Annotated in this window: 51 protein-coding genes, 2 tRNA genes and 1 pseudogene (2 of these 54 only partly in view); 38 read left to right on the top strand and 16 right to left on the bottom strand. The window is 58.9% G+C overall.

Annotation, left to right across the window (positions count from 1 at the left end; all coding sequences use genetic code 11):
* Both cydC and cydD read right to left on the bottom strand, forming a co-directional pair.
* Nucleotides 1-1679 carry the 5' portion of a heme ABC transporter ATP-binding protein/permease CydC gene (gene cydC, locus G5137_RS04005; RefSeq protein WP_421254968.1) on the bottom strand. It extends 52 nt beyond the left edge of the window, so the window shows 1679 of its 1731 coding nt (coding positions 1-1679); the start codon lies at nucleotides 1677-1679; the stop codon falls past the left edge of the window.
* On the bottom strand, nucleotides 1672-3441 hold the full coding sequence (cydD, locus tag G5137_RS04000) for a heme ABC transporter permease/ATP-binding protein CydD (RefSeq protein WP_421254967.1): 1770 nt from the start codon (nucleotides 3439-3441) through the stop codon (nucleotides 1672-1674). Before cydD ends, cydC begins: the two co-directional genes overlap by 8 nt.
* A 201-nt stretch (nucleotides 3442-3642) precedes the next feature.
* Between cydD and G5137_RS03995 the strand changes: the two genes are divergently transcribed.
* Nucleotides 3643-3716 (top strand) — tRNA-Gly (locus G5137_RS03995).
* A gap of 15 nt (nucleotides 3717-3731) precedes the next feature.
* Nucleotides 3732-3806, top strand: a tRNA-Gly gene (locus tag G5137_RS03990).
* 161 nt (nucleotides 3807-3967) lie between these two features.
* On the opposite strand, the gene arcA is transcribed toward G5137_RS03990, so the two are convergent.
* The gene (gene arcA, locus G5137_RS03985) at nucleotides 3968-4687 is read right to left on the bottom strand and encodes a two-component system response regulator ArcA (RefSeq protein ID WP_005338193.1); all 720 of its coding nucleotides are present in this window, start codon (nucleotides 4685-4687) and stop codon (nucleotides 3968-3970) included.
* A gap of 396 nt (nucleotides 4688-5083) precedes the next feature.
* Between arcA and G5137_RS03980 the strand changes: the two genes are divergently transcribed.
* Both G5137_RS03980 and G5137_RS03975 read left to right on the top strand, forming a co-directional pair.
* Nucleotides 5084-5491 (top strand): DUF3293 domain-containing protein, encoded by a 408-nt coding sequence (locus tag G5137_RS03980; RefSeq protein WP_421254966.1) that lies wholly within the window; start codon nucleotides 5084-5086, stop codon nucleotides 5489-5491.
* 42 nt (nucleotides 5492-5533) lie between these two features.
* Nucleotides 5534-6013 carry a putative 4-hydroxy-4-methyl-2-oxoglutarate aldolase gene (locus G5137_RS03975; protein WP_118854119.1) on the top strand — a complete coding sequence of 160 codons (480 nt, stop codon included), beginning with the start codon at nucleotides 5534-5536 and terminating at the stop codon, nucleotides 6011-6013.
* A gap of 3 nt (nucleotides 6014-6016) precedes the next feature.
* Here G5137_RS03975 and G5137_RS03970 read toward each other — a convergent pair whose 3' ends face one another.
* Nucleotides 6017-6496: a hypothetical protein gene (locus G5137_RS03970; protein WP_064338427.1), complete on the bottom strand. Its 480-nt coding sequence runs from the start codon at nucleotides 6494-6496 to the stop codon at nucleotides 6017-6019.
* 157 nt (nucleotides 6497-6653) lie between these two features.
* On the opposite strand from G5137_RS03970, the gene G5137_RS03965 reads away from it, so the two are divergent.
* From G5137_RS03965 to G5137_RS03925, 9 genes are all read left to right on the top strand, one after another.
* Nucleotides 6654-7052, top strand: a complete 399-nt coding sequence (locus G5137_RS03965; RefSeq protein ID WP_005359119.1) for an META domain-containing protein — start codon at nucleotides 6654-6656, stop codon at nucleotides 7050-7052.
* Between the two features lie 255 nt (nucleotides 7053-7307).
* A complete protein-coding gene (locus G5137_RS03960; protein WP_005338181.1) occupies nucleotides 7308-7676 on the top strand; it encodes an ArsR/SmtB family transcription factor in 369 nt (122 codons plus the stop codon).
* A gap of 4 nt (nucleotides 7677-7680) precedes the next feature.
* Nucleotides 7681-8049, top strand: coding sequence for an arsenite efflux transporter metallochaperone ArsD (gene arsD, locus G5137_RS03955; protein ID WP_421254965.1), 369 nt, complete (start codon nucleotides 7681-7683; stop codon nucleotides 8047-8049).
* Nucleotides 8050-8076: 27 nt separating this feature from the next.
* Complete coding sequence (gene arsA, locus G5137_RS03950; RefSeq protein WP_421254964.1) at nucleotides 8077-9840, top strand: arsenical pump-driving ATPase; 1764 nt, start codon at nucleotides 8077-8079, stop codon at nucleotides 9838-9840.
* Nucleotides 9841-9958: 118 nt separating this feature from the next.
* Nucleotides 9959-11023: an ACR3 family arsenite efflux transporter gene (gene arsB, locus G5137_RS03945; protein WP_421254963.1), complete on the top strand. Its 1065-nt coding sequence runs from the start codon at nucleotides 9959-9961 to the stop codon at nucleotides 11021-11023.
* Nucleotides 11024-11099: 76 nt separating this feature from the next.
* Nucleotides 11100-11525: a glutaredoxin-dependent arsenate reductase gene (gene arsC, locus G5137_RS03940; protein WP_421254962.1), complete on the top strand. Its 426-nt coding sequence runs from the start codon at nucleotides 11100-11102 to the stop codon at nucleotides 11523-11525.
* Between the two features lie 358 nt (nucleotides 11526-11883).
* On the top strand, nucleotides 11884-13095 hold the full coding sequence (locus G5137_RS03935) for a NupC/NupG family nucleoside CNT transporter (RefSeq protein WP_421254961.1): 1212 nt from the start codon (nucleotides 11884-11886) through the stop codon (nucleotides 13093-13095).
* Nucleotides 13096-13553: 458 nt separating this feature from the next.
* A complete protein-coding gene (locus tag G5137_RS03930; protein WP_288727526.1) occupies nucleotides 13554-13703 on the top strand; it encodes a hypothetical protein in 150 nt (49 codons plus the stop codon).
* 354 nt (nucleotides 13704-14057) lie between these two features.
* Nucleotides 14058-14591: a metal-dependent hydrolase gene (locus G5137_RS03925; protein WP_421254960.1), complete on the top strand. Its 534-nt coding sequence runs from the start codon at nucleotides 14058-14060 to the stop codon at nucleotides 14589-14591.
* Between the two features lie 140 nt (nucleotides 14592-14731).
* On the opposite strand, the gene G5137_RS03920 is transcribed toward G5137_RS03925, so the two are convergent.
* From G5137_RS03920 to G5137_RS03910, 3 genes are all read right to left on the bottom strand, one after another.
* A complete protein-coding gene (locus G5137_RS03920; RefSeq protein ID WP_421254959.1) occupies nucleotides 14732-15208 on the bottom strand; it encodes a hypothetical protein in 477 nt (158 codons plus the stop codon).
* A complete protein-coding gene (locus G5137_RS03915) occupies nucleotides 15205-15669 on the bottom strand; it encodes a hypothetical protein (RefSeq protein ID WP_266134206.1) in 465 nt (154 codons plus the stop codon). Before G5137_RS03915 ends, G5137_RS03920 begins: the two co-directional genes overlap by 4 nt.
* Before the next feature lie 96 nt (nucleotides 15670-15765).
* On the bottom strand, nucleotides 15766-16764 hold the full coding sequence (locus G5137_RS03910; RefSeq protein WP_421204041.1) for a patatin-like phospholipase family protein: 999 nt from the start codon (nucleotides 16762-16764) through the stop codon (nucleotides 15766-15768).
* Nucleotides 16765-16949: 185 nt separating this feature from the next.
* On the opposite strand from G5137_RS03910, the pseudogene G5137_RS03905 reads away from it, so the two are divergent.
* Nucleotides 16950-17161, top strand: a pseudogene (locus G5137_RS03905) (IS481 family transposase); the annotation flags it as partial.
* Nucleotides 17162-17766: 605 nt separating this feature from the next.
* Here G5137_RS03905 and trpA read toward each other — a convergent pair.
* The 6 genes from trpA to G5137_RS03875 are packed head-to-tail and all read right to left on the bottom strand — an operon-like array spanning nucleotide 17767 to nucleotide 24608.
* A complete protein-coding gene (gene trpA / locus G5137_RS03900; RefSeq protein ID WP_421254958.1) occupies nucleotides 17767-18573 on the bottom strand; it encodes a tryptophan synthase subunit alpha in 807 nt (268 codons plus the stop codon).
* On the bottom strand, nucleotides 18570-19763 hold the full coding sequence (trpB, locus tag G5137_RS03895; RefSeq protein ID WP_005347359.1) for a tryptophan synthase subunit beta: 1194 nt from the start codon (nucleotides 19761-19763) through the stop codon (nucleotides 18570-18572). Before trpB ends, trpA begins: the two co-directional genes overlap by 4 nt.
* A 47-nt stretch (nucleotides 19764-19810) precedes the next feature.
* Entirely contained in the window at nucleotides 19811-21319 is a 1509-nt protein-coding gene (gene trpCF, locus G5137_RS03890) for a bifunctional indole-3-glycerol-phosphate synthase TrpC/phosphoribosylanthranilate isomerase TrpF (RefSeq protein WP_421254957.1), read from the bottom strand.
* On the bottom strand, nucleotides 21319-22347 hold the full coding sequence (gene trpD, locus G5137_RS03885) for an anthranilate phosphoribosyltransferase (RefSeq protein ID WP_421254956.1): 1029 nt from the start codon (nucleotides 22345-22347) through the stop codon (nucleotides 21319-21321). The genes trpCF and trpD overlap by 1 nt, the downstream gene beginning before the upstream one ends.
* Nucleotides 22348-22362: 15 nt before the next feature.
* Complete coding sequence (locus G5137_RS03880) at nucleotides 22363-22980, bottom strand: aminodeoxychorismate/anthranilate synthase component II (protein ID WP_013723977.1); 618 nt, start codon at nucleotides 22978-22980, stop codon at nucleotides 22363-22365.
* Nucleotides 22977-24608 (bottom strand): anthranilate synthase component 1, encoded by a 1632-nt coding sequence (locus tag G5137_RS03875; protein WP_421254955.1) that lies wholly within the window; start codon nucleotides 24606-24608, stop codon nucleotides 22977-22979. The genes G5137_RS03880 and G5137_RS03875 overlap by 4 nt, the downstream gene beginning before the upstream one ends.
* Before the next feature lie 436 nt (nucleotides 24609-25044).
* Between G5137_RS03875 and rnm the strand changes: the two genes are divergently transcribed.
* The 6 genes from rnm to tesB all read left to right on the top strand — a co-directional run bounded on the left by rnm (nucleotide 25045) and on the right by tesB (nucleotide 30225).
* Complete coding sequence (gene rnm / locus G5137_RS03870) at nucleotides 25045-25926, top strand: RNase RNM (RefSeq protein WP_421254954.1); 882 nt, start codon at nucleotides 25045-25047, stop codon at nucleotides 25924-25926.
* Between the two features lie 106 nt (nucleotides 25927-26032).
* Nucleotides 26033-26653, top strand: coding sequence for an L-threonylcarbamoyladenylate synthase (locus G5137_RS03865; RefSeq protein ID WP_005338129.1), 621 nt, complete (start codon nucleotides 26033-26035; stop codon nucleotides 26651-26653).
* Complete coding sequence (locus G5137_RS03860) at nucleotides 26646-27515, top strand: segregation and condensation protein A (RefSeq protein WP_199251931.1); 870 nt, start codon at nucleotides 26646-26648, stop codon at nucleotides 27513-27515. The genes G5137_RS03865 and G5137_RS03860 overlap by 8 nt, the downstream gene beginning before the upstream one ends.
* Nucleotides 27499-28071: an SMC-Scp complex subunit ScpB gene (gene scpB, locus G5137_RS03855; protein WP_005350230.1), complete on the top strand. Its 573-nt coding sequence runs from the start codon at nucleotides 27499-27501 to the stop codon at nucleotides 28069-28071. The genes G5137_RS03860 and scpB overlap by 17 nt, the downstream gene beginning before the upstream one ends.
* 134 nt (nucleotides 28072-28205) lie before the next feature.
* The gene (gene rluB, locus G5137_RS03850; protein WP_005347347.1) at nucleotides 28206-29129 is read left to right on the top strand and encodes a 23S rRNA pseudouridine(2605) synthase RluB; all 924 of its coding nucleotides are present in this window, start codon (nucleotides 28206-28208) and stop codon (nucleotides 29127-29129) included.
* 229 nt (nucleotides 29130-29358) lie between these two features.
* Nucleotides 29359-30225 carry an acyl-CoA thioesterase II gene (gene tesB / locus G5137_RS03845; RefSeq protein WP_005338122.1) on the top strand — a complete coding sequence of 289 codons (867 nt, stop codon included), beginning with the start codon at nucleotides 29359-29361 and terminating at the stop codon, nucleotides 30223-30225.
* A gap of 78 nt (nucleotides 30226-30303) precedes the next feature.
* Here tesB and aceK read toward each other — a convergent pair whose 3' ends face one another.
* The gene (gene aceK / locus G5137_RS03840; protein ID WP_139463162.1) at nucleotides 30304-32031 is read right to left on the bottom strand and encodes a bifunctional isocitrate dehydrogenase kinase/phosphatase; all 1728 of its coding nucleotides are present in this window, start codon (nucleotides 32029-32031) and stop codon (nucleotides 30304-30306) included.
* Between the two features lie 206 nt (nucleotides 32032-32237).
* On the opposite strand from aceK, the gene G5137_RS03835 reads away from it, so the two are divergent.
* The 4 genes from G5137_RS03835 (at nucleotide 32238) to thrC (ending at nucleotide 37924) form a co-directional block, all read left to right on the top strand.
* On the top strand, nucleotides 32238-32945 hold the full coding sequence (locus tag G5137_RS03835; RefSeq protein ID WP_421208620.1) for a tRNA/rRNA methyltransferase: 708 nt from the start codon (nucleotides 32238-32240) through the stop codon (nucleotides 32943-32945).
* 250 nt (nucleotides 32946-33195) lie between these two features.
* Entirely contained in the window at nucleotides 33196-35655 is a 2460-nt protein-coding gene (gene thrA / locus G5137_RS03830; RefSeq protein ID WP_421254953.1) for a bifunctional aspartate kinase/homoserine dehydrogenase I, read from the top strand.
* Between the two features lie 2 nt (nucleotides 35656-35657).
* Nucleotides 35658-36653, top strand: coding sequence for a homoserine kinase (gene thrB / locus G5137_RS03825; RefSeq protein ID WP_421254952.1), 996 nt, complete (start codon nucleotides 35658-35660; stop codon nucleotides 36651-36653).
* Nucleotides 36650-37924, top strand: a complete 1275-nt coding sequence (thrC, locus tag G5137_RS03820; protein ID WP_421254951.1) for a threonine synthase — start codon at nucleotides 36650-36652, stop codon at nucleotides 37922-37924. Before thrB ends, thrC begins: the two co-directional genes overlap by 4 nt.
* A 102-nt stretch (nucleotides 37925-38026) precedes the next feature.
* Here thrC and G5137_RS03815 read toward each other — a convergent pair whose 3' ends face one another.
* Entirely contained in the window at nucleotides 38027-39856 is a 1830-nt protein-coding gene (locus tag G5137_RS03815) for an ATP-dependent nuclease (RefSeq protein ID WP_215803408.1), read from the bottom strand.
* A gap of 207 nt (nucleotides 39857-40063) precedes the next feature.
* Nucleotides 40064-40579: an REP-associated tyrosine transposase gene (locus G5137_RS03810; RefSeq protein ID WP_421254950.1), complete on the bottom strand. Its 516-nt coding sequence runs from the start codon at nucleotides 40577-40579 to the stop codon at nucleotides 40064-40066.
* Nucleotides 40580-41187: 608 nt separating this feature from the next.
* On the opposite strand from G5137_RS03810, the gene G5137_RS03805 reads away from it, so the two are divergent.
* The 14 genes from G5137_RS03805 to tssA form a co-directional block, all read left to right on the top strand.
* Nucleotides 41188-41565 (top strand): hypothetical protein, encoded by a 378-nt coding sequence (locus G5137_RS03805; protein WP_421254949.1) that lies wholly within the window; start codon nucleotides 41188-41190, stop codon nucleotides 41563-41565.
* Nucleotides 41566-42547: 982 nt separating this feature from the next.
* Nucleotides 42548-43051 carry a type VI secretion system contractile sheath small subunit gene (tssB, locus tag G5137_RS03800; protein WP_421205362.1) on the top strand — a complete coding sequence of 168 codons (504 nt, stop codon included), beginning with the start codon at nucleotides 42548-42550 and terminating at the stop codon, nucleotides 43049-43051.
* A 37-nt stretch (nucleotides 43052-43088) separates the two neighbouring features.
* The gene (tssC, locus tag G5137_RS03795; RefSeq protein WP_421208634.1) at nucleotides 43089-44570 is read left to right on the top strand and encodes a type VI secretion system contractile sheath large subunit; all 1482 of its coding nucleotides are present in this window, start codon (nucleotides 43089-43091) and stop codon (nucleotides 44568-44570) included.
* Nucleotides 44571-44576: 6 nt separating this feature from the next.
* Nucleotides 44577-45008, top strand: a complete 432-nt coding sequence (tssE, locus tag G5137_RS03790; protein WP_421208636.1) for a type VI secretion system baseplate subunit TssE — start codon at nucleotides 44577-44579, stop codon at nucleotides 45006-45008.
* Between the two features lie 3 nt (nucleotides 45009-45011).
* Nucleotides 45012-46778 (top strand): type VI secretion system baseplate subunit TssF, encoded by a 1767-nt coding sequence (gene tssF / locus G5137_RS03785; RefSeq protein WP_421205359.1) that lies wholly within the window; start codon nucleotides 45012-45014, stop codon nucleotides 46776-46778.
* Nucleotides 46742-47740, top strand: coding sequence for a type VI secretion system baseplate subunit TssG (gene tssG, locus G5137_RS03780; protein WP_421254948.1), 999 nt, complete (start codon nucleotides 46742-46744; stop codon nucleotides 47738-47740). The genes tssF and tssG overlap by 37 nt, the downstream gene beginning before the upstream one ends.
* Nucleotides 47741-47779: 39 nt before the next feature.
* Entirely contained in the window at nucleotides 47780-49015 is a 1236-nt protein-coding gene (tagH, locus tag G5137_RS03775) for a type VI secretion system-associated FHA domain protein TagH (RefSeq protein WP_421208640.1), read from the top strand.
* A complete protein-coding gene (tssJ, locus tag G5137_RS03770) occupies nucleotides 49015-49530 on the top strand; it encodes a type VI secretion system lipoprotein TssJ (protein ID WP_421208642.1) in 516 nt (171 codons plus the stop codon). Before tagH ends, tssJ begins: the two co-directional genes overlap by 1 nt.
* A gap of 2 nt (nucleotides 49531-49532) precedes the next feature.
* Entirely contained in the window at nucleotides 49533-50867 is a 1335-nt protein-coding gene (tssK, locus tag G5137_RS03765; protein WP_421221382.1) for a type VI secretion system baseplate subunit TssK, read from the top strand.
* A gap of 23 nt (nucleotides 50868-50890) precedes the next feature.
* Complete coding sequence (gene icmH / locus G5137_RS03760; RefSeq protein ID WP_421254947.1) at nucleotides 50891-51670, top strand: type IVB secretion system protein IcmH/DotU; 780 nt, start codon at nucleotides 50891-50893, stop codon at nucleotides 51668-51670.
* Nucleotides 51671-51690: 20 nt separating this feature from the next.
* Nucleotides 51691-54333: a type VI secretion system ATPase TssH gene (gene tssH / locus G5137_RS03755; protein WP_421254946.1), complete on the top strand. Its 2643-nt coding sequence runs from the start codon at nucleotides 51691-51693 to the stop codon at nucleotides 54331-54333.
* A gap of 2 nt (nucleotides 54334-54335) precedes the next feature.
* A complete protein-coding gene (gene vasH, locus G5137_RS03750; RefSeq protein ID WP_421254945.1) occupies nucleotides 54336-55874 on the top strand; it encodes a sigma-54-dependent transcriptional regulator VasH in 1539 nt (512 codons plus the stop codon).
* Nucleotides 55874-56479: a type VI secretion system-associated protein VasI gene (gene vasI, locus G5137_RS03745; protein ID WP_421254944.1), complete on the top strand. Its 606-nt coding sequence runs from the start codon at nucleotides 55874-55876 to the stop codon at nucleotides 56477-56479. The genes vasH and vasI overlap by 1 nt, the downstream gene beginning before the upstream one ends.
* 8 nt (nucleotides 56480-56487) lie before the next feature.
* A protein-coding gene (gene tssA, locus G5137_RS03740) for a type VI secretion system protein TssA (RefSeq protein ID WP_421254943.1) crosses the window boundary here: on the top strand, nucleotides 56488-57146 show its beginning. The gene runs 769 nt beyond the window's last position; only the first 659 of its 1428 coding nucleotides appear in the window; it begins with the start codon at nucleotides 56488-56490; its stop codon lies beyond the right edge, outside the window.

Here is a 57146-nt window from a genome sequence, read left to right as displayed (position 1 = left end):
AGCTCGTTGTGAGGGGCGCAGAGGCGGATCTGTCCTTCTTCCATCAGGGCAATCCGGTCCATCTGCTCCATCCCCAGCAGGCGGTGGGAGATGAGCAGCAAGGTGCGATCTGCCCCGAGCCGGAACAGCAGATCCATGATCTCCCGCTCGGTCTGGCTGTCTAGCCCTTCGGTCGGCTCGTCCAGCAGCCAGAGCGGCGCATCGTGCAGCAGAGCGCGGGCAATGCCGATACGGCGACGCTCGCCACCGGAGAGGGGGCGTCCGCCGTCACCGAGCCAGGCGTCGAGGCCCGCCTCATCTTCCAATAGATTGGCCAGCCCGACCTGGGTCAGCACCGCAATCAGCTGCTCGTCAGTGGCGGTCGGGGCGGCCAGTTTGAGGTTGCCCCTCAGGGTATCGGCAAACAGGTGCACCCGTTGGCTCACCACCGAGATGGAGGCGCGCAGCGCCCCTTCGCTGTAGTCGGCGAGCGGCTTGCCACCCAGCAGGATCTTGCCAGCCTGCGGGCTCCACTCCCGGGTCAGCAGCCCCATCAGGGTCGATTTGCCGCAGCCGGTCTGGCCCAGCAGCGCCAGCTTCTCACCGGCGTGCAGTTGCAGGGTGCAGCCACGCAGCACCGGCTGAGGGTTGCCGGGGTAGCCAAAATAGAGGTCATTGATCTGCAGGGCGCCAGCGGTGGCGTGGGTCTGTTCGTCGCCCCACACGGGGGCTTTTGCCTCTTGCAGGATCTCGTTCAGGCGGCGTGCCGAGGTGAGGCTGGTGGAGAGGTGCTGGAAAGCCCCCGCCAGCGGCATCAGTGCCTCGAAGCTTGCCAGGGTGGCAAAGACCATCAGTGCGGTAATGGGGTCGGGCGCAGCGCCCGCTACCCCATGACCGGCCAGCCAGAGCATCAGGGTCAGGGTCCAGCCGCTCAGCAGTTGCACCGAGAAGTTGGCCAGCCCGCTTACCTTGGCCATCCGGGCCTGCGCGACGAGCAGCGCCTGTTCGGCTTGTTGCAGCTCAACCAGCGCCTTGGGGGCGGCGGCAAACATCTGCAGTTCGGCCTGACCATCCAGATAGTCCACCATCCGGGTACGCAGGGTCGATTTTTCGGCAATCAGCGCCTGACCGGGGCGACGGCCGAGGAAGTAGAACACCAGCGGCAGGGCGATCATGCCAAACAGCAGAATGGCACCCAGGGTGAGGGCGAGACGGCTGTCGAAAAACGACAGGAAGAAGACCAGTCCGGCGGTGCTGAGCAGGGCCGCGCCTATGGGGGTGATCAGCCGCAGATAGACGTGGTCCATCGCATCGATGTCGGCTACCAGTCGGTTGAGCAGGTCCGCCTGACGGAAACCGGCCAGGGTACCGGTGGAGAGCGGCGAGAGTTTTTGCCAGAACCAGACCCGCAACCGGGTCAGAACCCGGAAGGTGGCGTCGTGGCTCACTACCCGCTCACCCCAGCGACCGGCTGTGCGGACGATGGAGAAGAAGCGCACTCCGCCCGCGGGGGTCATGTAGTTAAAGGCATGGGTCGTCGCAACGGTCATCCCCGCCACGGCAGCGGCGGAGAGGAACCAGCCGGAGAGGGAGAGCAGCCCCATGCCGGCGGCCAGGGTCACCAGCGCCAGCAGCAAACCAATGGTGAGGCTGAGCCAGTGTTGGCGATAGAGGCGCAGAAACGGCAACAGATCACTCATCGAGAGAACCTCCGGAACGTTGGGAGAGCAGGCGGGCAAAAAGCCCCTGCCCAGAACTAAGTTGCTGGAAGCTGCCTTGCTCCACCAGCTGGCCGCGGGCCAGCACCATTATCTTGTCCATCTTAGTAAGTTGGTCGAGGCGGTGGGTGATCATCAGCAGGGTCTGGCCAGCCATCGCCTGCTCAAGGGTGCTCATGATGGCGCGTTCGGAGTGGCGATCCAGACTGGCGGTCGGCTCATCGAGCACCATCAGCTGGGTTGATTTGAGCAGGGTTCGCGCCAAGGCGAGGCGCTGAGCCTGACCGACCGAGAGGCCGCCTGCCTGATCGCCGACCGGATAGTCGAGACCCTTCTCCATGGCAAATTCCCACGCCTGCGCCCGTTTCAGGGCATCTTCCAGCTCTGCATCGCTGGCCGTTGGCTTGGCCAGCAGCAGGTTGTCGCGCAAGGAGGCGTGGAACAGCTGCGGGTTTTGCGAGAGCCAGCCCAGTTGCAGGCGCCACTGGCTCATGTCGAGGGTGGCGAGCTCCTGCCCGTTGACCTTGAGTTCACCGCTATAGGGCGCAAAGCCGAGCAGGGCATTGACCAGCGAGCTCTTGCCTGCGCCGCTGACGCCGATGAGGGCTGTGCGCGAACCGGCTTCCAGGGTGAAATCGATAGGGCCGACCAGCACCTTGCCTTCGGCGCTCAGCACTTCAAGTCCTTTGGCTTCTACCTTGACCGGGCTGTCGGCATGGAATGGCATCGTGCCTGCGGCCGGTTCGCTCACCTCGGCTTCGAGGAATTCAAGCAGCTGCTCGGCAGCGCCGATAGCCTGCGCCTTGGCGTGGTAGTGGGCACCCAGTTCTCGCAGCGGGGCGTAGAACTCGGGGGCGAGAAACAGCACGAACAGGCCGGTAAAGAGGGTGACCTTGACCCCATAGCTACCAAAGTTCAGATGGTCGATATAAGAGAAGCCGAAGTAGACGGCGACCAGCGCCACTGAAATAGCGGCGAAGAACTCCAGCACTGCGGTGCTCAAAAACGCCAGGCGCAGCACTTCCATGGTGCGCTCGCGAAAATCTTCCGAGGCGTCGCGAATGGCGTCACCTTCCGCCTGGGTACGCATAAAGAGTTGCAGGGTTCGCAGCCCCTTCAGGCGATCGAGGAAGTGGCCGGAGAGACGGGCCAGCGCCTGAAAATTGCGGCGGTTGGCATCGGCGGCGCCCACACCCACCAGGATCATAAAGATGGGGATGAGGGGGGCAGTGCCCAGCAGGATCAGACCCGCCGCCCAGTTGACCGGGAACACGGCCACCAGAATGACCACCGGAATAAAGACGGCGATGGCCATCTGCGGCAGATAGCGGGAGAAGAAATCCTGCATGTTTTCAATCTGTTCCAGCAACAGACTAGCCCAGCTACCGGCCGGACGGCGCTGGATATAGGCAGGGCCGAGACGGCTCAAGCGCGTGAGCACCAGCTGGCGGATGGTCTGGCGCACCGCGCTGCCCGCCTTGAAACTGGCCACTTCCCGGCCGTAGGCCAGCGCCGCTTTGCCAAGCGTCACCAACAGCAGGGTAATAAAGAGCGTGATGGATTGCTCAGGCATTGAGCCTTCGATGATGAAGCCGTGCAACAGGGTCGCCAGCAGCCAGGCTTGCGCCACCATCAGAATGCCCTGGCCAAGGCCAAAAGCGATGGATATCGTGATCCAGTGGCGACCGTGACTCGATTGCTTGCGCAACCAGCCATAGAGACGTTTTTGCGTTTTTTTATCCATTACCACCATCCTCGCGTCGAGTGGCGCAAGACTATCCTTGCCGTTTGGCCTTGGCAACCTTGTAAATTATCTGTGTTGAAAATGTTTGATTGAAAAAGCAACCGTCTGTTCAATCCTTGTCCGAACAGATTGATTTATTGAAAAAAGTGGCAAAGGCGCCATTGCGCTCAGCGGCAAAATGCATATAGTAGGAGCCCTGACGCGGGTGTAGTTCAATGGTAGAACGGTAGCTTCCCAAGCTGCATACGTGGGTTCGATTCCCATCACCCGCTCCAAATTTCAGATGCCAGGCGGGCATCGTATAATGGCTATTACCTCAGCCTTCCAAGCTGATGATGCGGGTTCGATTCCCGCTGCCCGCTCCAGCTTCAAAGCGAAAAGCCCACTCCTGCGAGTGGGCTTTTTGTTTTTCATCTGTCTTGTGCGCTGTTCTACGTCACGCTCACGGTTTCTCAGCTTTTAAGGCAAATTGCAGAGACAAAAAGGCGCCCGAGGCGCCTTTTCAGATCAACAGCGTGGCGGGAGCTTATTCCTGCTCCAGCTCACCACAGAAACGGTAGCCTTCGCCGTGGATGGTGGCGATGATCTCCGGAGTATCGTTGACGCTTTCGAAGTGCTTGCGAATGCGACGGATGGTCACGTCAACGGTACGGTCGTGGGGCTTGAGCTCACGGCCGGTCATCTTCTTCAGCAGCTCGGCACGGGTCTGGATCTGGCCCGGGTTTTCGCAGAAGTGCAGCATGGCGCGGAACTCGGAGCGCGGCAGCTTGAACATGTCGCCAGTCGGGCTGACCAGTGCGCGGCTGTTGATATCCAGCGCCCAGCCGTTGAACAGGTAGCGCTCAACCAGTTTCTTCTCTTCGCCACCGGCAGCCACGTTCATGGTGCGGCTCAGCAGGTTGCGGGCACGGATGGTCAGTTCGCGCGGGTTGAACGGCTTGGTGATGTAATCATCGGCGCCGATCTCCAGACCCAGGATCTTGTCAACCTCGTTGTCACGACCGGTCAGGAACATCAGGGCGATGTTGTCGTTCTCACGCAGCTCACGGGCCAGCAGCAGGCCGTTCTTGCCCGGCAGGTTGATGTCCATGATCACCAGATTGATGGTGTGGGAAGTGAGGGCCTGGTGCATTTCGTCGCCGTTGTTGGCTTCGAGCACGATGTAGCCTTCGGCTTCAAAAATGCTTTTCAGGGTATTGCGTGTGACCAGCTCGTCTTCGACGATCAGAATGTGTGGTGTTTGCATGAGTATTCCCAGATTCTTATCAGTTAATTATCTTAAATTTAACACTCTTTGGCGTTTCAAACCGATTTCCTGACTGATCCTGAAAATTTATTACGTCATCCTGGGTATGAGAGTCAGGTCGGAATATCGCGAATTAGGCATCAGTACCGGCAAGTATCCCTGTGCCACTTATAGGTTCCCGACAAGTCTGGTCGAGCAGAGCCTGGAAAGGTCGTCCATTACGAAAGTGGCCGCATTTTATCAGTTAACAGGAGCATAACAACACTCTTTGCCGTCAGATAGCAACTTTTTAACTCTGATTTGATATAGGTCAAACCCTGGGACAGCTGCATCATACTTGGCCTGAACCGGGTTTTCGCCCCTACAAAATGTAATGGAATGTAACATGTGATTGACATGAATTTGTGGGAAAACTACAAGAAAATCTGCTTTATCGCGCCATTTGAGCCACCAGAGTGGTCTGCTTTTGCCATCATCACAGCCTGGAATCCGGCCAGCCAGTGGGTCACAGAACGACGCAATATGCGGCGGGAACGGGCGATGTGGCGCCATCTGACAGTGGATTTGCAGGTGCCCGTGGTGGGGCCGTTTTGGGGGGCTGACCCGGAAGAACGCTGGCAGGAATCATCGCTGGCGGTGGCGCTATCCCTGCCACAAGTCCGTCAGCTGGCAGCGAGTTTTGGCCAGAATGCTCTCTACTGGGTGGAGGATGGCCAGCTCTGGCTGACACCGGTATTGACGGATAAATCAGCAGTTTGTCTGGGCAATATTGAATCCTTCTGGATTGCCAGAAACCTTGCCTGATGAAAGAATGAACACTTTCATGCATCTGAAAGGAATCAAATCATGCTGGATCTCCTGCCCGACCTCTGCGATCAACACGGCGACTTGCTGCAAGTGGCCGACCCGGTGTTCCAGGATTTTGGCGGCAAGGCCCTCTTTTATGGTCGCGCCGTAACGCTCTCCTGTTATGAAGACAACAGTCTGGTGCGGGATCTGGTGACCCGCCCCGGTCACGGCAAGGTGATGGTGATCGACGGCGGCGGCTCGCTGCGCCGTGCGCTGCTGGGCGATCAACTGGCGGTCAAGGCGGTGGAACAGGGGTGGGAGGGGATCCTGATCCACGGCGCGGCGCGGGATGTGGGCACCCTGGCGACATTGGCGCTCGGGGTCAAGGCGCTGGCGGCCTGTCCGGTCAAGACCGAGAAGCGGGGATTGGGAGAGCTGGGGGCTGTGGTCAGCTTTGCCGGGGTGACCATCCACGAGGGGGATTACGTCTATGCGGATCGCAACGGCGTGGTGGTGAGCGCCACGCCGCTGTTGTGATCATCAGAAGTTGAAGCCGACCCCCAGACTCAGCGCCTGATCGGCAGTGATGGCGCTGACGCCGTAGTTGGCGGTGAGGGAGAGTCTGGGGGTCAGCAGCAGGCTGGAGTTGAGCTCCAGCAGGGTGCTGGCCTTGTTGAGATCGAGATGCTTGATCTGGCTGCCGATATTGAATGCCGGAGAGAGCTGGTAGCGTACCCCCGAACTCATATTGAAACCGGATGTGCGATTCTGATCCGCCACCGCCGGGCCCGCTTCCATAAAGAGGGTAACATCATCCACCACCGGATATTGATAGCCGCTATTGACCAGCCAGAGATCAAAACTGTCGCTGTGATGGCTATGGCCATTGAGCAGCACACCCGAGTAACTTTTGACATAGAGAGACGGGTTGGATTGCGGCTGAACCACTGCCCAGTCAGCGGCCTGTGCGGCCATGCTGGCGCAGGTTGCAAGCAGTGTGATGATGAGTGATTTGACCATTCGTTTCCCCTCCCTGGGTCCGGAACTGAGCCTAAGCATGGCACATGCCAGCTGGTAGTAAAGTGAAGGGAGATCACAATAAAATCCTTTGGCATGGGCGCCAGCCATGATAAACAGGCTGCCGTATTGATGGCTCTAATCATTAAGAGGTGAATCCATGAACAAGAAACTGACTCTGCTGGCCGCGCTGGCACTGGGAGGCTGCGCAATGGCAACAGGTTCCAGCATGGCTCAACTGCAAGCATCCAGCTGGCAGCTGCAAGGCGCCACCGGCGATACCTTCACCCTGCAAGTGGTCGACGGCAAGGTGGCGGGCAAGGGTGGCTGCAACCGCTATTTTGGCGGTATCACCAAGCAGGGTGACGGAGTCTTGACGCTGGGAGCCATGGGCTCCACTCGCATGATGTGCATCGGCGATGCCATGAACAAAGAGACCGAATTCCTGCAAAAGCTGGAGAAGGTGGCAACCTACTCCATCAACGGCAACCAGCTGACTCTGAGTGATGCCAACAAGGCGGCCCTGCTCACCTTCAACGCGGTGCCCGCTGCCAAATAAGGCACGCGTTCGTCTGATTGCCCCGACAGCGCTGACTGTGCTGGCGGGTCAAACGCTCTGACGCGCCCTCCCTCTGGAGGGCGTCTGTTTATCTGCGACGAGCCCTGTGTGGTCGTCCGCAACGGTTGTTCACTCGTCGCCTCCTTTCTGCCCGGTTTGATACCAGCACCTCGAATCTTCGTTTCGGTACGCATCTTGATCATTTCAATGATTCTTGTATAGTTGAAGTGACAGGTCGCACCAAGGGGAGTGAAGATGAACAAAGAGATGGCCACCAAGGTCTTTGAATCGCTGGCATCCGGCATCCGGCTCGATGTGTGGCGGCTGCTGGTGAAGGCGGGGCTGGAGGGGCGAGTCGCCGGTGAACTGGCCAGCGAGCTCGATATTGCCCCCAATACCCTCTCGTTTCACCTCAAGGCGATGCTCAATACCGGTCTGCTGTCGGTGGAACAGGAGGGGCGCTTTCTGCGCTACCGCGCCAATATTCCCCTGATGCTGGATGTGATCGCCTACCTCACCGAGGAGTGCTGCGCCGGTCATCCCGAGGCGTGCGGCGTGATGCGTGCCGAGTCAGCCTGCTCCCCCCATGTTCTGCCTGCGCAGCCCTGCTGCAACAAGGAGTAATGCCATGTCCTCCATTCAGATTTTTGATCCTGCCCTCTGCTGCTCCAGCGGAGTTTGTGGCACCGAGGTTGATCAGGTACTGGTCACCTTCGCAGCCGACCTTGCCTGGGCCAAAGAGCAGGGGGTGGCCATCGAGCGTTTCAATCTGGCCCAGCAGCCGCTGCAGTTTGCCGAGACACCTGCCGTCAGCGCTTTTCTGACCCACGCCGGGGAGGAGGGGTTGCCGCTGGTGCTGGTAGAGGGGCAGGTGGTGTTGACCGGTCGTTATCCGAGCCGCAGCGAGCTGGCCCGTTATGCCGGGCTGCCTGCGCCACAAGCGGCCATCAAGGGGATCGTCAAGGGCGGCTGCTGCTCTGGCAGCGGTTGCTGCTGAGTCGTGACGCACCATTCAGGAGAGGCTATGTACCATTTTCTGACCAATCCACTGCCGTTTCTCTTCTTCACCGGCAAGGGCGGGGTGGGCAAGACCTCGCTGGCCTGCGCCAGTGCGGTGGCGCTGTGTGATATTGGCAAGCGGGTGCTGCTGGTGAGCACAGATCCTGCCTCCAACGTGGGGCAGGTGTTTGCCACCGAGATCGGCAATCGCGTTACCGCCATCGCCGCTGTGCCCGGTTTGTCGGCGCTGGAGATAGACCCCCCCGCGGCGGCCAAAGCCTATCGGGAGCGGATCGTCGGGCCGGTGCGCGGCAAGTTGCCCGAGAGCGTGGTGCGCAGCATCGAGGAGCAGCTCTCCGGCGCCTGCACCACCGAGATCGCCGCTTTTGACGAATTCACCGCGTTGCTGACCGACCAAACTCTGCTGGCGGAGTATGACCACATCGTCTTTGATACGGCCCCAACCGGCCACACCATCCGGCTGCTGCAACTGCCGGGCGCCTGGAGCGAATTTCTGGAGCAGGGCAAGGGGGATGCCTCCTGCCTTGGCCCGCTGGCGGGGTTGGAGAAACAGCGCAGCCAGTATGGCGAGGCGGTCGCCGCGCTGGCCGATGCCGCTCGCACCCGGTTGGTGCTGGTGGCGCGGGCCCAGCAATCCACTCTGCGGGAAGTGGCTCGCACCCACGATGAGCTGGCTGCCATCGGCTTGCTGAATCAGCAGTTGGTGATCAATGGCCTCTTCCCCGAAGGCGCCATTGCCGGAGATCCGCTGGCAATGGCGCTCTGGCAGCGCGAGCAACAGGCTCTCGCCCAGATGCCGCAAGGGATAAAGGGGCTGGCGCAGGATCATATCCCGCTGCTGGCCACCAATCTGGTAGGGCTCGACAGTTTGCGGCTGTTGCTGCAATCAGAGGGAAGAGCCGCTCAATTATCGACCGCACAGTCCACTGTCAAGCAAGCCCAGCCCGAGTTGAGTTCGCTGGTGGACGAGCTGGCCGCCGACGGTCACGGCCTTATCATGCTGATGGGCAAGGGCGGGGTGGGCAAAACCACCCTGGCTGCCGCCGTGGCGGTGGAGCTGGCGAGCCGCGGTTTGGCGGTGCACCTCACCACCTCGGATCCTGCCGCACACCTGAGCGAGACGCTGGCAGGTAGCTTGCCCCATCTGGAGGTGAGCCGCATCGACCCCCACGCCGAGACCGAGCGTTACCGCGCCCAGGTGCTGGCCACCAAGGGGGCGGCCTTGGACGAGCAGGGGCGGGCGTTGCTGGAGGAGGACTTGCGCTCCCCCTGTACCGAGGAGATCGCCGTGTTTCAGGCCTTCTCGCGCATTATTCGCGAGGCGGGCAAGCGCTTCGTAGTGATGGATACTGCCCCCACCGGCCACACCCTGCTGCTGCTCGACGCCACCGGCGCCTACCACAGGGAGATCGCCCGCCAGATGGGAAACAAGGGGCTGCACTTCACCACCCCCATGATGCAGTTGCAGGATCCCAAACAGACCAAGGTGTTGATTGTGACCCTGCCCGAGCCGACGCCGGTACAGGAGGCAGCCAATCTGCAATCCGATCTGCGCCGCGCGGGCATCGAGCCCTGGGGCTGGCTCATCAACCACAGCTTGCAGCAAGTCGCGGTCAGCTCACCGCTGCTGCAACTGCGGGCCGAGCGCCAGTTGCCCCATATCGAGGCGGTCGAGCAGCAACATGCCAGCCGCTACGCCGTGGTGCCGCTGCTTGCCGAGGAGCCGGTGGGGCCCGATGCCCTGCGCCGTCTCTGCCAGCACCATTGAGTCGCCGCCCCAGCTCGTGCCGGGGCGGTTTGAATATGCCGTTACTGGTTATAAATCCGTGTTTTGAACCTTTTTGAATCAATAGGAGATGCGGAATTGCGCCGCATCGGGAGCTGTGATGTCTGCAACATGTGATGCCAAGGCCATGCCTGCCATCGGCTTTTTTGAACGTTATCTGACGGCCTGGGTCGCTCTCTGCATTCTGGTGGGGATTGGCCTCGGGCAGGGATTACCGGATCTCTTCAAGGCGATCGGCGCCATGGAGGTGGCCAAGGTCAACCTGCCGGTGGGGCTGCTGATTTGGGTGATGATCATCCCCATGCTGCTCAAGATCGACTTTGGTGCCCTGCATCAGGTGAAGGGCCATATGAAGGGAATTGGGGTCACCCTCTTTATCAACTGGCTGGTCAAACCCTTCTCCATGGCCTTCCTCGGCTGGCTCTTTATCCGCGTGCTGTTTGCCGACTGGCTGCCGGCAGATCAACTCGACAGCTATGTGGCGGGGCTGATCCTGCTGGCGGCGGCCCCCTGCACCGCCATGGTGTTTGTCTGGAGTCGCCTTACCAACGGCGATCCCTACTTCACCCTGTCGCAGGTGGCGGTGAACGACCTCATCATGGTGTTTGCCTTCGCCCCTCTGGTGGCGCTGCTGCTCGGGGTCTCCAGCATCATAGTGCCGTGGGATACCCTGCTTACCTCAGTGGTGCTCTATATCGTCATTCCGGTCATCATCGCCCAGCTGCTGCGCAAGGCTTTGCTGAAAAAGGGAGAGGCCCATTTTGACGGCGTCATGACCCGCATCCAGCCCTGGTCGGTGGCGGCCCTGCTGCTCACTCTGGTGCTGCTGTTTGCCTTTCAGGGCAATGCCATCATTGAGCAGCCGCTGGTTATCGCCCTCTTGGCGGTGCCGATCCTGATCCAGGTGCTGTTCAACTCAGGGCTGGCTTACTGGCTCAACCGCAAGGTGGGGGAGAAGCACTCGGTTGCCTGTCCTTCCGCCCTGATCGGCGCCTCCAACTTTTTCGAGCTAGCGGTGGCCGCCGCCATCAGCCTGTTCGGCTTTCACTCCGGCGCGGCGCTCGCCACCGTGGTCGGGGTGCTGATCGAGGTGCCGGTCATGCTGCTGGTGGTGCGGGTGGTTAACGCCAGCAAACCCTGGTACGAAGCGGGGCTGAGCCGTTAACTGATGGCCGCTAACAGCTGGCCGCGAACTAGATGCTATCCATTTTCTATTCACTTCATTAATGAGAGACACGCAAATGAGTGCAATCACCATCTATCACAACCCGGAATGTGGTACCTCCCGTAACACCCTGGAGCTGATCCGCAACAGCGGCGTCGAGCCCACTGTCATCCACTATCTGGAGACGCCCCCCTCCCGTGACCAGCTGGTGGCGCTGATCGCCGCCATGGACATGCCGGTGCGCGATCTGCTGCGCAAGAACGTTCCACCCTACGAGGCGCTCGGTCTGGCGGAAGATCGTTTCAGCGATGATGAACTGATCGATGCCATGCTGGCTCACCCCATCCTCATCAACCGCCCCATCGTCGTTACGCCGCTTGGCACCAAACTGTGCCGTCCGTCGGAAGTGGTGCTCGATATATTGCTCGATCAGCAAAAAGGGGCCTTCGCCAAGGAGGATGGCGAGCAGGTGGTGGATGCGAGCGGCAAGCGCCTCAAGTAATCATCTGAGTACTCAAGTACGGATTGAAACAGGGCCAGCGTCACGCTGGCCCTGTTTCGTTGTGTGAACAAGTTGAAAAAGTTATTCCGGCCAATCGTTTTACCGCTTTTTCTGCGACGATGATCACTGTACCATCGCCGCCCGACCTGCCACCCGGCCGCATCTCCCCCTGCGACGGCGCTGGCGTCACCCGATACATGCTGTCACCCGGAACGTGAATGACCCCAGGATGGGACCCGCCACTAACCTGTAGGTTTGTGGTCTGCGTGTCGCGTGGGTCGGCACTTCTCCCGCCGGATCGCCCGCGACGCCTGTCTGCAGACTTGCCATATGAAACTCCTCTCTTCATAGGTGCAAGATGACACTGTTATTGAGTCTGGTCGGTATGCTGGCCCTGATGTTTATCGCCTGGCTGGCGAGTGAAAACCGCCGAGCCATCCGCTGGCGAACCGTGCTGGGGGCGCTCGCCCTGCAAACCGGTTTTGCTGCCCTGGTGCTCTATTTCCCCCCCGGACAAATCATGCTCGGTGCCATGAGCAATGGCGTCTCCGCCCTGCTCGGCTTTGCCGACAGCGGCATCCGTTTCGTGTTTGGCGATCTGGCCAGCAACGGCTTTATCTTCGCCGTGCGGGTACTGCCGCTGGTGATCTTTATCAGCGCGCTGATTGCCGTGCTCTACCACTTCGGCATCATGCAGTGGGTGATCCGGGTACTGGGCGGCGCCATTCACCGTCTGCTCGGCACCAGCCGCGCCGAATCCTTGGTGGCCACCGGCAATATCTTCCTGTCGCAAGGGGAGTCGCCGCTACTTATTCGCCCCTTCCTCGCCGGTATGACCCGCTCCGAACTCTTTGCGGTGATGACCTGCGGCATGGCCTCGGTGGCGGGCTCGGTGCTGGGGGGGTACGCCGGTCTGGGTGTGGATTTGAAATACCTCATCGCCGCCTCCTTTATGGCGGCGCCGGGTGGCCTGCTGATGGCCAAACTGCTGGTGCCGGAGCAGCAACAGGTGAGCGATCAGACCGAGATCACCCTCGACAAGAGCGACTACAGCAACGCCATCGACGCGCTGGCGGGCGGCGCTATGGGCGGCATGAAGATTGCCGTGGCCATCGGTACCATACTGCTGGCCTTCGTCAGCGTCATCACCATGATCAACGCCGGTCTCACCACCGTCGGCGAGTGGTTCGGCTGGGCCGATCTCTCCCTGCAGCAGCTGCTGGGTTATCTGTTTGCCCCTGTGGCCTGGCTGATTGGTGTGCCTGCCAGCGAGATGATGGCGGCAGGCTCCCTGATTGGTCAGAAGGTGATCATGAACGAGTTTGTCGCCTATCTGGACTTTGCCAATATCAAGGCGGATCTGAGCGCCCATACCCAGATCATCATCACCTTCGCGCTGTGCGGTTTCGCCAATCTGGGCTCCATTGCGGTGCAGCTTGGCTCCATCGGCACCATGGCGCCGGAGCGCCGTCACGATGTGGCCAGTATGGGCTTCAAGGCGGTGTTGGCGGCGACCTTGGCCAACCTGATGAGCGCCACCCTGGCCGGGATCTTTGTCTCGCTGGCCTGATAGTGTGATGCAATAGCCGGTTAGTCTGCGGCAGAAACGAAGACCCCCCTCTTGCCGCTTGGCAAGAGGGGGTCTTTTTATTGGTTTCGCCGGTTGGGCAACTGCGCTGCCTGCCCATTGAAAATGTTGGTAGCACTGCTTAACGCCATTTCGGCGCTGTGCCAGATAATCCGGTTCGGCGAGGAGCGCGGCTCCAGTATGGGACTACGCCAAACCGGGTCATTTTATCACCGTGTGTTTCGGTGGACGTGGGCCTCGTTGTGTTTCGCGTAACGGGGCGGCAGCAGCTGCTACAGTGTGTCACCGTGCAGAATGAATAGTTTTTTAGATTGAATGTTGCATATTCAATCGATTATTTAGTTGGGCGTTTGGGGGATGTGTGGTGTCTGAATAGGGGAGCAGGTTGGCCAATGCGCCGTCAGCCAGTCTTTAAGCGGTCATACAAAGGAGACACTCTGATGGAAACACTTGACCTTAACATCGACACCATGCGCGAAGAGTTCCAGCTTCAGGAACGCAAAAAAGCCCAAGAGAAGTGGCAAGCCCGAGTCGATGAGCTGCAACAGATTCGGGGTGAGGAGAGACAAGCGGAGGAGCAGGAAGAGTAGTGCTCGCTCCCGGGCGAAAGTTGAGGTAGCGAACGCTTCGTATCGGCTACCCGTTATCTACCACCGATAAAAAACCACCGACCTTTTGCAGGTCGGTGGTTTTTTTATGGGTAGCCGCTGAGCTGATTGGATGTCGGGGAGATGATCGGAGAGGGGCCCCGTCTGGCTGTGCTCATCATCGAACAGGGATGCAATACCGGAGCTGCCATCCTTTGGGGAGTGGCCATGCAGTGGCTTGCCTGCACAGACCGGTTTTCTGATTTCCTTTTAAAGATCCATGTTCCAGAGCACTTCACCTTCACTTCACCGAGCGGGGGTAGGGTAGGCTTACGTTTTCAGTTGGAGCTTCACCCTATGCCCACCATAGTCACTCACGCCGCTGTCCCTCTCTGCCTTGGGCTGGGGCTTGGCAGCCGGATTATCCCGCCGCGCCTGCTGCTGGCTGGGGTCGCCATCGCCATGCTGCCCGATGCCGATGTGCTCGCCTTCAAACTGGGGGTCGCCTACGGCCATGTCTTTGGCCATCGCGGCTTTACCCACTCCCTGCTGTTTGCCTTTGCCTTGTCCACACTGGCCATGCTGTTTCACCGCCAATTTCGGGCCAGCGCCGCCACCGTCTGGTCATTTCTGCTGGTGTCGCTGCTCTCCCACAGCCTGCTCGATTCCCTCACCACCGGCGGCAAGGGGGTTGGCTGGCTCTGGCCGTGGCGTGACGAGCGTTTCTTCGCCCCCTGGCAGGTGATCCGGGTCGCCCCCTTCAAGCTGGAGGCCTATCTCACTGCCCGAGGTGAGGCGGTGATCCTCTCCGAGCTCTACTGGGTCTGGCTGCCGGGGGTTGTATTGATGCTGGTATTGATGGGATGGCGGGTGTCGAGAAAGGAGAGGTAGTGGTGGGATTGTAAAGGGGGATATATCGTGGCGGAGCAAAAGAATAACAACTTGGACACCCATCTTTTGGGTTCTGGCGATGTAACGTCTCGCTCAGAAAGGTGGGTGTCCCAATTTTCAGTGCTTGTTGGACTGCGTACTTATCTGTTTACACCAAACGTAGTTACATCCAAAGGGGCGACAGTGAATACCTCCACGCTGTAGACCCTGTCAATGTATGTTTGGAAAAACCAGAAACTCATTGCCAGAATTGCAAGCCCTATTACAGAGCTGTTGATTTCAAAGCTGCCGGCGCCTATTTTAAAGCTAAATGAAGATTTTCCACCTTGTTTTGCATCTTCTCTAAATTGTAGGAAGCTTAGGAAGAGACCCATTGAAACCATAATAAATACCATTATAGCAATGGCGTTCGTCTGCCACTGTTGCTGCTTTAGTTTGTGCTCCATATCACGCATTACTTCGGCTTGGTGTTGCGTAATTCGTTGCAAGTATTCTAGCTGAAGATCGTAAGTTTTCGTACGGTATTCAACATATGGGTTTAGCTCTTCAGCTCGTACTATATTTGCAGCAACCATGCTGAACCAAAGAATGGTAATAACAAGCTTTGTAAGTTTCATTGCTGCCCCCCGTTTTCGGTAATTATACTGTCATATAAAGCGGCCTTATTTATGAGTTTATCGTATTCAATTTTGGTGATCGTAACTGTAGAGATAAATCCACCTATGCTTTCACCCCCAATTGTAAACAGTGGAGTGTCAGTTCCGCCAGTGTTTCCACCGAAAATAGGTCCACCGCCAATGGTTACTCCTGTAGAACATGCTGGACATGTCCGCTTGAGCTCTGATAATAATGAAAGAATTCTTGTTCGGTCGTCCCCGGTGTATTGATTAGGTACTTTTAGATCCAATTTGGAAATGTCCACCTGAAAATTATGCAACTTAAAAATTTGGTTTGCCCCACCAACTTCTAATTGTTTGAAATCCTGCATTTGTATCTGAGGAAGTTTATTTTCTAGATTTTTAGCACTAGCTAAATTTGTTAATGCAAGCGCTGCAACCATTAGCTTATATTTTGACATATAATTTACCTATAGGATTTTATTAGAGGATCCAATATTGGGGATACCCAGCGTTCTTTAGCCCATTAAGTTGAGCACCTTGTTATATTCTAAATGTTAACTTTCTATGCTTACCAATAAATCAGCGATTTCGTCTAATTGTTTGTCAAACACTTCTGAATTTCTAATACCGGCATCCCTCAATCTCTCAAGATTCTCTCTTGTTGCATTATCTAGCGCCGGATCAGCTCCATACAGTTCTGGCTGAATTCTAAAGTATTTAGCATTTGGTACAGTCGATGCAATTTGCTTCAAATAATACTCTGTCATTTGTGGGCCGCCTTCAAGTGCAATGTCAATTACTGGCTTTGCCCAACCAAGTGGCCCCCAGTCTTTTACGTCTGAATATGAATAGCTTTTTAATTTTTTCCCTGTGCCAATCGAAAGGATAATCATATCTTTAATACCGCTGACGCCCATGTTGACGGCTTCTGAATAAGCACATAGAGCTGGGTCGTTTGCTACCACACCACCATCAACTAGAACAAACTTTTGTTTTAACGGAGATATGGAATATATACGTGCCGCCTCGAAGTATGTTGGCGCTGCAGTGCTGCCTCGTAATAACTCTCTCACTAAAAAATCTTTTTGGTTTTTTATGGCAGTGTGTTGTTTGAAAATCCTAGGTTCTCGTCTGTCAACGTCATAGGAAACAAAACAAGTTGGTTTTAATAATTCACTAAGCTTTGTTTCTCCAAATGCTTCCATCAATACTCTCTCAAGCTCTTTTGCAGAGTATTTCTCGTCGCTTGCTCCTCCTAATGTGCCAATGGAACGCCAAAATTTAACATCGAATATTTCGTCGCCATCTTCAAGGTAAAAACTTACTGCCTCTTTAGCAGAATACTTTGGTCGTCCTTTTTCATTGGGACAAACATATGCTGCACTCAGAATTGCACCTGTGCTTGTCCCAGCAACCAAATCAAAATAGTCTCCAATTCGTGCGCTTGTATTATGCGATTTGATTTTTAATTTTTCCTCAAGCGATATTAGTATTTGGCCAGGTAGTATTCCTCTGATTCCGCCCCCATCAATAGACAGTATTCTAAATGCCATTTTCTAGTCTCCTTTGTGATGTAAAAACATAAAGTTTGGTTAAGACCTGAACCCGTTGATATATCTCACCTGTACTGTGCATTTTTGAAAAAAAGCCTGATAACAAGATAGATAATAGGCCAGATAAATACAAAGATGGCAGTGATTATGATGTAGGAAGCCACGGCACTAACTGGCTTGTTGCGCGACGGCACCGCACACTGCTGGATGAACAATTCCACATCAAAGGGAGAGCGACCTGGTATGAGTCGGTAGAGCAGATGCAGACAGATCTGAACAGCTACCTAGAGCACTACAACAACCAGCGACCACATCAGGGCAGGATGATGGAGGGACAGACCCCTACAGCAGGTTCAAGAAGGGTCTGAAATTGATACCGAAGGAAGTGAATGCGTAGATGCCTTCACCCCAGCCCTCTCCCAAGGAGAGAGGGAGCATATCTGCTGTTAGACGGGGCAGTGGGTTGGCACGGTGTTGATCCCCCTCTTATTCGCTGTGGCGAGTCCTCCTGTCCAGGCCGCGAGGCAGGATGCCGAGCGAGCGGCGCTGGGCCATGGGCAAAATCGGTAGAGGGCGAGCACCGCTCGACCCGATTTGGCGCGAGAACACGGATGTGCGAAGCGGGCTTTGGGCGAAGCCACGGACGGCGGAGGCCAAAGGCCCATCGGCGCGTGCCGTTGGACAAGAGGATGAGCCGAAGGTACCCGACGTCAGTCAGGCGAATAAGCGGGGGAGAAGACCTTTGGTGTTATTTGTTAAAGAGAGCGGGTCTTTCCAAAGTCACTCGCCCAGGCCCGAAAGGCGGGAGAAACCCCATCGAGGGCTGCGCCCTCGTGTCCTGCGTGGCGAAGCCGCGCCATAGCATCAGCATCAATTCCGCGAACGTCTGATTACGCTTCGCTAATCAGACCTACAAGGGTGGCTCCAACCAGGGATGGTGGACAACAAAGGGAGCCCGCTTGGGCTCCCTTGCTTGTCATGGGGGGGCGTTTGACTGAACGCTTAGCGCAGGGTCGCCGCCTTCATCCCTTCTACAAACTCTTTCAGACGGGTCAGCATATGCTCCGGGTTATGGTGGTGGGTCTCGATGATCTTCACCACGGCGGATCCGGAGATGGCACCGGCGGCGCCAGCTGCGATGGCTTCACGCACCTGAGCTGGCTCGCTGATGCCAAAGCCGAGCAGGGCGGGGGCGGCGTTGAACTCGCGCAGGGTATTGATCAGCCCCTCAACCGGCATGCCGGCCTTGGTCTCGGCACCGGTGACGCCGGCGCGGCTCACCAGATAGGTGTAACCATTGCCGAGCTCCGCCACCTGTTTCAGGGTCTCGGCGTCGCCATTGGGCGGGGCGATAAAGATGCTGTCGATACCGAACTTGTCGGCGGCCGCCTTGTAAGGGGCGCACATCTGCACCGGTACGTCGGCGACCAGCACCGAATCCACGCCCGCCTGCTGGCACTTCTCGTAGAAGCCGTCAATTTTGCGCACATAGATCAGGTTGGCGTAGACCAGCAGGCCAATGGGCAGCTGCGGGTACTTGGCGCGGATGCGGCCGAGCAGCTCGAAGCAGTCGTCCGGGGTGGTGTGGCTGGCAAAGGCCCGCAGGGCGGCGCCCTGAATGGTGGGGCCGTCCGCCACCGGATCGGAGAAGGGAATGCCGAGCTCGAGGGCATCGGCGCCCCCAGCGACCAGCGCGTCGACGATGGCCAGAGAGAGTTCAGGAGTGGGGTCACCCAGCATCACGAACGGCACAAAGGCGCCCTGATTGGCCGCGTCCAGACGGGAGAAGAGTTGTGCGTAACGGTTCATGACAAGGTTCCTTCTTTTTCAAAGATGTCGGCAACGGTGAAGATATCTTTGTCGCCACGGCCGGAGAGGTTGACGATCAGCACCTGCTCTTTTTCCGGTTCACTGCGGGCCATTTTGAGGGCGTGAGCCAGCGCGTGGGAGGACTCCAGCGCCGGGATAATGCCTTCGGATTTGGCCAGCTCCTGGAAGGCGTCCAGCGCCTCCTTGTCGGTCACCGAGGGGTACTCGGCGCGGCCGATGGCGGCCAGATGGGCGTGCTGCGGGCCGACGGAGGGGAAGTCGAGCCCCGCCGAGACGGAGTAGGACTCCTGAATTTGCCCCTGATTGTCCTGCATCAGGTAGGAGTGCATGCCAAAGAAGACTCCCTTGCTGCCGTGACCCAGCGGCGCGCCGTGCTCGCCACTCTCGATGCCGTGACCACCCGGCTCGACGCCGATGAGACGCACTGATGGCTCATCGATAAAGTCGGCAAACATGCCGATGGCGTTCGAGCCACCGCCGACGCAGGCGATCACCGCATCGGGCAGTCGCTCCTCCTTCTCGAAACACTGGGCCTTGGCCTCTTCGCCGATCATCTTCTGGAACTCCCGCACGATAGTGGGGAAGGGGTGGGGGCCGGCGGCGGTGCCGAGCAGGTAGTGGGCCGACTCGTAGTTGGCAGCCCAGTCGCGCAGCGCCTCGTTGCAGGCATCTTTCAGGGTGCTGGAGCCGGAGTGCACCGGAATGACGGTGGCGCCCATCAGCTTCATGCGAAAGACGTTGGGCTTCTGGCGTTCGCAATCCTTGGCACCCATATAGACCCGGCACTTGAGGCCGAGCAGGGCACAGGCCAGCGCAGTGGCCACGCCGTGCTGACCGGCACCGGTCTCGGCGATGATCTCGCTCTTGCCCATCCGCTTGGCCAGCAGCGCCTGACCCAGCACCTGGTTGGTCTTGTGGGCGCCGCCGTGCAGCAGGTCTTCACGCTTCAGATAGAGGCGGGTCTTGGTGCCCTTGGTCAGATTGCGGGTCAGGGTGAGCGGAGTCGGGCGACCGGCATACTCGGTCAAGAGCGACTGAAACTCGGCGATAAAGGCCGGGTCATCCTTGGCATCGACAAAGGCTTTCTCCAGCTGGAGCAGGGCCGGGATAAGGATTTGGGGCACATACATGCCGCCAAATTCGCCGAAAAACGGGTTGAGCAGGGTCATGGCTTCTTCCTTGTATTAGCTAAATCGAAACATCAAAAAGGGTTGCGTTACAGGTTGCGCAGTGCGCCGAAGGCAGCCGCCAGCTTGTGCGCATCCTTCTGGCCCGGGGCACTCTCTACCCCGGAGTTGAAATCAAGGCCGAGGCAGCCCACTTGTGCCGCTTGCAGGGCGTTGTCGGGATTAAGGCCGCCCGCCAGCATCAGCTTGTTCTTGTCGAGCGTGGCCAGCAGGGCCCAGTCGAACGCCTGACCGGTGCCGCCGCTCTGGCTGCCTACTTTGGTATCCAGCAGCAGGCGATCGGCCGGATAGTCGAGGGCAGGCAGCGGTTCGCCGCTTTCTTTGCCGAGAGAGACGCCTACTGCTTTCCAGATCTGGCAGCCAGTTGGTAGCAGTGGGCGCAGTTCCTCGATATAGGCAGCATCCTCATCCCCGTGCAGCTGGACAGCCGCCAAATGCAGTGCATCCACCGTCTTGGCGATGGTGGCGGGCTGGGCATTGCGAAATACCCCGACGTAGGACAGCGGCGCGCCCGCCATCACGGCGCGGGCGGCGGGGATGTCCACATAGCGCGGGCTTTTCGCCACAAAGATAAGACCCCCGAACACCGCGCCCGCCTGATGGGCGGCGGCGGCATCCTCGGCGCGGGTCAGGCCGCAGACCTTGTTCTGACCCAGTACCAGCTTGCGCACAGCCGCTTCCAGATCCGGCTCGGCCATCAGGGATGAGCCCACCAGAAAGCCCTTGGCGTGGTGGCGCAGATCCGCTACCTGAGCGCGGTGGTTGATGCCGGATTCGCTGATCACCACCCGATCGCTCGGAATATCTTTAGCCAGCTGTTTGGTGCGGTTGAGATCGACGCTCAAGTCGCGCAGATCCCGGTTGTTTATGCCAATCACCGGAGCCCCCAGCGCGATGGCGCGGGTCAGCTCCTCCTCGTTGCTCACCTCGGTGAGCACGCCAAGACCCAGCTCCTTGGCGACCGCAAACAGGGCGCGATAGCCCTCGTCGGTGAGCACGGAGAGCATCAGCAGAATGGCGTCCGCCTGATAGTGACGGGCCAGATAGACCTGATAGGGGTCAATCATGAAATCCTTGCAGAGTACCGGCTGGCTGACGCGGCTGCGCACCCGCGGCAGGAAGGCGAAATCCCCCTGAAAGAACTTCTCGTCGGTCAGTACCGAGATGGCGGTGGCGTATTTGCCATAGATGTCGGCGATGGCCTCCGGGCTGAAATCGTCGCGGATCAAGCCCTTGGAGGGGGAAGCCTTCTTGCACTCCAGAATAAAGCGGGTGGAGCCCGCCTTGAGCGCCCCGACGAAATCCCGATCGCTGGGGGTCAGCGCGCTCTGGAAGCTCTCCAGCGGCTGGGCCAGTTTGCGGGCGGCGACCCACTCCTGCTTGGCCGCCACGATCTTGCCGAGAATGGTCTGGCTGATGGAGGCCATGTTCAGAAAAGCATGGGGGGCAATAAGGTCTGACATCTCGTTATCCTTGCGAAACTGGCTCTTGCCCTGTGGGCGTTCTGAATGACTGCTGTGCAATGTGGTGGCTGACATCATCCCTCCTGATGGCCCGCTTCCTGATGGCTCAAAGTGGCGAGCCGAGCAGCCAGATCTGCTGCCTTGCCGCTTGCCAGCACAGCCAGCCCCTCGGCCGCCGCGCTCTTGAGATCCTTCGCCTTGCCCGCCATCAGCAGCAGTGGCGCCACATTGGCTGCGATGGCGGCGTTGTGGGCCGGGGTGCCACGCCCTTCCAGAATGGCGGCGGTGATGGCGCGGTTCTCTTCAGGCTCACCACCCTGAATGGCGCTGACCGGATAGGTCTCGAGGCCAAAGTCAGCCGGGGTGAGCAGAAACTCGCGGATCTCGCCGTCACGGATCTGGGCCACCTGGGTCGGGCCGTGAATGGCAATCTCGTCGAGCCCGGCGCCGTGAACCACCATACCGGTTTTCAGCCCCAGTGCCAGCAGGGTTTCTGCGATGGGGCGCACCAGCTCGGGGGCATAGACCCCCATCAGCTGATAGGTGGGGCGAGCGGGGTTGATAAGCGGCCCCAGCACGTTGAACAGGGTGCGGGTCTTGAGGGCTTGGCGCACCGGCATGGCATGGCGCACCCCGGCGTGGTACTGGGGGGCGAACAGGAAGCAGATGCCGAGCTCGTCCAGACAGCGGCGCGCCTGCGCCGGGCTCATGTCGAGCTTGATGCCCATTTTGTCCAGCAGATCGCTCGAACCCGACTTGCTCGAGACCGAGCGGTTGCCGTGCTTGGCCACTTTCAGGCCGCAGGCGGCGGCGACCAGCGCCGAGGTGGTAGAGACGTTGATGGTGTTGAGACCATCGCCACCGGTGCCGACGATGTCGCAAAATTCATAGTCCGGACGCGGGAAGTCGCGCGCTTCTGCCAGCAGCGCCTCGGCGGCACCGGCGATCTCCTCCGGGGTTTCCCCCTTGATCTTGAGGGCGGTCAGCAGGCTTGCGAGCACGATGGGATCCACTTCGCCACGTACCACCTGGCCGAAGGCGTCGCGGGTACTTTCACGGCTCAGAGACTGACCCTGATAGAGGGTGTTGAGATGTTGATGCATGTTGGTCTCCTTACCTTAACGCACGCTGCTTTCTGGGCGGGTGATATGGGCGAGCGCCTGAGTCAGCAAACGGGCCCCTTCCGAGGTCATGATGGATTCGGGATGGAACTGGAAACCCAGCACCCGCTCATCCTGCTGCTCAATGGCCATGGGCATGCCCTGATAGTGGGCAATCACCGTCAGCTCTTCCGGTACATAGGTGGCGACCAGCGAGTGGTAGCGGGCCACCGGTAGCGGGCTCGGCAGACCGGCAAAGGCGCCGTGGCCGTTGTGCTCAATCAGGGACCGCTTGCCGTGGACGATCTCGCCCGCCGCGCCGACGGTGCCACCGTAGGCTTCGCACAGGGCCTGATGGCCGAGACAGATACCGAGGATGGGCACCTGACCGCGGGCCAGCTTGATAAGGTCAATCAGGCAACCCGCCTCATGGGGGGCTCCCGGCCCCGGCGAGAGCACCAGCACGGCATCCCCTTCGCAGGCGGCAATTTCGCTCATGATGCGGCTGGCCGGCAGGCTGTTGCGGTAGATCCGCACCGGATAGCCGAGGGAGCGGAACTGGTCGACGAGGTTGTAGGTAAATGAATCGAAGTTATCGAGCAGGAAAATGTTAGTGGCTGTTGATCCGGTACTCATTGGCTCACGTCCTTATGTTGCTCCTGCTGGGCGCTCAGGGCTTGCAGGGAGGTGCCATGGCTGGCGGCGATGGCGGCCAGCACGGCGGCCGCCTTGGCGCGGGTTTCGTCCGCTTCGGCTTGGGGTTTGGAGTCATAGACCACCCCGGCACCGGCCTGCACATGGGCCACGCCATCTTTCACGAAAGCAGAGCGAATGACGATGCAGGTATCCATCTCGCCAGCGCCGTTGATGTAGCCGACCGCGCCGCCGTAGCTGCCGCGGCGCTTGCCTTCCACCATGCGAATAAGCTCGCTGGCGCGGATCTTGGGGGCGCCGGTCAGGGTACCCATGTTCATGCAGGCCTGATAGGCGTGCAGGGCGTCAAGATCAGAGCGCAAGGTACCGACAACCTTTGAGACCAGGTGCATCACGTGGCTGTAGCGATCCACTTTCAGCAGTTCCTTGACGTAACGGGTACCCGGTTCCGAGATGCGGGCGATGTCGTTGCGGCCCAGATCCACCAGCATCAGGTGCTCGGCCACCTCTTTCTCGTCCTGACGCAGCTCCAGCTCGATGCGGCCGTCGAGATCCCGGTTGATGCTGCCATCCGGGTTGAAACCGCGGCGGCGGGTACCGGCGATGGGGTACATCTCCACATCGCGGCTGGCGGCGCAGAATTTCACCGCGCTCTCGGGGGAGGCGCCAAACAGGGTGAAGCCCTCATCCTGCACGTAGAACATGTAGGGGCTGGGGTTGGTCTGCTTGAGGCGGCGATAGGCGGCCAGGGGGCTGGGGCAGGGCAGGGAGAAGCAGCGGGACGGCACCACCTGGAAGATGTCGCCACGGCGGATAAAGCCCTTGAGCTTCTCTACCTCGGCGCAGAACTGTTTGTCGCTCTTGTCCACGCTCATGCCACCGGTCAGGGGCTGGGTGGTCAGCTCGGCGCTTAGAGGTTGCTGGCAAATCTGTTTGAAGTCGGTGAGCCGTTCGGTCAGGCGGATGTATCTGTCTTCCACCTGGCTTTCGTCGCTGTCGCCGCCAAAGATGCAGGCCAGCAGTTGAGTGGTGCGTTCGATATGGTCGATGGTGATCAGGGTCTCGGCCACGTAGAAGCAATAGTCGGGGCAGTCGTTGCTCCCCTGTGGCACTTCGGGCAGATCTTCAAAAGAGGCGATGAGGTCGTAGGCGAAGCTGCCCGCCATAAACAGGGCTTCTTTACCCAACTGGCAATCAAGCTCCCGCTGCAGGGTGCGCAGTACGTCCAGCACGCTGCTCCCCTTGAGGCGGGAATCTTCATCCTGCTCCCGATCGGAGGCCGGGAAGTCGAGCTGCAATTCGCCATCTACCAGCGAACGAGCCACCACCGCAGGCAGACGGTCAGCTAGCAGGCTTTGCAACTGGGCGCCGTTGTCGTTCAGGCTGCGAACCCGCACGGTGCGGCCACGGCACTCGATGCGCAGGCAGGCATCGACCAGCAGCAGGCTCTGCTTGCCCGCCTTGGAGTCGATCTCCACCGATTCCAGCAGCAGGTTGTTGGGACGGCCCTGACAGAGGCGGGTATAGAGCGCCAGCGGATCGGCCACATAGGGGGCGTTGAGCTTGAGGGTATCGAATTCACCCAGAGGAAGGCGATGTGTGGCTGTCATAGTGCGTTCCCTTGCGTGTGATGCGTGTTACCGATGTTCATGACGTTGAATTCCTTAGAAATTTAATTGGTCCGGGGTGGCTGGTTCAGGGGCGCCATCGCCAGGTCAGCTTGCTTGTCTGAATTCTCGGTTTCATCACAGGTCCATTTGCCGGATAATAAAAAAGCCCGCTGGGGTCAGCGGGCTTTTTCTTTGGGTTCTTAATTTGCTGTCAGATTACAGGTACAGCAACGACCACACGCCCGCATGTCAGGGAGTGTGCCACCACCAGATGGTCAGGATGGAAGTCGTTTGCATGATAAAGTCCTGTAAAAAGATGTTTGCAATGAAGTGCCTACAGAAAACGATAAAGCCGCGGCCAAGTCAAGTCGCTTTTTAGCCTTCTTTCACCGATTTGCCATGAATGGTGACCTGACCACGAGAGCGGAATAACCTGATGAGATTCGATCTTCACTGCCATACCACTGCCTCCGACGGGGTGCTGAGCCCAGCCGAACTGGTGCGCCGCGCAGCTGAAAAACAGGTCGAGGTGTTAGCGGTTACTGACCACGATACCCTTTCCGGGCTTGATGAAGTACGCCGCACCATCGAAGCCGAGCAACTGCCGCTGCGACTGGTGAGCGGGGTCGAGATCTCCACCGGCTGGGAGCATCACGAAATTCATATCGTGGCGCTGGGGGTGGATGAAAAAAATCCGCAGCTGACCGACTTTCTGGCCGGTCAGCTGGCCCGTCGCGAGGCGCGCGCGCTGGAAATCGGGCGTCGTCTGGATAAGTGCCTCATCCCCGGCACCTATGAAGAGGCCAAGGCGCTCGCCGGTGACGCCGCCGTGACCCGCGCCCACTTTGCCCGGGTGCTGGTGGCACGCGGGGTGGCCGACAATATGCAGAAGGTATTCAAAAAGTACCTGAGCCGTGGCAATAAAGGCTATGCCCCGGCCGAGTGGCCCGAGATGAGCGAAGCCATCGCTGCCATTCACGCCGCGGGTGGGCTGGCGGTGCTGGCCCACCCCAGCCGTTACGATCTCACCGCCAAGTGGATCAAGCGGCTGCTGGTGGCCTTCAAGGCGGCCGGTGGCGATGCCATGGAGGTCTCATTGCCCCAGCAGAGCCCGCAGGAGCGGGCCAATCTGGGCCAGTGGGCCAAGGATCACGACCTCTATATCTCGGTGGGATCGGATTTTCACTTTCCCTCCAACTGGACCGAGCTGGGCCGCAACCTCTGGCTGCCCAAAGAGGGGATGCCCGTATGGCTGGCCTATCCAAGTCACTTTGGGCTCACCACCGAGCAACACGCCGAGCTGCTGGCGAGTCGGTAACGGCGCCAGCGAAGCAGCCACAAACAGGTTAAGGTAGTGTCATGGGTCTTTGACCCGTGACCATACGAGCGGGCAGGTATTGCTGCCCCCATTGCGAGAACAAGCTATGAGTCAGCATTTTTACGTACATCCGGAAAACCCCCAGGCCCGTCTGATCGGTCAGGCGGTACAGATCATCCAGAACGGCGGCGTGATCGTCTATCCGACCGACTCCGGTTATGCGCTGGGTTGCCAGATGGGTGACAAGGGCGCGCTGGAGCGCATCTGCCGCATCCGTCGCCTCGACGCCAACCACGACTTCACCCTGGTGTGCCGCGATCTCTCCGAGATCTCCACCTACGCCAAGGTCGACAACAGCGCATTTCGCCTGATCAAGAACAATACCCCGGGCGCCTACACCTTCATCTTCAAGGCGACCAAAGAGGTGCCGCGCCGCCTGATGAACGAGAAGAAGAAGAGCATCGGCATCCGGGTGCCGGACAACAAGATAGCTCAGGCGCTCTTGGAAGCACTCGGCGAGCCGCTGCTCTCCACCACATTGATCCTGCCGGACTCCGAAATGGCCGAGTTTGACCCGGAAGAGATCTTCGACAAGCTGGGCAAGCAGATCGATCTGGTGGTCAACGGCGGTTATCTGGGTGAGCAGCCCACCACTGTGGTCGATTTCTCTGACGACGAGCCGGTATTGCGTCGTCGCGGCGCCGGGGACCCGACTCCGTTTGAGTGATGTCGCTGAACCGGTGACAGTTCCTTCCGCCGAGACGGGGGATGGCGCCGCGCTACCCATCGCGAAAGTCCTGGGGCAGCCCTATCACGAGCTGCCCCAGGACCTGTTCATCCCGCCCGATGCGCTGGAGGTGTTCCTCGATACCTTCGAGGGGCCGCTGGATCTGCTGCTCTACCTTATCCGGCGTCAGCAGCTCGATATCCTCAACCTGCCGATCCTGCAGATCACCGCCCAGTACATGGAGTACGTGGAGCTGATGCAGGGGCTCAACCTTGAGCTGGCAGCCGAATATCTGCTGATGGCGGCCTGGCTCGCGGAGATAAAATCCCGCCTGCTGCTGCCCAAGGCGCCGGAGCTGGAGGATGAAGAGGAGGGAGAAGACCCGCGGGTGACCCTTATTCGCCGCCTGCAGGAGTACGAGCGTTACAAGGTAGGGGCGGAGAGGGTCAATGAGCTGCCACGGGTAGAGCGGGAGATTTATATCGCCACTGCCTTGCCCCCCGATTTTGGCGCCCTCAAGCCACTGGCGCCCGATGTTTCGCTGGTTGAGCTCGCCCTTTACATGCAAAGTGTGGTAAAACGCGCGACTCATTTCGAACATCACCAGATCCGCCGCGAACAGATCCCGACCCGGGTGCGCATGGCGGAGATCCTCGCCATGCTCACGTTGGGCCAGACCCTGCGCCTTGAGCAGGTGCTGCGCGCCGAAGAGGGGCGCATGGGGGTACTGGTGACGTTTCTGGCCCTGCTGGAGCTGTGCAAGGAGCAACTGATCTGGATCCTGCAGGCTGAACCCCTTGGCCCAATTCATTTCGCATTGGCCGAGCAGAGCGAGGAGGGCAACCGTGGCGCTGCCCACTGAACGACTCAAGACCCTGATCGAAGCTGCGCTGTTTGTGGCCGGTCGCCCGCTCAATGTCAGCGAACTGAAAAGCAGCGTGCTGGCGGATTATCCGGTGACCAGTCGCTATGTTCAGCTGCTGTTGGCCGAGATCAGGCAAGATTACAGCTCGCGGGGCGTCGAGCTCAAAGAGGTCGCCTCCGGGTGGCGCTTTCAGGCGCGTCAGGAGTATGCCGAGGAGCTCTCGCGGCTCTGGAGCGAGCGGGCTCCGCGTTATTCCCGCGCCGTGATGGAGACGCTGACCCTGATCGCCTATCGCCAACCCATCACCCGGGCCGAGATAGAAGCGATCCGCGGGGTGGCGGTGTCGAGCCAGATAGTGAATACCCTGAAAGAGCGTGGCTGGGTGCGCAGCATCGGCCACAAAGAGGTGGCCGGTCGCCCCGAGTTGCTCGCCACTACCAGAGAGTTTCTGGATTACTTTAATCTGCAGAGTCTGGAGCAGCTCCCCGAGCTGGATCCGGAGCTGCAACCCCTGTTGCCCTCTGCGGTGGACGGGGAGAGCGATGCCCGGTGAATTGCGCCCAAGCGTGCCGATGTCACCGAGATATACATTTTTCAACTGTGGCGAGTGCTCTAACCGGCGTTTGTTACAGTTAACCCCGTTGCCCCTATTACCTGTGGGCAGCGATCAACAATCAGGTAACCCCGATGAGTGAAAAACTGCAAAAAGTGTTGGCCCGCGCGGGTCACGGCTCCCGTCGTGAGATGGAGGCCCTGATCACCGCAGGTCGGGTCAGTGTGGATGGCAAGGTCGCCACACTGGGGGATCGCGTCGAAGTGAACGCCGTGATCCGGGTGGATGGTCACCAGGTCAAGACCCGTGCCGCAGAGGAAGTGATCTGCCGCGTACTGGCTTACCACAAGCCGGAAGGGGAGATGTGTACCCGTCACGATCCGGAAGGTCGTCCCACCGTGTTTGATCGTCTGCCCAAGATGGAAGGTGCCCGCTGGATTGCGGTCGGCCGCCTCGACGTCAACACCTCCGGTCTGTTGCTGTTCACTACCGATGGTGAGCTGGCCAACCGCCTGATGCACCCGAGCCACGAAGTGGAGCGGGAATACGCGGTACGTGTCTTTGGCGAAATCACCGAAGCCATGCTGCAGCGTCTGCGCAAGGGCGTGCAGCTGGAAGATGGCACCGCCAAGTTCAACAAGATCAAACCGGCTGGCGGTGAAGGTCTGAACCAGTGGTTCAACGTCACCCTGACCGAAGGTCGCAACCGTGAAGTGCGCCGCCTGTGGGAATCCCAGGAAGTGCAGGTGAGCCGCCTGATGCGTATCCGCTACGGTGACGTCAAGCTGGACCGCGGCATCCCGCGCGGCGGCTGGCAAGAGCTGAAACTGCCGGAAGTGAACTACCTGCGCGGTCTGGTCAACCTGCCGCCGGAGACCGAATCCAAGGTCGATCTGCAGCAAGATGGCAAAACCAGCCGTCACAAGCAGGCCGCCCAGATCCGTCGCGCCGTGCAGCGTCACAAAGAGATGCAGGGCAAAGAGCCGCGCGCTCGCGCCACCACCGCCCGTCGCAAGCCGCAAGCCTCTACCCGCAACTCCGGCACCGGCAGCAAGTAAGCCGATAGCCTGTTGCGTACTGAACGCTGTTCAAGTGCTCAGTCGGCCAAGCAAAGGCCCGCACCAGATGGTGCGGGCCTTTTTGTATCAACCCCCCTGGCTGGTAAAAGGGGGGTTGGTGAGAAATTGAGGGGAATTTCTGTCGTCTGTTTGCCCGCAGACTCGCCGCTGCGGTTGCTCTGCTCCGGTGAGCTTGTTAGCCTGTGCGGCTCTGATAGAGGAGTGAACAATGAGCAAGGTACTTGATGAGCTGCTGGCGTTGTTGGCGCTGGAAAAAATCGAGGAGGGCCTGTTTCGGGGCCAGAGCCAGGATCTCGGTCTGCGGGCCGTGTTTGGCGGACAGGTAATGGGGCAGGCCTTGTCAGCCGCCAAGCAGACGGTCGAGACCGGCCGTCAGGTTCACAGTTTTCACTCCTACTTCCTGCGTCCGGGGGATGTGACCCGTCCCATCGTCTATGACGTGGAGAATATCCGTGACGGCCAGACCGTCTCCACCCGCCGGGTCAAGGCGATTCAGGGCGGCAAGCCCATCTTCTATCTCAACGCCTCGTTTCAGGTGCCGGCCGATGGTTTCGAGCATCAGGCGCAGATGCCGACCGGCATCACCCCGCCGGAGGAGCTCAAGAGTGAGCTGGAGCTGGTGCGCCCCTACGAGAACCTGATCCCGGCCTCTCTGCGCGACAAGATCCTCTGCGAGCAGCCCATCGAGATGCGTCCGGTGACCCTGGTCGACCCTATTCGGCCGACGGTGCAGGATCCGGTGCGCCACGTCTGGTTCAAGGCCAACGGTCAGATGCCGGACGATCTGCGGGTGCACAAATACCTGCTGGCCTACGCCTCCGACTTCAACTTCCTGCTCACCTCGCTGCAGCCCCACGGTGTGTCGTACTGGGAGCCGGATATGCAGGTGGCCACCATCGATCACTCCATGTGGTTCCACCGGGATTTCCGCTTCGACGACTGGTTGCTCTACGTGGTAGACAGCCCGAGCGCCAGCAGCGGTCGCGGTCTGGTACGCGGTCAGTTCTTCACCCGTGACGGGGTGCTGGTGGCGAGCACCATGCAGGAGGGGGTGATCCGCCGTCGCGGCAGTTAAGTCGCGCAGCGGTCAGCAAAACGGGGTGGCTTTGGCCACCCCGTTTTCGTTGCTGCGATGTGCGCGGGCGCTGCGGGATCAGCCGCCGCGCTGGTACTTGAAGCGCTTCTTGCGCCGGTAGGGATAGACATCCTCGAACACCCCCACCTTGATGTTGCTCTGCAGCATCTTCCAGTAGTTGGCGTCGAACATCTCCTTGTGCAGCTGCAGCATGATCTCCCGCACCTGCGGCTTTTGCAGCAGGAAGGTGGCGAACTCCTCGGGGAAGATGTCGTTGGGGGCCACCGAGTACCAGGGCTCGGCGCTCCACTCATCCTCGGGGTAGCGCGGCGGCGGGATCTGGCGGAAGTTGCACTCCGTCATGTAGCAGATCTCGTCGTAGTCGTAGAAAACCACCCGGCCGTGGCGGGTGACGCCGAAGTTCTTGAACAGCATGTCCCCCGGGAAGATGTTGGCCGCCGCCAGCTGCTTGATGGCGTTGCCGTACTCCTCCAGCGCGAGCCGGGTTTGCTGCTCGTCCGCCTTGTCCAGATAGAGGTTGAGGGGGATCATCTTGCGCTCGGTATAGAGGTGCTTGATCACCAGCTTGTCGTCGCTGATGGTGAGGGCTGACGGTGCCACCGTCTTGAGCTCGGCAAGGAGTTCGGGCGAGATGCGATCCAGCGGAAACTCGAAGTTGGTGAACTCCTGGGTATCGGCCATCCGGCCAACCCGGTCGTGCTGTTTAACCAGCCGGTATTTTGCCTTCACCTGCTCGTGGCTCACATCCTTGGGCGGGGTGAACTCGTCTTTTATCACCTTGAACACCACATCGTAGGAGGGGAGGGTGAACACGCTCATCACCATCCCCTTGATGCCGGGAGCGATGATGAACTGATCCCGACTCTGGGCCAGATGGTGACGGTAGTGGCGATAGAGCTCGGTCTTGCCATGCTTCTGGCAGCCAATGGCGTTGTAGATCTCGTAATCGGGCTTGTGGGGCATGATCTGGCGCAGGAAGGCGACAAACAGCGCCGGTTCGCGGGCATAGACCATGAAATAGGCGCGGGCGAAACCAAACACGATGGAGGCGAGATCCGGCTCGAAGATGACGGTATCCACATAGATGCTATGGCCGGTGCTGAGCAGGGGCAGGATAAAGGGGAACACCTGATCCCGGGCCCGGATCAGCCCCACCAGATAGGCCCCCTTGTTGCGGTAGAACACCTCTTTGAGCAGCTCGATGGCAAACGGCTCGTCATGGATGATTTGCGGGCCGTTCTCGGCAAGATGGCGGTGGATGTCGACAATATCTCGCTGCTTGTCCTCATAGGGGAGGGTGAAGCTGTAATCCCCCAAAAGTTGGCTCAAGGTCTGTGGCAGGTGGGCCAGATCGGTGCGATAGACCCGTAGCAGGGCGCTCAGGTCCGGTTTTTCGCCACGGCTGACAAAGGGGTGGATATAGAGGTTCTCGTCACGGATATTGCGATGGCGAAAGATCCGGCGATAGACGGAGTTGAAGAAGGACTCCGCCACCTCGAAGTTGTCACAACGGGGCAGCAGATCGCTGAAGGCGCTCTTGACTCGCTTGAGCAGCTCCTGAGTGGCGTGGTGCTCCCCCATCATCTGGCGGATAGAGCTGGCGGTGGCCCCCACATGGTGGTCATAGAGGCGAATTCGCTCGCGCCCGGCGAGCTGCACCCCCAGCCAGTCACTGTTCTCGAAGCGGCTCTTGCTGCCCTGGGTTATCTCGAGAAACCGGCTGTAAAACGACTCGAAGCGTTGCAAGATAGTTTCGGCGACGGCCTGTTCCAATGGCTGCTGCATCTCTCTCTTCCTTGTGATCTGTCGGGCCGATAGCGCGAAGGATTGGGTGTAATTTGTTCACACGTCAGGCCACTATCGCAACATTCAAACGTCTGTTCAAGTGGCAATTTTCGGGGATAAACGGTAGATTGCGCCCCTGTTTTGGTGATGGTTTAGCGACTGTTTGCTGTCTGTTTGAGAGGCCGTCCGGCCTGTGAGGAAACCCGATGAAGCTCTATTTTGTCCTGGTGGCACCTGCCCGACCTGCGAATGTGGGGGCGGCTGCCCGCGCCATGAAAACCATGGGATTCGATGCCATGCGACTGGTGGCGAGCCGGGTACACGAAGAGGAGGAGGCGAGCTGGGTAGCCCACGGCGCCCAGGAGATCCTGACCCAGGCCGAGGCGTTCGATACCCTGCCCGAGGCGCTGGCCGACATGGATCTGGTGATCGCCACCACTGCCCGTGAGCGCGGTCGCTACCAGCACTACCTCACGCCGGGGGAGATCCGCGAGCAGATCCGCGCCAAGCCATCACTCGGCAAGGTCGCCATCGTCTTTGGCTGCGAGGAGTCGGGGCTCTCCAACGAGCAGCTGGCCGAGGTCGATCTCATCAGCTATCTGCCCCTCAAGGTGAGCTACCCGTCTCTCAATCTGGGGCAGGCGATCATGCTCTACGCCTACGAGATGAGTCAGCTGATGGATGAGCTGAACGCCGACGGCGCCACTGCGGTAGCAGAAAATTTTGATAACGCCGGGCAGGTTCGGGTGCTGAAAAGCAAAACAGCAGAATTGCTGGGTGAACTCGGAGTTTCGCAGGATGAAAAACTGTATCAATGGGTGATGGACCGGGTGCCCATGCTGCCGCAGCGGGATTTGAACATGCTCCACCTGCTCTGCAAAGACCTTGCGCGCAAACTTGGCAAAGAGGTTTAAGTTGACAGCCCAGCGCCCGCCGCGGTATTGCTAAAAGCCAGCTTCGTCAACGAGTGTTCGTCATGCAGTTATTCACCAACGTCATCACCACCACCATTATTACCGGTACCACCACAGGTGGCACTGGGGCCGGTTGATGCGCTGACGAACAAGCACAGAAATCAGAAAAGGCCCGTACCCACCCAGTACGGGCCTTTTTGTTGGACTGGTTTTTAGATTGAATTTCATAGATTTACAGGGAGAGAAAGCGATGAGAGTGTTGAAATTTGGCGGGTCTTCACTGGCCGATGCAGAGCGTTTTTTACGGGTGGCCGATATCGCGGTCAACACCCACGGCCAATCTCAGGTAGCCCTGGTGCTCTCTGCACCTGCCAAGGTGACCAATCATCTGGTGGCGCTGGTGGAACAGACCAGTCGCGGCATGGATGCCAGTTCCACCCTGTTTGAAGTCAACGGTATCTTCTCCCGACTGCTGGCCGGGTTGAAGGCGGCCTATCCGGCGCTCGATGACAAGGCGCTGTTGGCCCGTCTCACCGCCGAGCTGGATCAGGTGGAGCGGCTGATGCAGGGCATCCGCCTGCTGGGCCTCTGCCCGGATAACGTGCAGGCGCGCATTCTGAGCCGTGGCGAGAACCTCTCCATCGCCTTTATGCACGAATTGCTGCGGGTGCGTGGTCTGGATCTGGAGCTGATCGTACCGGAAGAGCTGCTGGTCACCGACGGCGGCTATCTGGAAGCCCATGTCGATATCGAAGCCTCCCGCCTGCGCTTTGCCGCCAAGGGGCTGCGTAGCGACTGCCTCTACCTGATGCCGGGCTTTACCGGTGGCAGCGACAAGGGCGAGACCGTGCTGCTGGGTCGCAACGGCTCCGACTACTCCGCCGCCGTGCTGGCTGCCTGTGTCGATGCCGAGTGCTGCGAGATCTGGACTGACGTCGAAGGCTGCTACAGCTGCGACCCCCGTCTGGTGCCGGATGCCTATCTGCTGAAAACCCTCTCCTACAAGGAGGCGATGGAGCTCTCCTACTTCGGTGCCAAGGTGCTGCACCCGAAAACCATCGCGCCGGTGGCCCAGTTCCATATTCCCTGCCTCATCAAGAACAGCTTCAACCCGCAAGGGCCGGGCACCCTGATCGGCCCCGAGAGCGGCGACGATGACCTGAAAGTGAAGGCCATCTCGGATCTCTCCGGCATGTGCATGTTCAACGTCTCCGGCCCCGGCATGAAGGGGATGGTCGGCATGGCCGGTCGCATCTTCTCCGCCGTCTCCCGCGCCGGGGTCAGTATCGTGCTGATCACCCAGTCATCTTCCGAGTACAGCGTCAGCTTCTGTATCCACAGCTACGACAGTGAGAAGACCCGCAAGGTGCTGGAGCGCGAGTTCGAGCTGGAGTTCAAAAACCAGCTGCTGGAGCCGCTGGATATCATCAGCGATCTGGCGATCATCTCCCTGATCGGTGACGGCATGCGCACCAGCAAGGGGATGGCGGCCCGCTTCTTCACCTCGCTGGCGCAAGCCTCCATCAATATCGTCGCCATTGCGCAGGGCTCCAGCGAGCGTTCCATCTCGGCGGTGGTGCGGGATCGAAAGGTGGCGGAAGCCATCAAGGCGTGCCACCAGAACTTCTTTGGCAGCCAGCAGTTTATCGATCTGTTTGTGGTAGGGGTCGGCGGCGTCGGTGCGGCGCTGGTGGATCAGATTGCCCGCCAGCAACCGGTACTGGCCGAGCAGGGCACTGGCCTTCGCGTGGTCGGCATCGCCAACAGCCGCCAGATGGCGGTCAACAAGGATGGCCTGAACCTCGCCAACTGGCGTGAACAGCTGGTGGAAGCCCGCGACAGCTTCTCGCTGGAAGGGGTGAAAAAGCTGGTGGAAGATAGCCACATCATCAACCCGGTGATCGTTGACTGCACCTCCTCCGAGGCGGTAGCCGTCCAGTATGCCGACTTCCTCGCCGCCGGTTTCCATGTGGTCACTCCCAACAAGAAGGCCAACACCGGTTCGCTCGATTACTACAAGGCGCTGCGCCGCACCGCCCGCCAGACTCGCCGCAAGTTCCTGTACGAGACCAACGTCGGCGCCGGTCTGCCGGTTATCGAGAACCTGCAGAACCTCATCATGGCCGGTGACAAGCTGCGTGCGTTTGACGGCATCCTCTCCGGTTCCCTCTCCTTTATCTTCGGCAAGCTGGACGAGGGGATGGCCTTCTCCGAGGCAACCCAAATCGCCCGCAGCAACGGCTTTACCGAGCCGGATCCCCGTGACGATCTCAACGGCATGGATGTGGCGCGCAAGCTGCTCATTCTGGCCCGCGAAGCAGGTATGGCGCTGGAGCTCTCCGATGTCGAAGTCGAGCAGGCGCTGCCGCCCGGCTTTGATGTGAACGGCGACGTGGAAGCCTTTATGGCCCGCCTGCCCGAAGCCGATGGCTGGTTCCGCGACCAGTTCGCCGCTGCCCAGCGTGAAGGCAAGGTGCTGCGCTATGTGGGCTCCATCGAGGGTGGCAAGTGCAAGGTGGCCATCAAGGCGGTCGGTGGCGACGAGCCGCTGTTCAAGGTCAAAGACGGGGAGAACGCGCTCGCCTTCTTCTCCACCTACTACCAGCCGATCCCGCTGGTGCTGCGTGGCTATGGCGCCGGTACCGAAGTGACCGCGGCGGGCGTCTTTGCCGACGTGCTGCGCACCCAGAACTGGAAGCAGGAGCTATAAGCATGAGTTCAGACATGTACCCCTCTTATATGACGGAAGGCGGCAGTGTCGTTGCCTACGCCCCCGCCTCCAGCGCCAACCTGAGCGTGGGATTCGATGTACTGGGGGCGGCGCTCGCCCCCGTGGATGGCTCCCTCTTGGGCGATCGGGTGCAGGTAAAAGCGGCAGACGTGCCGTTCGCCCTCTCCGCCGTGGGCCGCTACGCCCACAAGCTGCCGGACGATCCGAAAAAGAATATCCTGTTCGACTGCTGGGTCGCCTATGGCGAGGCGCTGGAGAAGCGGGGCCTTAAACTCAAGCCGCTCGAAATGGTGCTGGAGAAGAACCTGCCGGTCGGCTCGGGTCTGGGTTCCAGCGCCTGTAGCGTGGTGGCGGCGCTGGAGGGGCTCAACGCCTTTCACGGCGAGCCGCTCGACGAGCACGCCCTGCTGCTGCTGATGGGGGAGATGGAAGGCAAGATCTCCGGCTCCGTCCACTACGACAACGTGGCCCCCTGTTATCTCGGCGGCATGCAGCTGGTGCTGGAAGAGCACGGCGTTATCAGCCAGGGTATTCCGGTGTTTGACGAGTGGTACTGGGTTGTCTGCTACCCGGGTACCGTGGTCTCGACCGCCGCTGCCCGCGCCATTCTGCCGGCCCAATATCGCCGTCAGGATTGCCTCACCTACGGCCGTCGCCTGGCCGCCTTTGTCCACGCCAGCTACACCGGGCAGGAGGGGCTGGCCGCGAGCGTCTTGAAAGACGTGATTGCCGAGCCCTACCGCGCGGCGCTGATTGAAGGCTTTGCCGAGGTGCGGGCGCAGGCGGCTCAGAACGGGGCGCTGGCTACCGGCATCTCCGGCTCCGGTCCCACCGTGTTTGTGGTGATGAAGGATCTGGCCCAGGCCGAGCGCATGAAGGATTGGATGGAAGCACATTTCGTGCAGAACGAAGATGGATTTGCCCGGGTCTGCAAACTGGACATGGCCGGGGCACGGGTAACAGGAAGCGAGCTATGAATCTCTACAACATCAAGGACAACAGCGAACAGGTGAGCTTCGCGCAGGCGGTGCGTCAGGGCTTGGGTCGCGAACAGGGGCTCTTCTTCCCCGAACAACTCGAACCGCTCGCCGATGTGGATGCCCTGCTGGATCTGCCGCTGGCCGAACGCTCTGCCCGCATCCTGAGCCACCTGCTGGGGGACGAAGTGCCCGCCGCCAAGGTGAGCGAGCTAATCAATGCCGCCTTCACCTTCCCGGCACCGCTGGTGAAACTCAAGGATGGCACCTATGCCCTCGAACTGTTCCACGGCCCGACCCTGGCGTTCAAGGATTTCGGTGGCCGCTTTATGGCCCAGTGCCTCGCGGCGTTTCGCACCAACGACAAGATTACTATCCTCACCGCCACCTCCGGCGACACCGGCGCCGCCGTGGCCCACGCCTTCTACGGGCTGGAGGGGATCGAGGTGGTGATCCTCTATCCCAAGGGCAAGATCAGCCCCTTGCAGGAGAAGCTCTTCTGCACCCTCGGCGGCAATATCCGCACCATCGCCATCGACGGTGACTTTGATGCCTGTCAGGCGCTGGTAAAACAGGCCTTTGACGACGAGGCACTGAAAAAGGCCATTGGCCTCAACTCCGCCAACTCCATCAATATCAGCCGTCTGCTGGCGCAGGTTTGCTACTACTTCGAAGCGGTGGCCCAGTTGCCGAAAGCCGATCGCGCCAAGGCGGTCATCAGCGTGCCGTCTGGCAACTTTGGCAACCTCACTGCAGGTCTTATCGCCAAGGCGCTGGGGCTGCCGGTGAAGCGCTTTATCGCCGCCACCAACGCCAACGACACCGTGCCGCGCTACCTGAAAACCGGTCAGTGGGAGCCGCACCAGACAGTGGCAACCCTGTCGAACGCCATGGATGTCAGCCGCCCCAACAACTGGCCGCGGGTAGAAGAGCTCTGCCGTCGCAAAGGCTGGGCGCTGGAGACCTTAGGGTCAGGCATGCGCAACGATGCCGAGACCCGCGCTGCGCTGAAACGCCTGCACCAGCTGGATTACCTCTGTGAACCCCACGGCGCCATTGCCTGGGATCTGCTGGGGGAACAGCTGGCCGAGGATGAAGTGGGGGTGTTCCTCTGCACCGCCCATCCCGCCAAGTTCAAGGAGTCGGTGGACGAGATCCTGGATCTCGATGTACCGCTGCCCGGCCCGCTCGCCAAGCACGCCGACCTGCCGCTGCTCTCCCATAACCTGCCAGCGGAATTTGCCCGGTTAAGAGCGTTTTTGGTGGGTTAACTGTTGTGTCGAGATAATCGATAGAAATAAAAATCCCCCAGTGATGGGGGATTTTTAGCTTTTAATAAGGAATACCGATCAAATTTATGATGGGTATATATTTTAATTTTTTAATGGTACGGTTGGTATGATCTCGGGGTTCTCTTTAGCATAAGCTTCGAATCTTTCTTCAAGCTCTTCCAAATTATTCCATCTGATTGCATTGTCAGGTAATAACTCTGGGGTTTCATTTACGATAGCTAGTAGTAGATTTTTTATTTTAGTATAAATGTCTGGTTCTTTTAGCATATTTATAGCATTTTCTGGTTTGCCACTATTAATGCCTAAGTCAAAGTAAGCTGTTTCGAAGTTTATTACTGAACCATATGTGGTACTATATTCGGAAAATTGTTCAAATATCTTCGAGTTATTTGTCCATGCAGGGTTTCTTTCTACTCTAATTTGTTTTTCTTTTACTCCTTCAGCATTCTTTATTTGTCTGTTTTTCAAAATTTCTTTGCTGTCTATGTCATGGAGGACAAAGTATTTTTTCTTGAAGTGGTTCAGTATTTTCATAAACATAGATACTTGAACCTTCCCCCCACAACGAACAATTAGTACATCATCTAAGCTTGTATCTCCTCGTGACTTTATGTCTCTAATTATTTTTCCGAATGCAGTATGCTCTGTATCGCCCTCTACTAACAGTACTCTCCCGCCAAAGAAAAACTCCATAGAATCAGGGTTTAGCATATTAAGTAATTTTAAAGTCTCAATATCATCTTCGCTAAAATTAACCATATCAGGTTTAAATATGGTTGTAGCGACAATTTTATCATCTTGATTTTCAACCCTAATTATTTTTGTGTGATCTCGAGTTAAGTCGATAAAGCATGGGGAGTGGGTTGTGATCATTACTTGCCAATTTTGATTTTTTTCTGCGATATCATATAGCATATCCCGAGTTTGACGGCAGGCACTAGGGTGCAAACTTAATTCAGGTTCGTCTAAGAGTAATAAGTGTGATTTTATATCTCCCAGTTTCTTGAACTTACCTTTTTCGCAAGCTTCGAATCCAAGATCTGCAATTTTTTTCAAGACAGACCATAGTAATGTTCTTCTTGCTCCACTACCATGATTAGATACTGGGAACATGTAATCATTCTTACCAAAACTAATATTTATTTCCTTTGAATCGAATAGTTTAAAACTCTTTTCCTCTAGATCACTATCAGATATGGATATGTCAAATTTATATCCTGGAACAATTTTTGAGGCATAATCAGAGATTTCTTTGGCTATGCCATGTATTTCTTCTTTCGTAGATAATACAAATTCCTTTTTTAATTCATTGAATTGCTCATGTAATGTTCCAAAATTACTTACATTCTCAGAGGGTGCATAGTTTCTAATTTTTTCCTCAAGTAAAGCTTCAACCAAAATTGTTTTTATTGAGTCACTCTGTTGATCTGGATTATCAAAGGTACCAATTAGATGTGCTTTTGGTCTCTTCTTACGTGAAGCATTATCACTTGCCCAAGGTCTATGAGGGGCGGCATCTGTGTCTATATTTGGATATCGGCCTAGGTCAACACGAAATCCTACTCGACTAGGACTTGAATTTGGTTCATCCCAAACATATTTTTCTTTTACTCGGCATGAACCATCCTGAAGAGTCTCTTGAAAATTAGCACTAGGCCTATCATCACCATCACAGATGATATAGAGTTCAATAGTTGGTCTTGAATTAGGATCGTTAATGATTTTGTTATGAAAGTCATCTTTAGTGATTTTCTCATTGTTAACGGCCGCTTGATAAGCTTTCAATATTGTACTCTTGCCATAATTATTACCCCCTACAAGAACGACAATGTCATCTAGTTCAATACTGATAGGGGTATTTCCAATAGACTTAAAATTTGAAATTATGAGCTTTTCCAGTTTTACTGACATGAAATATATACCTGTTGTATCTTATATATTATGTTAACGCTTGTAGGTTGGTGCTGAGCGAAGTGAAGCCCAACGTTTACCGAGAAAGCTAAATTTATTTTAATAATCGATTTTATATGTTCAAAAATTATTTTTTGGGGAAATTATATCTCCCGTTTGTTGGGCTTCGCTGTGCTCAGCGCCAACCTACAACATATCCCTAGCCGATTATTCCCGACCCGAGTCACTATTAATGGCCCAATCTGGCGTTATCCATCCTGCGGCGATATGGCGATGAATGGAGGAGTAAGGCCAATCGACAGGTTTGGCACAATAACCATGTTTGACCGGATTGAAATGGATGTAATCGACATGGGCTTGCAGATCCTTGTCATCCCGGATCAGATGCTCCCAATAACGGCGTTGCCAGATACCGCGTTCCCGTTTTCTGAGTCGGCTCTCCCGTATCCGCTCTGTTTTGGCAATGCCCCGCGAAAAGCCGGCCTTGATCAGAGACCAGCGCATGGGATAGTCACTGTCACTCGGCGGTAGTTGCCAAATGGCATGGAGATGATCCGGCATCACCACCATGGCAATAATCTCGAAGGGGTGTTGCTGTTTGACGTGGCGGGTCACTTCGCGCAGCAGGTCGATATGACGTACCAGCAGATCCTGCTGTCGGTCAGCCAGGTTGACGGTGAAGAACCAAGATGCCCCACTGGTTGTTGCTCGGCGATAGCGCATGGTTCTCCTTTCCGGTATCGGGGTGAAATATCCGGTCTGTACGGTTACACGAAATGGGAACCAACTAACCGGAGGCATACGTGTTGGGCTTCGCTACGCTCAGCGCCAACCTACGCAATGCATCAATCACTGTGCAAAACCCACGCTACCGCCCGTGGATTACAGCCTCCAATATGCTCCATTAACCAGCGAGGGCAGCAGCCCATCACAGATGAATAGGCACCGGATGGCTATGTTAATCCAATCGAATCTGGCCATACCAGTCAAAAAGTGACGTAAGTGTCAGTAATGACTGATTTTTTGCGCTGGCTCAACAAATCGAACTGAGTGGGCACCGGATTCCCATGGCCCTTGATTTTATTGGGGTTGGCGGGTATGGCGGGAAAGTAGGGGGCGGGCTTGCCGCTGAGGAGGGGCTGGTTGGGGACAATCCCGCTCCGCCAATCGGCGTTATAGTGCGGGCGATGGTTGCCCTCTGCTCCGCTCCCAAGCTGGCGAGGCGGGGGATCTGCGGCAACAATCAGCTGTTGCAATCAAAGCCATTTGCAACACATCGTCATGCAAATATGACCATGCAAACAGATCACCAGATAGAGAGGAGATCACCCATGAAGCGTACCATCCTGTTCGGCCTGCTCTGCGGCAGCGTGCTGCTGGCCAATCCGGTCTTTGCCAACGATGCAGCCCAGTTGCAGTGCGAGGCGCAGGCTGCGGCCAAAAAGCTTAACGGCGCCGCCAAGACCAGCTTTGTCGGCAAGTGTGTGAAAGATGCCGCTGGCGCCGCGACCGGCGAGTGCGAGAAGGCGGCCGCCGACAAGAAGCTGGCCGGTGCGGCCAAGAACAGCTTTATCCAGAAGTGCGTGAAAACGGGCGCGGCGATGGATCCGGCGGCCAAGTGCGAGAAGGCGGCGGCCGACAAGAAGCTGGCTGGCGCGGCCAAGAACAGCTTTATCCAGAAGTGCGTGAAGGATAGCGCCGCCAAGTAAGGCATTTTCTCATCCGGTGTGTTTGCGGGGGCCATCAGGCCCCCGTGCTTTTTGGCGCACTGAACGACACCTCTTGTGGAGTAAGGTGCACTTCTCTATGTAGCAAAGAGCGGGATCTGGTTGTGCCTCTCATTACGTCCCATCTCCCCGGTGAGGGAGCCCTGCTCTGGTGGCTTGAGCGAACGGATCGGTTCTCTGGTCAAGGCTCATATTTATTCCCGGTGCCATACCATGCGCTTGGTGAATGATGGTGACATTCCTCTGCCTCTGCTCACCGGGCGCATCGTCAAAACAGACGAGGGTGCTTGGGCTGATTTTCACAGCCAATCCTGCTTGACTCCAGCGTTAGCAGGGAGTGCTCACATTGACTGATGTCATCTGTGGTGACGGTGTTGTGGCTTGCTCTCAGATATATTAAATAAGGGATGTAACGCTAATTACTGTTTGTTAATAGCGTAATTTTTACTTATCTGTCTCTGCCATTTTTGGCCTCTTGTTTCACGTAAGATTATTCTGATTATTAGGCTGTAATTTCCGGTTACAATTTTGTTCAAGACCATGCCATCTACCAGGGTCACATACCCTTGATTCATATATGTCAGAATTTGTCGTATATGAATGTGCCGAGAACGATAATGTACCTGACAAGGCACCACTAAAGCTTCTGGCGCTGAAAATCTTTATTGAAAATCGCCATGTCATTGATTTTATTTGTTTTTTTTGTTTTGTTTTTGATGATGCGGAGTAACGCGTGTGCTTTACCAGTCTCAAAAGAAATAAATATGGTCTTGAGAGGGCTGGTGCCGTGCGGGTCGTGCTGTGGCGGCTTATTGATATGTCGTCAAATATTAAAGTTATTACTCTGGATCATCCCTTTTTAATATCGGCCTTGCTTCAACTGTAATTTATTACAGTTGTTGCCAGTACTATTGGCTATAAGCTCTGCCCTTCTTGATAAAACCTCAAAATCGGGTACTAGAGCATGGGAAAAGGAATTGATGGCGCTACTGTCGCGCCCAAAGAGCGTATAAATATCAAGTATGTACCGTCGACTGGTGGTCAACAGGGAGAAGTAGAACTTCCCCTGACCATGATGGTGGTCGGCAACATGAAAGGACGCACCGAAGATACCCCCATCGAGGAGCGTCAGACTGTCTCCATCGACAAGAATAATTTCTCATCTGTCATGAAAGAATCGGCATTGGAACTGAACTTCACCGTTCCAAATCGTCTGGAAGAGAACAGCCAGGACGAGCTGCCGGTTTCGATCAAAATCCAGTCCCTGGAAGACTTCACTCCTGACAATGTGGCCCAGCAAGTGCCCGAACTGCGCAAGCTGCTGGAGCTGCGTGAGGCGCTGGTTGCCCTGAAGGGGCCGCTCGGCAATATCCCTGCTTTCCGCAATCGTTTGCAGGATCTGCTGTCCAGTGATGAGGCTCGTGAGCAGTTGCTCAAAGAGCTGGATTTGATCAAGCCAGTCGAGTGATCGGCGGGTTGTATTGACTGAACGAGAAGGAACAAACATGTCTTTGGTCGAAGAACAGGTTCAAGCGGGGGCGAATGCCGCCTCCTCGTCCTCTTTGCTGGACGAAATCATGGCACAAGCACGCATCACGCCGGTTGATGAGGGTTACAGCGTCGCCAAGCAGGGGGTCGCAGCCCTGATCGCCAACATTCTGGATAGCGGTACTGCCAGCAGTCCGGTCAACAAGGCACTGGTGGACAGCATGATTGTCGAGCTCGACAAGAAGCTCGGCAAGCAGATGGACATCATTCTCCATGCCAAGCCGTTGCAGGAGATGGAGTCCTCCTGGCGCTCCCTGAAGTTGCTGGTGGATCGCACCGATTTTCGCGAAAACATCAAGATCCAGGTGCTGCACGCTACCAAGGAAGAGCTGCTGGAAGATTTCGAATTCTCACCCGAAATCACCCAGTCCGGTCTCTACAAGCATGTCTACTCCAGCGGTTATGGTCAGTTTGGTGGTCAGCCGGTGGGGGCCGTGATCGGTGATTACGCCTTCACCCACAGCGGACCCGATATCAAGCTGATGCAGTATGTCAGCGCCGTCGGCGCCATGGCTCATGCCCCCTTCATCTCTTCCGTTGCACCGACCTTTTTTGGTGTAGACAGCTTTACCGAGCTGCCCTCCATCAAGGATCTGAAATCGGTATTCGAAGGGCCGGCCTACACCAAGTGGCGCGCCTTGCGTGAATCGGAAGATGCCCGTTATCTGGGACTGACCGCACCGCGCTTCCTGGCCCGTCTGCCGTATGACCCGACCGAAAACCCCATCAAGGGCTTCAACTATCAGGAAGATATCAGCTCGGATCACAATCACTATCTGTGGGGCAACACCGCCTATCTGATGGGCACCTCCCTGACTGACAGTTTCGCCAAGTACCGCTGGTGCCCGAACATCATAGGCCCGCAGAGCGGTGGTGCGATCCACGATCTGCCGGTGCACGTCTATGAAGCCATGGGTCAGCTGCAGGCGAAGATCCCGACCGAAGTGCTGATCACTGACCGTCGTGAATACGAGCTGTCGGAAGAGGGTTTCATCACCCTGACCATGCGCAAGGACAGCGACAACGCCGCCTTCTTCTCTGCCAACTCGGTGCAAAAGCCCAAGGTGTTCCCGAACACCAAGGAAGGACGCGAGGCCGAAACCAACTACAAGTTGGGCACCCAGCTGCCCTATATGTTCATCATCAACCGCCTGGCGCACTACATCAAAGTGCTGCAGCGCGAGCAGATCGGCTCCTGGAAGGAGCGTCAGGATCTGGAACGGGAGTTGAACAGCTGGATCCGGCAGTTTGTGGCCGATCAGGAGAATCCGCCGGCAGAGGTCCGCAGCCGTCGTCCGCTGCGCGCCGCCCAGATCAAGGTGCTGGATGTGGAAGGGGAGCCGGGCTGGTATCAGGTCGCCATGTCAGTGCGCCCGCACTTCAAGTACATGGGGGCGAGCTTCGAGCTCTCTCTGGTAGGTCGACTGGACAAGGAATAAGGCCCGATGCCGTATCTCTCTTCCTGGGATAGAGGAAATGCGGCCAGCCTGTTCGATCGCATACGGGGGGAGGGGCTGAGCCCTTCTCCCCGTTCGGAGGTTGAGGAGTTGGTTGATTCTGTCAAGCGGCAGCTCGAACAGATCCTCAACACCCGTCCCGGCAATTGCCGCAGTGCTCCCGAGCTTGGTGTCATCGATCTCAATGACGCCACTCAGGGCAGTGCGGATATCAAGGGGCGGATCCGCGAAGCGATCCGGCAATGCATCCGTCGTTATGAACCGCGGATTGTGCATGTGGATGTCCGTTCACCCGACTATCAGGCGAGTCCGCTCGAGATGTCGTTTCAGGTGACGGCCCACGTGAGGCTGGAGCATATCGAGCAAGTTACCTCGTTCAACGTCCAAATGGACAGTCACCGCCACTACCGCATGGTCTGATCAATGTCGCTGGAACATTACTTCAGGGATGAGTTGGCATTTTTGCGCCTGCAAGGGCGCGAATTTGCCGATAGCTATCCCGAACTCACCCGTTTTTTGTCTGAGCAGAATACCGACCCGGATGTGGAACGCCTGCTGGAAGGCTTTGCGTTTCTCACGGGCAACCTGCGCGCAAAAATTGAAGACGAGTTTCCCGAGCTGACCCACGGTCTGCTCAATATGCTCTGGCCAAACTACCTGCGTCCCGTCCCCAGCATGACTATCATGCAGTTTTCGGTTATTCCGGGGGCCATCGCCCAGCCCGCGCTGGTGAAGCAGGGCTGCCAACTCGACAGTCTGCCTATTGACGATGTGACCTGTCATTTTCAAACCTGCCACGATGCCTGGGTCTATCCGGCCGAGATGCGCGAGGTGACGGCGCAAAGTGGCAACGATCTCTCAACCATCTCGCTCGATATTGCGCTGCATGCCCCCTTGCTGCTCAGTGAGTTGCAGCTGGACAAGCTGCGCTTTTTCCTGGGGGGCGACAGCTACACCGCTTATGAACTCTACTTCTGGCTCGCCAACCAGCTCTCCCATATCGAGCTGGAGATAGACGGCAAGCGCTTTCGTCAGGAGGCCAGGGCCCTCGAATCGGTCGGCTTCGAGCGCGACGATGCGCTGTTGCCCTATCCGAACAACGTCTATTCCGGCTACCGGATCCTGCAGGAGTATTTCTGCTTTCCGGAGAGCTTCCTCTTCTTCGAACTCTCCGGTGGCGAGTGGCCCAAACAGCCGCTGCCGGTGAGTGAATTCAAAATTCATTTCTGTTTCGACCGGCCCTTGCCGGCGGAACTCAAGATCCGTCCCGACTCCTTCATGCTCAACTGCGTGCCGGCCATCAACCTGTTCCAGCACGACAGCGAGCCGGTCAATCTCAACGGCCGTCAGGCGGAATACCCGCTCAAGGCGAGCTATCGCTATGCCGACAGTTTCGAAATTTTCTCGGTGGATCAGGTTGAAGGTTGGGTCGAGGGCAATCTGGGGCGCTCTCGGGGCACGCCGCGCATCTATCAGCCATTCGAAAGTTTTCAGCACCAGATAGAGCGGGCCAAGCAGCGGCTGGCACTCTACTACCGGGTGCGGGTCAGGGAGTCGGTGAGTGGTGATGGTTTCGAGCACAGCCTCTCGTTTGTGCGGGGCGATGAAACCACCACGGTCGACCTCGATGAATCCATCTCGGTGACGCTTACCTGTACCAACCGCTCCCGCGCCGCCCGCCTCAAGGTCGGCAGCATCTGCGTGCCGACCGGCAGCTCGCCGTCGTTTGCCACCTTCCGCAACCTGATCCGGCCGACCCGGCCGCTGCGCCCGGCACTGGATGGCAGCCTGCACTGGACCCTGATTTCCAACCTGTCGCTCAACTATGTCTCTCTGCTGCGCCGCGATGCCCTGGTGCAGGTGCTGCGTACCTACGACTTTCCCGCTTTGCACGACAAGCAAGCAGAGCAGGCGTCGCGCAAGCGGCTGGCGGGGATCGAGGAGATCGAGACCAAGCCGGTGGACAGGCTGGTGCGCGGCATGCCGGTGCGGGGGCTCAAGTCGGTGCTCTCCATCCGCCAGTCCGCCTTTGGCAGCGAAGGGGAGCTCTATCTCTTCAGCACCGTGCTGGCCCACTTCTTCTCGCTCTATGCCAGCGTCAACGCTTTCCACCTGCTTGAGGTGGTCAATCTCGATAACAAGGAGCGCTATCAGTGGCCAGTCCAGATCGGTCAGCACTCCCTGATGTGAGCGCCGCCAACGAGGCGCCCCGTTTTAATTTCTTCCAGCTGGTCGAGCTGCTCAACCGGCTCGATGGCGCCGATCAGGAGCGTGGTCTCGACCACCTGCCAAGTGACGAGAATATTCGTTTCAAGGCGACCGCATCGCTGGGGTTTCCCACCAGTGACGTGCTGCAGATTGGCCGCGACGAGAAGGGGCGCCACGAGCTGGAAGTGGCCTTTCTGGGTCTGCACGGCAGCCAGTCGCCGATGCCGGGGTATTACCTCGACTCATTGGCGTGGGAGTACGCCCAGGGTGAGCAGAAGCTCGGCCTGTTTCTGGATTTCTTCCACCACCGTCTGCTGACCCTGCTGCACCGGATCTGGCGCAAGTATCGCTACCACGTCCGTTTTCAGGACGACGGTGAGGATGGGTTCTCCCGCCTGATGTTTGCGCTGGTGGGGCTTGGCAACGACGCCGTCTGCCAGAGCCTGCCGGTCAACCGCGCCAAGATGCTCTCCTATGCGGGCATGCTGGCCAGCCCCAGCCGCTCGCCCGAGGTGGTCGCCGGTCTGGTGGCCCACTGCTTCGATCTGGCGGATGTAGAGGTGAGCGCCTGGCAGTGGCGCAATGTGCCGATCCATCCGGAGCAGCAAAACCGCCTGGGCGGTGCTTGCACCACTCTGGGGCATGACTTCGTCATCGGTGACAAGGTCAATGATTGTGCCGGCAAGTTTTTATTGAAAATCAATGATCTGAGTTTTAGCCAGTTTCTCGGATTTCTCCCGAACGGGGAGCATTTCCACGCCTTGGTGACCTTTGTCTCCTTCATCTTGCGCGATCAGCTGGCCTGGGATCTGCGGCTTGGCTTCGGTCAGGAGCAGGCCAAGGGGCTGAGATTGGGGGAGGAGCAGAGTGCCCGTCTGGGGTGGAGTACCTTTCTCGGCCAACCGCCGAGTGACCCGTTCGTGACGATCTGTGTACAGGAATAAGCACAGAAATTCAGTGTAGGAATACGTGCAGGAGTGAATGTGGACGACTTTAACCAGCAACTATCTCTGGTGGTGCTTAACAGCGAGCAGCTCGACGGCAGCCAGCAGGTGCAATATCGCTTCGACGAGATGGGAGGCACCCTGGGCTCCTCCGAACAGGATGACTGGCAACTGCGAGACAGGTTGGGGGCGGTGATGCCGGCCCATGCCCGGGTCGAGCTCAATGACGGTCGTTTCTGCCTGTGCGATCTCAGCGGCCAGACCTACATCAATGGTGCCACCTCGCCCATCGGGCGGGCTCGCAAGGTGCATCTGGAGCAGGGAGACGAGCTGGTGGTCGGCCCGTTCCGGCTGCGCGCCTATCTCGGTGCCATTTCCCCCGAGCAGAGCCTGCAGCAGGTGCTGGGCAACCGTCCAACCGAACAGCTTGACGAGTGGCTGGCCAGCGATCCCCACCACACCCAGACCCTGGATGATCCTCGGGCCCTGGCAGTCGATCCCCTGCTGGCATTGCAGCAGGAGCGTGCGGCTCCTGGCCCGCTGATGGATACCCAGCCGCAGGCTCAACCGCATTTTCAACCGGATATGGACACCGTATCCCTCGCTCCATTTTCTGCCGTCGAGAACACCATGAACCAAGAATTTCTGGATATGCCCGCCATCGAGAACCACCCCGACTTCCAGCCGCTGGAGGACGTTGATCACGTCGCCCTGACCCCGCTGATGCGCGGGCTGGGTCAGCCGTTGCAGTTGCAGGACACCCGACAGGCCCACGACATGCTCGAAGAGATGGGCAAGACAGTGCGGGCCATGGTGGAAGGGTTGCTGCAACTGCAAAGCGATCAGGCGGCGCTGGCAGACAAGCACCTGCGCCCCATCGAGGACAACCCTCTGCGCCTTGGCCTCGATTATGACGAGACCCTGGCGGTGCTGTTTGCCGAGCAGAAGAGCCCGGTGCACCTGAGCGCACCGGCCGCGGTGGCCGAGAGCCTGCACAACGTGCGCATCCACCACGTGGCAAACCAGCAGGCCATCAGTGCGGCGCTCGACAGCATCCTGCAGGCCTTCTCACCGGAAGCCTTGCTCGGCCGTTTCGAGCAATACCGCCGCAGCGGCGCGCCGGGTATGGCTGATGAGGGGTGGGCCTGGAACATGTATCAGCACTACTACCGTGAGCTCACCTCTGCCCGTCAGCAGGGGTTCGACAAGCTGTTCCATCAGGTCTACGCCCAGGCCTATGACCAGGCCGTGCGTCAGCAACAGGGACTGATTTGATGATACGTGCACTGTGGTTTGGGGCCTGTCTGCTGGCCCTGGCCGGTTGTACCACCATGGGCAAGATGGCCGATGTGGTCATGAACCCGGATGTCCAGGTGGGGAGCAACGATGACCAGCCCTCCACCCTGGGGCTCAGCCTGCTGGCGGAGCCTGACGTCAACCCCAACGAGAGCGGGGAGGCGGCACCCATCGAGTTTCAGGTGGTGCTGCTGGCGGAAGATTCCAGGCTGCTCGCCACCGACTACGACCAGGTGACGGCAGATGTAGAGAAGGCCCTTGGCAAGAACTACCTGGATCATCAGGACTACACCCTGCTACCCGGCCAGTTCAAATACCTGCCCCCCGTCAAGCTTGACGAGAAGACCCGTTACATCGGCGTGATTGCTCGGTACGCCGATCCGGACAGCGCCGAGTGGCGCAAGGTCATCAAGGTCAAGAGCAAGGGAACGGCCTATCAAATTCTGGTGCACCTGCGCCTGGATGAAGTGGAACTACAAAAAGAAGAAGAATAATCATGTCGAGTCGAAATCGGGTTATCTGGCGTGAAGGGCTCTTTATCAAGCCCCAGCACTTCCAGCAACAACAGAGACATTCAGATTACGCGCTGCACGCGCGTTTGAGCGCGCTGTCCGACTATTTCTACGGGTTGCAGTCGCTTGCCATCAACGAGGATTACCTCGGCTTTGGCCGCATCGCGCTGGTGGGGGCCACCGGTATCATGCCGGACGGCACCGTCTTCAACATTCCGAACGATGATGTGCTGCCGACCCCGCTGGAGATCACCGATGCCTCGGTGGCCAACCAGAAGGTCTATCTGGCGCTGCCGCTCTCGGTGAGCGGGGTCAACGAGGTCAATCAGGGCGGTCAGGTAGCAACCCGGCTGCAGGCTCATCGCCACGATGTGCGGGATCTCCACAGCGAAGGGGGCGACGTGGTCTCCCTCGAAGTGGGGCGGGTCAGCCTGCGCCTGATGCTGGAGCGGGAAGATCGCAGTGCCTATGCGTCCCTGGCTATTGCCCGCATTCTGGACAAACGTCCGGACGGCGGTCTGGTGCTTGATCCCAACTTCATGCCCTGCAGCATCAGCGTATCCGCCATCCCGACTCTCAAGCGCTTCCTCGGCGAGTCGGCTGGCCTTGTGGCCGAGCGGGCTCGCAGCCTCTCCCAGCGCATCGCGTCGCCGGGTCAGCAGGGGGTTGCCGATGTGGCCGAGTTCATGATGCTGCAGCTACTCAACCGCGCCCAGCCCCAGCTCTCCCATCTGGCGCGCCTTGGCACCCTGCACCCCGAGCGGCTGCATGAGGCGCTGGTGCAGCTCTGTGGCGAGCTGATGACCTTTACCGACGAGTCCCGCCTGCCGCCCGAGTTCCCCGCCTATCGTCACGACGATCAGCAGGTGAGCTTCGAACCGGTGATGCTGGCCCTGCGTCAGGCACTCAGTACCGTGCTGTCGCCCCGCGCCGTCTCCATCCAGCTGCGCAAGCACCAGTACGGCATCATGGTGGCCATGGTGAGCGAGAGCGAGCTGATGCAGAGCGCCGACTTCGTGCTGGCAGTGCGTGCCCGCATGCCGCAGGAGCAGCTGCGCAAACAGTTGCTGCAGCAGACCAAGGTGGCGTCGAGCGACAAGATCCGCGAACTCATCAGCCTGCAGCTGCCCGGTATCCCGCTGTTGCCGCTGCCGGTGGCGCCGCGCCAGTTGCCCTATCACGCCGGTTACAGCTACTTCCAGCTCGACCGTCAGAGCCCTGCCTGGCAGATGCTGGCGGTCAGCAACACGCTCGCCTTCCACATTGCCGGCGATTTCCCCGAGCTCGACATGCAGCTCTGGGCCATCCGTAGCCAGTGATCGCATCAAGGAAACAAGCAGAAATGACCACGGACATTATCAACAACGAGCAACTGAGCGACCTGCTGTTCGATCACGCCGAGCAGCTGGACATGGATTCGGACTACTGGTTCCGCCTGCGTGGCCAGAGCATCAACCCGATGATCGATGCGGTGACCCCGCTATTGGGGCTGGTGCAGCGGGTGCGTCTGTTGTCGCGCTACGACCGGGTGCCCGAGCTTTATCAGCGGGTGGTGACCGAGATCCAGGCCATCGAACAGGAGTTGATGGCGCAGGGTTACGAGAATGGCGTCGTCCTCTCGTTTCGCTACATCCTCTGCACTTTTATCGATGAGGCGGTGATGGGGCGCGACTGGGGCAGCCAGAGTGAATGGTCCCAACATTCTCTGCTGGCCCGGTTTCACAACGAGACCTGGGGCGGCGAGAAGGTGTTCGTGCTGCTGGCCCGCCTGCAGGAAGACCCGGTGCGTTATCGCGACATTCTGGAGTTCATCTACCTCTGTCTGTGCCTCGGTTTCGAGGGGCGTTACAAGGTGATGAGCAAGGGACAAGGGGAGTTCGAGCGCATCGTGCGCCAGCTGCACAAGCAGTTGTCCCCCGAGGCTGGCGGCGAGGCGCCCAGTGTGTTTCACCTCGATCTGGGGCAGCAGGCCTCCCGCTATCAGCTGCGCAAGCAGGTATCCCTGCGCAGCCTGTTCATGGGTGGCGCGCTGATCCTGGCGCTGATCTTTGGCCTCTATCACCACCAACTCAATAACCAGACCCAGGACGTGCTGCGTCAACTGGGCGAATTATTAAAATAAATACTTAAGGAGAGCACGCCTTGATTCGTATAGAGCTACCGGTACTGGTGGAAAGACTCAACCCCATCTGCCGTCACATGCTGGAGGAGGCTGCAGCCCTCTGCGTCAATCACCAGGGAGCCGAGATCCGCATCGAGCACCTGCTGCTCAAGATGCTTGAGACCCCGCTGAGCGACGTGCGCCAGATCCTGAAGGTGGCCGAGGTGGAGGTGGAAGAGCTCAAGACTCTGCTGCAACCGTCCGCTGCCGACAGCAGCTATGGCCAGGGTTACCCCTCCTTCTCGCCCATGCTGGTGGAGTGGCTGCAAGACAGCTGGCTGCTCGCCTCCGCCGAGCTGCAACATGCCCAGCTGCGCAGCGGCGTCATGCTGCTGGTGCTGCTGATGACCCCCCAGCGCTATCTGCCGGGCTCGGTGACCCGCCTGCTGGCCAAGGTCAATCGCGAGCTGCTGCGCCAGCAGTTCGACGAGTGGGTCAAGGAGTCTGCCGAGACGCAAGTGACCACCGCCTCCGGCGACAAGACGGCCCAGGCCGCCTTGCCGGCCGATGCCAGCCTGCTGGCCCGCTTTACCGTGAATGTGACCGAGCAGGCCCGCCAGGGCAGCCTGGATCCCGTGCTCTGCCGGGATCACGAAATCGACCTGATGATCGACATCCTCTCCCGTCGTCGCAAGAACAACCCCATCGTGGTGGGCGAAGCCGGTGTCGGTAAAAGTGCCCTCATCGAGGGGCTGGCTCTGCGTATGGTGGCGGGTCAGGTACCGGAGAAGCTGCGCGGGGTCGAGCTGATGACTCTGGATCTCGGTGCCATGCAGGCCGGCGCCTCGGTCAAGGGGGAGTTCGAGAAACGCTTCAAGGGGGTGATGCAGGAGGTCAAGGACGCCGTGCAACCGGTCATCCTGTTCATCGACGAGGCGCACACCCTGATCGGGGCCGGCAACCAGGCTGGCGGGCTGGATGTTTCCAACCTCATCAAGCCGGCGCTGGCCCGGGGCGAGCTGCGCACCATCGCCGCCACCACCTGGGGCGAGTACAAGAAATACGTAGAAAAAGACGCGGCCCTGTCGCGCCGCTTCCAGCTGGTGAAGGTCGGTGAACCCGATGCCGACGAGGCCACCGTGATCCTGCGCGGCCTGCGCAGCATCTACGAGAAGGCCCACGGGGTGCTGATCGACGAGGAGGCGCTGCAGGCCGCCGCCCAGCTCTCCGCCCGTTACATCTCCGGCCGTCAGCTGCCGGACAAGGCTATTGACGTGCTCGATACCGCCTGTGCCCGGGTGGCCATCAACCTCACCACCCCGCCGCGCGCGGTCAGCCACCTGCAAAACGCGCTGCGCCAGCGCGAGCTGGAGATCCGCCAGCTGGAGCGCCAGAGCCTGATAGGTCTTGGTGACAACGCAGAGCGCCTGGCCGAGTTGCAGGCGGCCCAGCAAGCTTGCCGTGAAGAGCTGGCCGAGCAGGAGGCCCGGTGGCAACAACAGCAGGGGCTGGTGCACCAGATTATCGAGCTGCGCGCAGCCCTGCTGGCCGATCAGCAGGATGAGATGCTGGCCAGAGAGGCGCTGGATCTCGCCGATGCGCCGCTCGATCCGCAGGCCGCTGCCGAGCAGCTGGCCACCCTCGAGCGCGAGCTGGCCGAGCTGCAGCAGGGGGAAGTGCTAGTCTCCGCCCACGTCGACAAGACCCAGATTGCCGCCGTCATCGCCGAGTGGACCGGGGTGCCCCTCAATCGCATCTCCCAGGGGGAGCTCGATGTGGTTACCCGTCTGCCGGAGTACCTCGGCGAGCTCATCAAGGGGCAGGATGTGGCGGTGGCCCACCTGCACAAGCACCTGCTCACCGCCCGCGCCGATCTGCGTCGTCCCGGCCGTCCGCTGGGGGCCTTCCTGCTGGTGGGCCCGAGCGGGGTCGGCAAGACCGAAACCGTGCTGCAGATTGCCGAGCTGATGTTCGGTGGTCGCCAGTATCTGACCACCATCAACATGTCCGAGTATCAGGAGAAGCACACCGTCTCCCGCCTGATCGGCTCGCCGCCCGGCTACGTCGGTTTCGGCGAGGGGGGCGTGCTGACAGAAGCTATTCGCCAGAAACCCTACTCGGTGGTGCTGCTGGATGAAGTGGAAAAAGCGCACCCGGATGTGCTCAACCTCTTCTATCAGGCGTTCGACAAGGGCGAGCTGGCGGACGGGGAAGGGCGCATCATCGACTGCAAGAACGTGGTCTTCTTCCTCACCTCCAACCTCGGTTTCCAGACCATCGTCGACCATGCCGAGCAGCCCGACGTGCTGCTGGATGCCCTCTATCCCGAGCTCGCCGCCTTCTTCAAGCCGGCGCTGCTGGCGCGCATGGAGGTGATCCCCTATCTGCCGCTCGGTCACGACACCTTGGTGCAGATCGTGGGCGGCAAGCTCAACCGGCTGGTCAAGCTGCTCAAGGAGCGCTTCGGTGCCGAAGTGGTGCTGGACGACGAGGTGGCAGAAGAGATCCTGCTGCGAGCCAATCGCAGCGAGAATGGCGCCCGCATGCTCGAATCCGTCATCGACGGTGCCCTGCTGCCGCCGGTCTCCCTGCAACTGCTGCAGCGCCTCTCGGCTGGTGACCCCATCAAGCGCGTCCACTTTTCCGTGGCCGATCACCAGTTCGTGGCCGAGGTGGGGGCTTGAGTATGGAGCAAGCCCTCGCATTTGCCCTGGCCCTCACCGCCCAGCGCGATGAGCCGCACCTGTGCCACTGGTGGAGCTCGACCGTTCATGCCAGCTTCCAGCCCAGGGGGCTGCTGCTCGGCATGCTGGATGTGAGTGGCCGTCAGCTGGAATGCAAAGGCTGGGTCAGGGGGAAAGACGTGGCGCTGGGGCTGGCGGTGGACGATTTTTCCCACCCCCTTGCCTATGTACTGCACAAGGCCCAGTCCCGCACCTGGGACTCCCTCTACGGCGGTGCTCGTATCGAGCACGCCGGTTTTCGCGCACTGCTGGCCAACCTTGGCCAGCAGTGCGGGCTGCACGCCTATCCGCTGCTGGATGGCAACGGCAAGCCGTTTGCCGTGCTGGCCCTGATGGATGAAGGGGAAGTGCTGCGGGCCTGGGTCGATGGCCCCGAGCTGGCCCAGCTTTCACAGGTCTTTTGCAACCAGCTCACCCTCATTCGCGATCTCGGTCGCAGCCGGCGGGATCAGGGGGTACTGCGCGACTCCCTGCGCCAGATAAAGGGCGAGGGGGAGCGGCTGCGTCAACACGAGAAGCTGCTCGGCGATCAGCTGGTCGGCCAGTCGGCGGTGATCCGCGGGCTGCGCGAGCAGATAAGCCAAGCCGGCCAACACAAGCTGACCGTGCTGATCCAGGGGGAAACCGGCAGCGGCAAGGAGGTGGTGGCAAGGCTGGTGCACCAGTGTTCCGATCGCGCCAACAAGCCCTTTGTGGCCATCAACTGCGCCGCCATCCCGGAGAACCTCATCGAGAGCGAGCTGTTCGGTTACCAGAAGGGAGCCTTCTCCGGCGCCCTTGCCAACAAGACCGGGCTGGTGGCGCAGGCCAACGGCGGCACCCTGTTTCTGGACGAGGTGGGGGACATGCCGGCTGCCATGCAGGCCAAGCTGCTGCGGGTGCTGGAAACCCGCAGTTACCGGCCGCTCGGGGCCGAGCAGGAGTATCACTCCGATTTTCGCCTCATCGCCGCTACCCATCAGCCGCTCACCCGCCATGTGGAGGAGGGGCAGTTTCGGGCCGACCTCTACCACCGCCTCTGCCAGTGCCTGCTGCTGATCGCCCCCCTGCGCGAGCACATGGATGACGTGCCGCTGCTCTGCCAGCACTTCATGGCCCAGTTTGCCGCCCAGGATGGCAAGACGCTCGCCGGCTTGCAGCGCAAGTTCTTGAAACAGCTGCAGACCTATGACTTCCCCGGCAACGTGCGCGAGCTGCGCAACCTGCTGGAGGTGGCCTGTGCCCATACCCGTCACGGGGAGGAGGTGGGGCTGGAGGCGCTGCCGCTGGAGCTGCGTGAGCGGGTCAGCGTCGAGTTGCCCAGCACCATGGACGATTACAACCACATCCGCGATCTGCGCCGGGCCATGCAGCAGTACGAGGCTTCCGTCATCGAGGCGCGGCTGCGCCACTTCCAGGGCAATCGGATGCTGGTGGCCGAGAGCCTCAATATTCCCAAGCGCACCCTGGATCACAAGTGCCAGAAACTGGAGGTGAACTGATGAGCATCATGAGTTTGTTGCCCCTGCTGCTGGCGACCGGCAATGCGGTGCCTCCCCTTGATATGGCGGCGTGGCAAGCGTGTCGTCGCGAGCCATCCCCTCTGATCCGGCTCGCCTGCTATGACGCCCTTGGCAATGAGGCGACGCAATCAGGCAACAAGGAGAGCACCAAGTCTCCGGCCTGGCTGGCGATAGCGGAGCAGGAGTTGGCCCGAGTGCCGGATAGCTCACCCTTCCTGTTGCGACAGGATGAGGAGAGTGGCACGGCGGTATTGACCCGTCCGGCCCTGCGCGGTGCCACCCTGGCGATCGGTTGTGTCAACAGCATCACCCATATTCGCTTGCGGCTGGATGCGCCGTGGCGCGGGGAGAGTGTCGAAGTCGCGCTGGATGGACAAGCGACTCGCAGCAGTCAGAGCTGGTTTATCCGGGATCAGGGATGGCTGCTCGAATATGGCCGCGGTCTGCCCGCCATCGAGGAGCTCAAGCGCTGGCAGGGCCATCGCGAGCTGCAGGTGCGGGCCGACAACGGCGCCCTTCTGCGGGTCGATTTGAGCGGCCTGAAAGAGGCGCTGGCACCGCTGCGTCAGCAGTGCCGATGGTAGGGGGGAAGATGAGCTATCAACACCCTTGGTGTGCACGCCTGCTCACCAGCTTGCCGGATGAACAGATCAGAGGCGCCGTGCTGGCCGACGAGCCGCGCTGGGACTATGTGGAGACCGAGCTGGTCAAGCTGGGCTCCCTCGCTCACAGCCAGGTCGATCTCAATGCGGTGGCCGAGGCCTGCCTCGGCTTGCTGGAGAGCCGCACCAAGGATATGCGGGTGCTGGCACAGCTGTTGCGCTGCCTGCAGCACCCCGCCAAGGCGACCCCGATGGGGGCTGCGCTGAGCTTGCTGGAAGCCTGGATCAAGGCTTACTGGCTGTTGGCCTGGCCCGGGAATGCGACCCAGAAGCAGCGATTGATGGTGCAGATCATCAAGCGCTTCGAGGGTGCCCTGCCGAGGGTGAGCGAGAGCGCCTCTGCGGCGGAACTGGCGCAGTTGCTGGCGCAGGCAGAACAGCTGGAGGCCGTCTGGCTGGCCCAGTGCCCTGACAAGGGGGAACTGCTGGATCCTCTGGTGATGGGGTTGAAGCGGGCCCAGCGACAGCAGGTTGTCCAGGCTCAGGCTGATTCCGCTGGCCAACCGTCGAACAGCTCTGTCTCGGCCTCCGCCAGCGCAAGCAGCATGGCGAGCGCTATGGTGCTCAGTGGCAGCAGCAAGGGCTCCGG

The organism is Aeromonas sp. 600282, assembly GCF_049175755.1.
GTDB classification, from domain to species: Bacteria; Pseudomonadota; Gammaproteobacteria; order Enterobacterales; family Aeromonadaceae; genus Aeromonas; species Aeromonas veronii_A.
The sequence above is the reverse complement of the archived record's forward strand: the minus strand, read 5'-3'. Positions and strand labels throughout refer to the sequence as shown.

Excerpts from the sequence above, each read along its gene's own strand:
- cydD (WP_421254967.1), bottom strand. The coding sequence starts at position 3,441 with ATGGATAAAAAAACGCAAAAACGTCTCTATGGCTGGTTGCGCAAGCAA.
- arcA (WP_005338193.1), bottom strand. The coding sequence starts at position 4,687 with ATGCAAACACCACACATTCTGATCGTCGAAGACGAGCTGGTCACACGC.
- G5137_RS03980 (WP_421254966.1), top strand. The coding sequence starts at position 5,084 with ATGAATTTGTGGGAAAACTACAAGAAAATCTGCTTTATCGCGCCATTT.
- G5137_RS03975 (WP_118854119.1), top strand. The coding sequence starts at position 5,534 with ATGCTGGATCTCCTGCCCGACCTCTGCGATCAACACGGCGACTTGCTG.
- G5137_RS03970 (WP_064338427.1), bottom strand. The coding sequence starts at position 6,496 with ATGGTCAAATCACTCATCATCACACTGCTTGCAACCTGCGCCAGCATG.
- G5137_RS03965 (WP_005359119.1), top strand. The coding sequence starts at position 6,654 with ATGAACAAGAAACTGACTCTGCTGGCCGCGCTGGCACTGGGAGGCTGC.
- G5137_RS03960 (WP_005338181.1), top strand. The coding sequence starts at position 7,308 with ATGAACAAAGAGATGGCCACCAAGGTCTTTGAATCGCTGGCATCCGGC.
- arsD (WP_421254965.1), top strand. The coding sequence starts at position 7,681 with ATGTCCTCCATTCAGATTTTTGATCCTGCCCTCTGCTGCTCCAGCGGA.
- arsA (WP_421254964.1), top strand. The coding sequence starts at position 8,077 with ATGTACCATTTTCTGACCAATCCACTGCCGTTTCTCTTCTTCACCGGC.
- arsB (WP_421254963.1), top strand. The coding sequence starts at position 9,959 with ATGTCTGCAACATGTGATGCCAAGGCCATGCCTGCCATCGGCTTTTTT.
- arsC (WP_421254962.1), top strand. The coding sequence starts at position 11,100 with ATGAGTGCAATCACCATCTATCACAACCCGGAATGTGGTACCTCCCGT.
- G5137_RS03935 (WP_421254961.1), top strand. The coding sequence starts at position 11,884 with ATGACACTGTTATTGAGTCTGGTCGGTATGCTGGCCCTGATGTTTATC.
- G5137_RS03930 (WP_288727526.1), top strand. The coding sequence starts at position 13,554 with ATGGAAACACTTGACCTTAACATCGACACCATGCGCGAAGAGTTCCAG.
- G5137_RS03925 (WP_421254960.1), top strand. The coding sequence starts at position 14,058 with ATGCCCACCATAGTCACTCACGCCGCTGTCCCTCTCTGCCTTGGGCTG.
- G5137_RS03920 (WP_421254959.1), bottom strand. The coding sequence starts at position 15,208 with ATGAAACTTACAAAGCTTGTTATTACCATTCTTTGGTTCAGCATGGTT.
- G5137_RS03915 (WP_266134206.1), bottom strand. The coding sequence starts at position 15,669 with ATGTCAAAATATAAGCTAATGGTTGCAGCGCTTGCATTAACAAATTTA.
- G5137_RS03910 (WP_421204041.1), bottom strand. The coding sequence starts at position 16,764 with ATGGCATTTAGAATACTGTCTATTGATGGGGGCGGAATCAGAGGAATA.
- trpA (WP_421254958.1), bottom strand. The coding sequence starts at position 18,573 with ATGAACCGTTACGCACAACTCTTCTCCCGTCTGGACGCGGCCAATCAG.
- trpB (WP_005347359.1), bottom strand. The coding sequence starts at position 19,763 with ATGACCCTGCTCAACCCGTTTTTCGGCGAATTTGGCGGCATGTATGTG.
- trpCF (WP_421254957.1), bottom strand. The coding sequence starts at position 21,319 with ATGTCAGCCACCACATTGCACAGCAGTCATTCAGAACGCCCACAGGGC.
- trpD (WP_421254956.1), bottom strand. The coding sequence starts at position 22,347 with ATGCATCAACATCTCAACACCCTCTATCAGGGTCAGTCTCTGAGCCGT.
- G5137_RS03880 (WP_013723977.1), bottom strand. The coding sequence starts at position 22,980 with ATGAGTACCGGATCAACAGCCACTAACATTTTCCTGCTCGATAACTTC.
- G5137_RS03875 (WP_421254955.1), bottom strand. The coding sequence starts at position 24,608 with ATGACAGCCACACATCGCCTTCCTCTGGGTGAATTCGATACCCTCAAG.
- rnm (WP_421254954.1), top strand. The coding sequence starts at position 25,045 with ATGAGATTCGATCTTCACTGCCATACCACTGCCTCCGACGGGGTGCTG.
- G5137_RS03865 (WP_005338129.1), top strand. The coding sequence starts at position 26,033 with ATGAGTCAGCATTTTTACGTACATCCGGAAAACCCCCAGGCCCGTCTG.
- rluB (WP_005347347.1), top strand. The coding sequence starts at position 28,206 with ATGAGTGAAAAACTGCAAAAAGTGTTGGCCCGCGCGGGTCACGGCTCC.
- tesB (WP_005338122.1), top strand. The coding sequence starts at position 29,359 with ATGAGCAAGGTACTTGATGAGCTGCTGGCGTTGTTGGCGCTGGAAAAA.
- aceK (WP_139463162.1), bottom strand. The coding sequence starts at position 32,031 with ATGCAGCAGCCATTGGAACAGGCCGTCGCCGAAACTATCTTGCAACGC.
- G5137_RS03835 (WP_421208620.1), top strand. The coding sequence starts at position 32,238 with ATGAAGCTCTATTTTGTCCTGGTGGCACCTGCCCGACCTGCGAATGTG.
- thrA (WP_421254953.1), top strand. The coding sequence starts at position 33,196 with ATGAGAGTGTTGAAATTTGGCGGGTCTTCACTGGCCGATGCAGAGCGT.
- thrB (WP_421254952.1), top strand. The coding sequence starts at position 35,658 with ATGAGTTCAGACATGTACCCCTCTTATATGACGGAAGGCGGCAGTGTC.
- thrC (WP_421254951.1), top strand. The coding sequence starts at position 36,650 with ATGAATCTCTACAACATCAAGGACAACAGCGAACAGGTGAGCTTCGCG.
- G5137_RS03815 (WP_215803408.1), bottom strand. The coding sequence starts at position 39,856 with ATGTCAGTAAAACTGGAAAAGCTCATAATTTCAAATTTTAAGTCTATT.
- G5137_RS03810 (WP_421254950.1), bottom strand. The coding sequence starts at position 40,579 with ATGCGCTATCGCCGAGCAACAACCAGTGGGGCATCTTGGTTCTTCACC.
- G5137_RS03805 (WP_421254949.1), top strand. The coding sequence starts at position 41,188 with ATGAAGCGTACCATCCTGTTCGGCCTGCTCTGCGGCAGCGTGCTGCTG.
- tssB (WP_421205362.1), top strand. The coding sequence starts at position 42,548 with ATGGGAAAAGGAATTGATGGCGCTACTGTCGCGCCCAAAGAGCGTATA.
- tssC (WP_421208634.1), top strand. The coding sequence starts at position 43,089 with ATGTCTTTGGTCGAAGAACAGGTTCAAGCGGGGGCGAATGCCGCCTCC.
- tssE (WP_421208636.1), top strand. The coding sequence starts at position 44,577 with ATGCCGTATCTCTCTTCCTGGGATAGAGGAAATGCGGCCAGCCTGTTC.
- tssF (WP_421205359.1), top strand. The coding sequence starts at position 45,012 with ATGTCGCTGGAACATTACTTCAGGGATGAGTTGGCATTTTTGCGCCTG.
- tssJ (WP_421208642.1), top strand. The coding sequence starts at position 49,015 with ATGATACGTGCACTGTGGTTTGGGGCCTGTCTGCTGGCCCTGGCCGGT.
- tssK (WP_421221382.1), top strand. The coding sequence starts at position 49,533 with ATGTCGAGTCGAAATCGGGTTATCTGGCGTGAAGGGCTCTTTATCAAG.
- icmH (WP_421254947.1), top strand. The coding sequence starts at position 50,891 with ATGACCACGGACATTATCAACAACGAGCAACTGAGCGACCTGCTGTTC.
- vasH (WP_421254945.1), top strand. The coding sequence starts at position 54,336 with ATGGAGCAAGCCCTCGCATTTGCCCTGGCCCTCACCGCCCAGCGCGAT.
- vasI (WP_421254944.1), top strand. The coding sequence starts at position 55,874 with ATGAGCATCATGAGTTTGTTGCCCCTGCTGCTGGCGACCGGCAATGCG.